Raw genomic sequence first — 57671 nt, 5'->3', positions numbered from 1 at the left:
CTGGACTTCGAACGGGTACTGCGCGACCTCGGCCCCCGTTTCGTCATCCTCACCCGCGCCCACCCGGCGTACGACACGCCGCTGTCCCAGGGCGGCTCACCCCGGCTGATCGACGTGTCGGAGCACCCGTCCGTCGAGTCGCTCTGCCTCGCCTCGGACGTGCTGGTCACCGACTATTCGTCGCTGATGTTCGACTACGCCAACCTCGACCGCCCGATCGTGATCCACGCCGACGACTGGGAGGCGTACGAGGCGGCCCGCGGCACCTACTTCGATCTGCGCACCTGCCCGCCCGGCGCGGTCGCCCGCACCGAGGACGAGCTGATCGACATCTTCACCAGCGGCCACTGGCGGGGCTCCCGCTCGGCCCAACTGCGGGCCGCCTTCCGGGCGCGCTTCTGCCCGTACGACGACGGGCACGCGGCGGAGCGGGTGGTACGCCGGGTCTTCCTGGGCCAGACGGAAGACCTGCCGCCGTTCGTCCCACTGCCGGAGCGCCACCCGGCCCCGGCCCCCACGACGGCGACGCTCCACCCGCAGCCGCGCTACGGGGAGTTCGAGCGGCTGGCCCCGGACCGGGTCTGAGGCGCATTCCAGTGCTGGAGGCGGGGCGCGATGGTATGCAGGTAGGGCGTGTGGCTGGATCGTCCGTGTGGAGGGGCGACGGCTTGCTACCGTCCACGTATGACGCTGTCTGTGCCTGCTGCTCGTGCTGTTGATCTGCGGGTTGAACCGGTCGATGACGTGCTCGACGGTGTGGAGCGGTCCCTTCAGGTGCGCCTCGACCGGGAGACGGTGGTTCGAAAGCGCCGGTCGGTCGGAGGACGGACTGACCGTGACACCTGGGTGAGGGTCGAGCGGCGGGGGTTCGAGAGGATCGGCGCCCAGGGCTGGAACGGGCCGGAGGCGGCTGCCGTCCTGCGTGGCGTTGCCATGCCGGAGTGGTACGCGGGAGTTGCCTGGCGTGACCGGGACGAGCTGGTGATGTGGCGGGCGGATGAGATGGAGCTGGTCACCGCTCCGCCTGTCGGGCAAGCCGCTCTCGTGATGAACGATCCCCGGTTGCCGGACACGTGGTGGGCCGCGCTGAAGGCCTCGCTGGATGCCCTCGGCGCAGCACACGCCCCGCATCGCCACGCCGGACACCGACACCATCACGCAGGATCTGGTGACCGCGACCATTCGGAAGGTTTTCCCCGAGGTCACCGATACCACTGTTGGCGAGTGGACAGTGGCGCATGCGGATCTGGCGTGGGCGAACGTGACCGGTCCGGAGTTCTGCGTGATCGACTGGGAGGACTGGGGGATGGCGCCGCGCGGGCTGGACGCGGCAACGTTGTGGGGGAATTCCCTCGCCGTCCCCGCTCTGGCGGAACGCGTATGGCACGAGCGCCGACCGGACCTTGAAAGCAGGCCCGGCCGGCTGATGGCGCTGTTCTTCTGCGCGAAGGTCGTGGGGCCGCACGCGCACGAGGCAGACCCCCGGCTGGAGCCCGCCCGGAAGGAAGCGGCGCGACTCGTCGCCGAGCTTCAGTCCACCTGACGGCGGTCTCGCAGCAGGCGCCGGTATTGGCTGACGGTCGCCTCGTCAACCTCGTATTCCAAGGATTCCTGCAACTCCCGCAGGTGGTCGAGGTTGTCCGTACCGACCGCGACGGCGTCCACTGCCGGGAGGTGGTAGGCGACCCGGAAAGCAGCCTGCACCGAAGTCCACTGCTGTGTGTCCTGTACGAAAATCCGGGGGTCGAATGTCTCCCACACAGGTTCCGCCGTGCTCCCGCCGAAGGGGCTCATGCCCCATATCGCGGACGGCCGCCATCGTTCGGCGAGGAGGTCGGCGGCTTCAACAGTGTCGACGCCGACCAGCAGACCGGCGCGGACCATGAGGACGTCGGGCCTTGGAAGGTCGCTCCCGGCGAGAGCGGCCAGCGGGCGCAGGTCCCAGGATGAAATCCCCCACGACCCGCAGAGTCCGCTTCAGACTGGGGGCGTCATGGCGGCAAGTTCGCGAGCGACGGATTCCAATCCGAGCGCGTTCGCTCCCTTGACGAGGACGACGTCCCCAGGCTGGAGCTGGGCGTTGACATGTCCGGCAAGACCGGTGGCCAGGGCGGCGCTGGTGGCGTCCAAGCCACTGCTCCGGATTGCGTTGATCATGTGCTGGGCATGGTGTCCGCCGACGCCGATCGTGCGGTGGACGCCGGTGACGACGACCTTGTGGGCGACCTTGTCGTGCCAGTCGAGTGCTTCGTCGCCGAGTTCGGCCATCTCTCCCAGGACGGCGATGCGGCGGCGCTCGGGCCCGGCGATGTCGGCGAGGGCTTCCAATGCGGCGAGGACGGATTCCGGGCTGGCGTTGAAGGCGTCGTTGATGATGGTGACGCCGTCGTGGGCGCGCCTGGTGACCTCCATGCGTCCACCGGAGGACAGCTCGGCGGTTTCGAGTCCCTGGGCAATGCGGTCGAAGGGGACCCCTGCGGCGATGGCTGTGGCGGCCGCGGCGAGGGCGTTCATAACGTTGTGGCGGCCGTAGATGTGGCCGAGCGTCACGTGTGCCTCCCGGTCGATGTGCTTCAGAGCGAAGGTGGGGTGGCTATCGGGGCTGACGTTGATGTCGTCCGCCCGCACATCGCAGGCGCCGGTGGTGCCGAAGGTGAGGACGCGGGCAACGGTCTGGCGGACCATGGGCGCAACCAGCGGGTCGTCGGTGTTGAGGACGGCGACACCGTGCTCAGGAAGTGTGTGGATGATCTCGGCCTTGGCGTCAGCGATGGCCTGCTTGCTGCCGAACTCGCCGAGGTGCGCCGAGCCGACGCCGAGGACGGTGGCGATGCGGGGGCGGACCATCTGGCACAGGGATGCGATGTGGCCTTTGCCGCGGGCGCCCATCTCCAGCAGGAGGTAGCGGCTGGTGGGCATCACGCGGGAGACGGTGACAGGGAAGCCGATCTCATTGTTGAAGGACTTGGCGTTGGCGACTGTCGGGCCGTCGAGGGCGAGGATGTTTTCGAGGACGTCCTTGGTGGTGGTCTTGCCCGCCGAGCCGGTGACCGCGATGACTGTGCCGGTGTACTCCTCGGCGACGGTGCTGGCGATGTGGCCCATCGCCTCGAGTACGTCGGAGACGATGATCGCGGGTGCGTCGACCGGCCGGTCGGCGAGGACGGCCTTCGCACCGTTGGCGACGGCCTGGACGGCGAAGTCGTGGCCGTCGAGGGTGCGGCCCTTGAGACACGCGAACAGGCCGTCGGCGGCGATGTCCCGGGAGTCGAACGAGATGGGGCCGGCGACCAGGGCGTTGGCGTCGGGGAGGTTGTGCAGTTGGCCACGGGTGACCTGGGCGATGTCTGCGAGGGTCAGGGGAATCATGAGGCTCCTTGCGCGGTGGTGCCCAGGACGACGCCGCGGCCGGCGTAGAACCGGTCGAGGTCCGTCCAGGGCACGGTGTGGAACTCCTGGGACTGTCCGGGCAGGCCGGATGGGTTGTGCAGCACGACGCCGTCGGAGCCCGAGCCGACGGCGAGCACGAGGTGCCCGCCGCGCCCGGCCGGTGCCGGGTCGAGGGTGCGGATCGTCTTGTGGACGGACAGCAGCAGCAGATTCCCGCGCGCGACCTCGGCGTCGATCTCCTCGGCCGCCAGCTCTGGCCGCGCTGCGGCGCGCAGGTTCCAGCGGCTGGTGACCCAGTCGGCGAACGGCGCGTAGATCAGGCCCTTCACTGTCGTCTCACCGGTACGTACGTAGGCACCGGCGTCGAGGGCTTCCCGAAGCAGCGGCACCGAGGGAGGCACCGGATGGCCCCAGAAGTCCAGAGCCATTCGCAGGCAGGCCATGCCGCACATGCGCGGCGCCCAGAACGCGTACTCCTCTCGGCTGTCGGCACCGGACTTCTGCCAGAGCGGATCGCCGGCCGCCGACCGGGCGCCCGTGATGAACTCGGGCACCAGGTCGGCGGATTCCCACTGCGAGTAGTACGGGACACAGTGCGTGGTCGTGGAGCCAGTCATGACCCCACAGTCTGCTACGGCACGTACGTGGGCTTCGTGAACGCCGTGTCCAACACGTGCACGATCAGCTCCTCGTACGAGATGTCGGCCGCCCGCGCCATCGTGGCGAGGTTTCCCAGCTCGGACAGTCCCGGCACGGTGTTGATCTCCAGGACTGGAGTGCGGCCGCTGGGAGCTACCAGGAAGTCGACGCGGGAGACGCCGTGCGCACCGACCAGGCGGTGGACACGCAGCGCGATCCGGCTCATCTGCGTCGCCGTCAGGTCCCGCAGGTCAGCTGGGCAGGTTTCGCGGCGCTGGGACAGGTCGTGCTTGGCCTCGTAGTCGTAGAACTCGCGATCGGTCTCCACGGTGTGGATCGGGAGAGTGGTCAGCTTGCCGTCGATCTCCAGCACGCCGATGGTGGCCGGGGTGCCTGGGATGAACTCCTCGACGATGAACTCCGTGTACGGCTGCTCCCGGTTCTCCTCCAGCAGCACGGTCAGCTCGGACTCGTTTCGGGCGATCCCGGCTTCCAGGCTGCCGCCACCGGAGGCGGGCTTGAGGAAGACAGGAAAGCCGAGTGACATCGCCACGGATGAGACGGTGGTAGCTGTGGAGTGGGTGGGGTGGATCTCCAGCCACTGCGGAGTGTCGATCACCGCGGCACGCACCGCGGTCTTGAACGTCGGCTTGTGCATCCCGATGGCGGAGGCCTTCACCCCCGAGCCGGTGTAGGGGATACCGAGCGTTTCGAGCGCGCCCTGAATCTTGCCGTCCTCCCCACCCAGGCCGTGGGAGGCGAGGAGCGCCACGTCGATCCGTTCCTTCAGGGCAGTTAGATCCAGGCCGGTCAGGTCGATCAGCTCCGCGGTGAGTCCCTGCACGGTCAGGGCCTTACAGGCTGCCTCGGCCGAGGCGACGGAGCCGGGCCGCTCAGGCGAGTCGCCGCCGAACAGGACGCCGATGCGCAGGTCGGAGTGGTCGCGGGTTTCGGGCATGTACGCTCCCTCGGGATTGGGGTGTGCTCCAGTCGGGGGCGTCCCGGAGCGGGTGCCGTGCCCGCAATTCGCTGTCCAAGGCCGGCGGGCCGCCCACCCCGCTCCGGAACGCCTTTGTGCGTGCCGCTCGACGATCCGGATCGGTTCTCCGGCACGCCGAGCGGCGGTCTATGGGGCCGTCGTACGGCCTCGGGTTCGCGCTGTGACGATCTGGGCGAACCGCTCCTGTTCGTACGCGGCGAGCTGCGCCATGGGATGCCGGGCGCGGACCGTGTCAGTCATGCCGCTGACCCGGCACCAGGTCGACGGTGGTGCAGCCGACAAGGCAGACGGTTGACTGAGTGGCGAGCAGCCACGGCAGCAGCGGATCGTCGAACGCCAGGTTTTCCGTCTCCTTCGCCACGACGGGGATCGGAGACCGGAGCCGGGACAGATCGCGCGTGTACAGCTGACCGCGGTAGCCATAGGGCTGTGGATCTCGGACCCGGACCGCGGTGAAGCCCTTCTCCAGCTCGGGACACTGCTCTACGGCTTTCGCTGCGCAGCCCAGACACAGCGGCGGATGGGCGGTGATCTCCTCTTGCGGCCAGCCCTGTGGGCAGTTCGCCGGGACGTTGTCCAGGAGCCACAACACACCCAGCTCGTTTCGGTCGGCAGACTCGCCGCAGACGTGGCAGAGCAGCTTCCGCATGGCGCGCCGTTGCCGGTTCGGATGGACGACAGCGAACAGGGGGCGGCCTCGCTTGCCATGGCGTACGGTGCTGCGGCCGCGGTGCAGCAGCGCGTCGTTCTCGCCACGGTCTGTGGGGAGTTCGTCCGTGTAGGCGATCCCGCCGCGTTCTCCAGGGCGGACGATCAGCGGTGTGCTGAGGGTGGTCTCTCCGGTCCACGCGGCCATCCATGGAACGGTGACAGGCCTGCGGAGCGGGGCGGCGGTCGTAATGCCGTCGGTCGGAACATGCACGGATGCGACCTTTCATCGCTGTACGGGCGGCCGGGGAGGGTTGGCCGGCCGCCGCCACTCGTGCGGCACGTGGGCCAGGAACGCGCAACGTTCCTGAAGGCGATCCAGGACCTCGAGGTACTCGCAGGTGTTCGTACTGACGGCGGACTGGTCGAGGGTGACGATCCCGTGCGCGAAGCCGCTGGCCACGAGGCGTTCGGCTTTCTGCCAGTCCGTCCGTTCCAGGGGGTGGGTCATCCCGCAGCCGTCCCACAACGTCTCTGCGTGGACCCTCCAGCCCTGATATGCGGCGTAGGCCCTTACCCGGGCGAGGGTGTGCGTCGGTACGGCATTCGCAGTCGTCAGCGCGTACGCGACCACGGTGAAACCGGCCTCGGGCTCCGTGAGAACTCCGAGGAGGTCACGTCGCCGCTCCTGCAGGCGAGCGGCCGGGCACGGAAGAATGCGGGGAAGCTCGCCTTCGTAGTACCCGTCAAGGAGGTAGGAGCCTGAACCCACGGTCCGCACATCAGAGATACCGAAGGCCAGGCGCCACTCACTCGACGACGCCGTGTACGCAGTCATGAAGCTTCCTCTCGGTCGCGATGGGGAGCGGGCTGGGAAGACAGGTTCACCGGTCGTGGCTGGGGACCTCAACCGACGCCGACGCCGGAAACGGCGTTTCCCAGCGCCGAGTTGAACGATCACGCGGATTTTCCGCCGGAAGCGCCGGATACTCGTGGTGGCGGACTGGTTGCTCGCTGTCAGCGGGCGTTTCAATGGCCTGGGAGGTCTCGGTGAACACTCCGGAGAAGCCCCACAAGCCCACGTGTGCCCGCCGGATTCGCCTACGCGAGGAAGCCGCCGGCCGGACACCACACCAGATCGCGGTCCGTATCTACGAGCACTGCGGGGTGACGAAGCTGCGCGCCCACCGTCTCGCCCGTGGGAAGACTCTCGCGCAGGCTGGCTTGGAACTGCGGCAGCTCGCGCAGCAGGGCGATCCTCAGGGCCCACGGGCGGAGGGCGATCAGCTGGGTTCATGGGAAACCGGTGGCAGGACACCACGGCTGGCCACTGTCGACCTGCTGTGCAAGTACTACGAGTGCACCGCTTTTGACCTGGGATTAGGCGCATCCGGTGCTCTCTGCGGCGAGACGGTGGTGGTCGCGAGCCAGTCGGCAACTATCAGCAAGCCGGATTCAGGCCGGGTGGTGCCGCCCTTACTCAGCGACCACCTCGACGCGGCCCGTCGATCGGCGGACAGGACGCTGGCCCGAGGGAGCGTGGCCGGCGGTCAGCTCGACCTCCTGGAAGAGCGGCTGCTGTTGATCAGGCAGGAGTACCTCCACACGCCCCCGGCGGAGATGCTCGCCCAGCTTCTGCTCGAACTGGCTGAGGTGGAGGGCCACTCCACGGAGCGGCAGACGACATCGGTTCAGATTCGACTGACCGAGATGACCGCCGTGCTCGCCACACTCATCGCCGACTCCCTGATGAAACTCGGCGACGAACGCCGCTCCCGGGGCTGGTACGAAACAGCCCGGCATGCCGCTGAAGAGAGCGGAAACCTCGAACTCCGAGCGCGAGTGAGAGCCCAGGCCGCGATGCTGCCCTACTACTACGGCCCCCTGGACGCGGCCGTCTCACTGGCCCGCGAAGCACGCCTGATGAGCCGGCAGCGCCCCTCTGCCACGGCGGCCTTCGCCTCTGCCGCCGAGGCCAGGGCTCTTGCCCAGCAGGGCAACGCCTCCGAAGCCGAGGCCCGTGTCCGCGAAGCCCGCACAATGTACGACCGGATGCCGCCCAGCCCGGACGACGATGCCTTTGGCTTTCCGCGGCGCCGCTTCCTGCTCTACCTCAGCGGCACCTACACGGCCCTCGGTCACGGCTCGCGCGCCCGCAAGGTCCAGGAAGAAGCACTGGGCCTCTACCCCGCGCGCACGGGCATCGACCCTGCCCTCCTCCGGTTGGAAGCCGCGATCTGTCTCGCACATGAACGCAGCGCCACCGAAGCCTGCCAGCTAGCCGCTGCAACCTACTTACAGGTCCCCGAAGACCACAGGACGCCGATCATCGGCGCCAGGGCCCGTCGCGTCATCGAAGAACTTCCCGGAGCCAACGGCCGAACCCGCGCTGCGATGGAACTGCGTGAACTCTTGGAGTTGCCTCGGGGAGCAATGTGACAGTCCGACCGCTCATCAGACAGCCTTGGCCCCATGACAGCACCAGCGCCAACCTACGGCGGCTACAGCGAGACGGAAATGCATCACGTTCTCCGGCAGGCCTGCGAGGCCGTCGGCCTGGAAAGCGAAGGAGCTGAGGTACTCCGCGGGCACACCAACGCCGTTGTGCGCCTCCGCCACGACCCCGTGGTCGTCAAGATTGCCCGCCGCGGCTCCCGTTACGAGGACGTTGAGCGGACAGTACGGTTCGTCCAGTGGCTGATGGCTCTCGGCTTCCCTACCTCGCCCCTCCACGACGTGGCACAGCCCACCGTCGTAGATGGCCACTCCGCCACTTTCTGGACGTACCTGCCCCAGCCTGAGGAGCCGGTGACCGCGCAGCAGCTCGCTGAGCCGCTCTTGGCTCTGCACAACCTGCCCGCTCCGCCCTTGCAGCTCCCCGAGCACGACACAGTCGCAGCCATCGGCAGGTCGATCGCAGCAGCCGAGGTACTGCCGACGGCAACCCGGACCTTCCTCAACGAGCGGCTTGAACGACTCGCCAAGGAGCTTGACGAGATCGACTTCCTCTTTCCCCGAACGGTGATCCAGGGAGACCCGCAGCATCGCAACGCCCTCCACACTGGCGCCGGAGCCGTTCTGTGCGACTGGGACACTGTGACCCGCGGGCGCCGCGAATGGGATCTCGCAACCATCGAAATCCACTGTCGGCGGTTCAAGCACGGAGCCGAGCAGTACCAGCCATTCGTCGACTCCTACGGTTTCGACATCACCACCTGGCCCGGCTTCCCCGTGATCCGTGACCTACGCGAGCTGCGGATGATCAGTACGAACGCCCGGAAGGTCGCCCAAGCACCCCACACGCGCAATGAGGTGGAGCGCCGCATCGAGGGATTGCACCAGGAGGAGACCTCCATGCGCTGGAACATCTTGTAGGGCGCGTGCCGTCCCCGCTGACCCGGTCTGGTGAAGACCGTGTAACCCCCGCCAACGAGCGCCGGGCAACCCGCCTCACCGCTCCAGCAGCGCGAACAGTTCCTCCCACCGGCCGAGGACCTCCGGCTCGGCGAACCGCTGCACGTTCACCCGCGCCCGCTCGCCCATCCCGTCCCGCATGCGCGGGTTGCCGGTGAGGCGCAGCAGCCGGTCGGCCAGGGCTTCCGTGTCGCCGGCCGGGGCGAGCAGCCCGTCCTCGCCGTCCCGCACGATCTCCCGTACGCCGGGCGCGCAGTCGAAGGCCGCGCACGGCACCCCGCTCGCCATCGCCTCCATCAGCGCCAGCGGGAACCCCTCACCGCGCGAGGACTGTACGAACACCGAGCTGCCGGCCAGGGCCCCCGGCACATCGCCGGTCCGGCCCATCCACTGAACCGAGCCGTCCAGGCCGAGCCGGGTGCACTGCGCCCGCAGGTCCTGCTCGTCCTCGCCCGCGCCGTACAGCCGCAAGCGCCAGCCGGGACGCCGGGGCGCCACCTGTGCCCAGGTCTCCAGCAGCAGGTCGATGCCCTTCTGGTCGGAGAACCTGCCGATGCTCGCGACCACCTGCTCGGTGCGCGGGGAGGGCACCTCGGGCAGCCGGGGCAGCGCGTTGGGCACGAAGCCGACGTTGTTCATGCCGTCGCCGATCCAGGTGTCGGCGTCCTCCTGGGTCAGTACCAGCCAGCGGTCCACCGACGCGTAGTTGTTCCTGATCCAGCGGTAGCGGTGGCAGGCCCGCGAGTAGGCGTACGACTCGTGGCTCATCCCGACGACCGGCATCCCGCTGGTGTCCGCCTCCCGGACCCACTCCATCGCCCACACCTGGGTGACGATCAGCACCGCGCCGGGCCGGGCGGTACGGAAGAGGTTGGTCAGCCGGCCCACCGCCTGCCGCTTGGCCGCGGCGCGGGCCGCCTCGCGTCTGCGGGCGGCGAGGTCGCAGTGGTCGCGCAGGGTCCTGGGGGCCCACGGGGTGGGCGGATGGGCCGGGTAGAGGGCGGTCACCGGGCAGTCCGGGGGCTCGGGCAGGGCCCGCTGCGGCTCGGCCTCGTGGATGCCGATGATGTGCACCCGGTGGCCGTTGCTCTGGAACAGCCGTGCCATCTGGCGTGTCCAGACCGTGACACCGCCCAGTTCGTCGGTCGTGTTCGAGAGGATGAACACATCCCGTCCGGCGCTCACTTGACCGTCCTCCTCGCCATGAGCAGGTCCGTGACGGTGCGTGCCGCATCGCCCCGGTCGTAGGCCCCGTACTGTTCCGCGAAGCGCCGCCGCGCCTCCTGGTGCGCGAGGTCCGCGGTCTTCAGCTCCGCCATCACCTTCAGCAGTTCGTCCTCGGTTTCGGTGACCGGGCCGGGGGCCTCGGCCCGCAGATCGAAGTAGCCGCCACGGGCCGCCGTGTACGCGTCGAGGTCGGGCGCGAACAGCACGATCGGCCGGTCGAGCAGTGCGTAGTCGAACATCACGGACGAGTAGTCCGTGATCAGCACATCGGCCAGGCAGAGCAGTTCGCTCACGTCGTGGTGGGCCGACACGTCCACCACCGAACCCGGAGGGCACGGCGGCAGCTCGGCCGCGTCCAGGTAGTGCGCCCGCACCAGCAGGACGTGTGTGTCGCCGAAGCGTTCCGCGAAGCGCCTGACGTCGAGCGGCAGCGGGCGGGCGCGGCGCCTGCCACGCCCCGGCGTGCCACGGAATGTCGGCGCGTACAGCACCACCTTCCGGTGGTCCTCGATTCCGAGCGCGGCGGCCAGCGGCGGGCGCGGGAAGCGGCCCTTCGCCTCGTCCCGGGCCTTGGCGGCGAGCAGCACGTCGTTGCGCGGGTAGCCGGTGCGCAGCAGGGATTCGGGGGGCAGCCGGTAGGCGCGGGCGAGGGTGCGCTCGTCGTGCTCGGAGCGCACCAGGAAGTGGTCGAAGCGGCTCACGGCCTGCGTCAGCTTGAGCCGCTGCGGGGCGTTCTGCGTCCGTACGCGCAGCTCGTCGAAGCCCATGCGCTTGTACGCGGAGCCGTGCCAGGTCTGTACGTACGTGGTGCCGTGCCGCTTGGTGACGGCGGGCGGGAAGCCCTGGTTGTCGATCCAGAACTCGGCGCGGGCCAGCGCCCACAGATACCGCCACGACCAGCGGCGCACCAGGCGCGCGTCCGCGGGGAAACCGGCGGGCGAGTGCGCGTACGACCAGACGCAGCGCAGCGGCAGCGCGCGGCGGCGCACTTCCTCGTGGATGGCGCGCGGGCTGTCGCCGTAGCAGCCGCCCATATGGCTCTCGAAGACGACCGTTCCGCTGCGTACCGGCAGCCGGCAGAACCAGCGGTGGTACACGCGCGCCTTGACGGCCTGCGAGCCCAGCCGGTCGTACCTCCTGCGGGCCGTCTTCAGCAGCCGCTTGAGCGCGCGGGCGGGCCGGAAGTGGGTCGCGTAGTGCAGCAGGGCGCGGGTGGCGTGGGCGGGCAGGCCGTGGGCCCGCAGTTTCACCGCCAGGTGGTGCTTCGCCGTCACGTACGGCTGCCAGGTGTCCCCGCACAGCGTGCCGAGCCTGGGCCGGGCCGGGAACGTACCCGCCTCGGCGACGAGTTCGGGTTCGGCGAGCAGATCCGTGACGATCTCCGCCCCGTCCGCTTCGAGGACCAGTCGGGCGTCCCACACCGGGTCGCCCAGGCCGCGCGCCCGCAGCACCCGGGCGAGGTCGACCGTGGCCCGCCAGGAGAGCGCCGTGCCCTCGTGGCGCACCTCCTCGACCGGCGCCCGGAAGCTGCGGTCGCCCCCGTTTCGTACCCGGAAGTCCAGCCGGATCCCGAGCTGCGACACATCGGGCAGCGCGCCGAGTGGCAGCACCAGGCTGCCTTCGAGGACCAGCCTGCCGCGCTCGCGCCGACAGAGGGTGAGCCGGTTCAGAAGCCGCATCCTGGCGAACGGCAGGTGCTGGAAGCCGAGTTCCGTGACATCGAACGCGGTCCGCGACCGGGCGTCGTCCACCGCGCCGGGCCGCCAGTACACCCGTCCGTCCGACTCGGTGAGCGGCGAGACGACCGTCCCCGGCCGGGCGAGGGCGTACGCGGCGTCCCGTACGCCCTCCGGGTCGCCCTCCACCAGCAGCTGTACGCAGACCCGCTCGGCCGGCGGCAGCGCCAGCCACCGCTGGGGGTCGAGCCGACCCGCGAGGCGCGCGGCGGCTTCGGCGGCGATCCTGGCCCGCTCGGCCCGGCCGCGCGCCGGGAACGTCAGGGCGAGCGGCAGCAGCCGGTCGGTGACGAACGCCCGGTCGCGCGCGTCGCGCAGGGCGGTCAGGCCCTGGCGCACCAGCAGATGGCCGACCCTGCCGTGTGCCTCGACCAGGCCCGCGAGGTCGTCGCCGGGGGCGGGGGCCGGGCGGCCCTGGGTGATCAGGTTGGGTACGAGGGTGAGGGTGCGGGCGGTGGTGGCGGCCCGGGCGCCGAAGAGGATCTCGCTGTACGCGAGGTCCTCGGCGTAGCGCAGTCCGTGGCGCTCCAGGCTCTCGCGGCGCAGACAGAACCCGGCCACCAGAGCGTCCCTGACGACGAGTTCGGGGACGTCGGCGATGTCGTGGACCGTCCGTGAGCGGGCGTACAGCTCCGCGAGCGGACCGGGCACCTTCTCCTTCCCGGAGGCGGGGTGGAGCTGCGACCAGCGGCCGGCGACGAGGTCGGCGCCGGTGCGCTGCGCCGCCTCCCACAGATTCCGGCAGGCGTTGTCCTCCAGGCGCTCACCCTCGCCGAACACCAGCACGTACCGGCCGCGCGCCGCGTCGAGCGCGAGGTTGCGCAGCGCCGCCACGCAGACGCCGCCGGCGCGCTGTCCCGCTACGACCGTACGGACCCGGTCGGGGTGGCGTGCGGCGAGGGCCGCGGCTTCGGCCCGTACCGCCTCGTCCGCGGCATCGACGGCGAGGACCGCCTCGGTGGCGCGCAGCGTCTGGGCGAGGACGGAGGCGACCGACGCGCGCAGGGCGGCCGGGCCGCCGGGGCCGCCGGTGATCAGGCAGCTCATCTCCGAGTCGGTCATGACCGGCCTCCCCCGAGCATCAGATTGGCGACCCGGACGGACGCGTCCCCCTGGTCGAGGTCGCAGAAGGTCTCCCGGAAGCGGGCGTATGCGTCGGCGTGGTCCGCGGTGGCGGCGACGGGCGAGCGCAGCGCCTCGGTCAGCCCGGCGGCGTCGGCGAACAGCGGACCGGGCGCCCGCGCCTCGAAGTCGAAGCAGAAGCCGCGCAGCGTGTCGCGGTAGTGCGCCAGGTCGTAGGTGTGGAAGAGCATCGGGCGCCCGGTGTGGGCGAAATCGAACATCAGCGAGGAGTAGTCGGTGACCAGCACATCGCTGATCAGCAGGAGTTCGGCGGCGTCCGGGTAGCTCGAGACGTCCCGGACGAAGCCCTGGCCGCTGCCCGGTACGGACCCGCCGACCAGGTAGTGCCTGCGTACCAGCAGCACATGGTCTGCGCCGAGGGCCCGCTCGACGGCGGCGAGGTCGAGCTGGAGGTCGAGCCGCGGGTCGAGCCGGTAGCGGCCGCCCTGCCGGGGCCGGTCCTCCCGCCAGGTCGGCGCGTACAGGACGACCCGTTTGCCATCGGGGATCGCCAGGCGCTCCCGTACGGCCGCGGCGACCTTGGCGCGGTCGGCGGCGTGCAGCAGGTCGTTGCGGGGATAGCCGCACTCCAGGACGTCACCGGTGTAGCCGAAGGCGCGGCGCATCACCGGGGTGGAGAACCGGTTCGGGGAGACGAGGACGCTCCACTGGGCGGCCCGCCGCTCCAGCGTGGCGATGTACTCCGCGTCGGCGCAGGCGCTGCCGGCCAGGTCGCGCCCGATGCGCTTGAGCGGGGTGCCGTGCCAGGTCTGTACGACGAACTGGTCCGCCGCCCGCTCGAACCACTGCGGCAGCTGGGTGTTGGTGACGATCCAGCGGGACCGGGCCAGCGCCTCGTACCACTCGGCGCTGTGCAGGGCGACGGGCAGGGCGCTGGGCGGCACGCTCACCTGCTGGTCGCGCACGGTCCACAGGTGCTCCAGCGGCAGCCCCCGCCCGGCGAGTTCCTCGTGCACGGCGCGCGGCGAGTCCGAGTACTGCCTGCCGTCGAAGCTGCAGTACAGGACGGTGTCCCGCAGCGCTGCGCCGCCGCGTCGCAGCCCGGCGTACCGCTCGCGCAGCTGCTGCTGGCGGTGGGCGCCGCGCGCGTCGGCGGGCAGCGCGGAGCCGGACTCGAGCACCAGTCGGTCGTGCGAGCGCCGGGTCAGGGTGAACTCGCGCCCGTTCAGGGTCCGTACGACCGGGACGGCCGGGTGCTGGTCCGCTCGCAGCCGCATGGGCAGGTACTGTTCGGGGTCGGACTCCCCCGGTGTACGGAAGTACGGATACCAGCGCCCCTCGGCCAGCGGTGAGGTCCCGCAGAGCGCCGGGGCGGCGGCGGGCGGGAAGGCGGCGCGGAAGCGGCCGTCGGCGTGGGCGACCGGGAAGGCCGCCTCCTCGTGGTGGGCGCTGTGCCGCAGCACCAGTTCCGGGAACGGGGATCCGCTGCCCGGGAAGGTGCCCTCCAGGACCAGGTGTCCGTCCTGCGTCCAGGAGACGGAGTCGGTGATCGGCTGCACGGTCTGGTCGCACAGCACCAGGTTCCCGACGGCGTTGGCGGTGACGCACAGCTCCCGTCCGCCGCCGAGCCGGTAGCGGCCGGGACCGTCGGCGTCGCGGGCCGCCACCAGCAGCCTGCTGCCGTCGGCGCGGACGAGCTGGACGCCCCAGGGCACGGATGCCTGCCGGTCAGCCCCGCCGGCCTCGAACACAGCGAGTGGTACATCAGCGGTGAAGGCCGTGCCGGAAAGGGTGAGCGGCGCTTCGTGGGCGGCTTTGGTGTACCAGTTCTCGATACTGAGGGTGGTGGGCGCGCTGCCGGAACCGGCGAGCAGGGTCCCCTCGACGCGTACGGCGCCGTCCGTCGCCGTATGCCCGGTAAGGAGGGCATGCACCTGCTCGACGCGCAGCTGCACCTTGTTACCCGACAGCACGGGCACCACGCGCGTGCTGTCGTCCACGTAGTGCACGGCGGGTACGGCGGGCGATCCCGGCATCCGCATCGGGCCGCGCCGCAGCCGCCCGGTGCCGGCCACCGCCACCTCCAGCTTCCAGGTGGTGCGCGGTTTCCGGCGGGCGAGGCGTCGCGGGTCGACGACCGTCTCGAAGCCGGCCCAGTCGTAGCCGTGCAGCCGCTGCCGGGACTCGTATGTCGCGGCGGGTGTACGGACACGGCTGAGGCGAAGCGGGATGACGTGCCGCCGCCCGGCGCGCAGCCAGCCCAGCCGGACCGGTCCGCCGCGGGTGTCGGCCGGCACGTTGCGTACGTACGCGTAGCCCTTGAGGTGGAGTTTGCCGTCCCGCCAGACGGCTTCGGTCAGATGCGAAGTCACCGGCAGTTCGGCGGGCTTCAGTGCGGCGACGGCACGGGGGAGGCGTCCGGTGAGGACCGGGTACTCGGCGGCGAGTCGGCGGCGCAGGCCGCGCGAGCGCACCCGGAACGTGCCCGGATCCTGCTTCTCGAAGGCCAGCAGGGCGAGCAGTTCCGGCATACGGCGCTCCCGGATGAGATGCCACTTCACCCGCAGGTGCAGCGGGAGACCGTCAAGGACGCGCTGGTCCACCGTGTCGGCGAAGGAGTTGGCGTGCTGGAGGAAGGCTTGGTGGTAGTCGGCGTCGCCTTCGGGAAGGGCTTCGATGAACAGCCAGAGATCGCCGGAGAGCGCCTGCTCGTCGTAGCGCCGCTTGGCCTCGGCCCAGACTGGCGTGCCCAGTTCGGCCCGCTCGGCGAGAAACCGGCTCACCGTGGAGACGGCGGTGACCCGGTCGCGGATTCCCCGGGGGACACTGCGCCGGTTGGTGATCGAGCCGTCCCGGTCCCGCCAGTGGTAGACGGGCTCGGACAGTACGTCGACGCCGCCGGCCAGGAAGTGGGCCGGCAGGACCACCGCGACGTCCTCGTAGAGCACGCCGGTGGGAAAGGCGAAGGAGTGGGCGTCCCAGAAGGACTTGCGGAACACCTTGTTGCAGGCGATCCGGTCCCCGAGCAGGATCCAGTCGCGCATCACCCCGGTCCCGGAGCGGGAATTCGCCATGGGCCTGCGGAACATCGGCGACTGTTCCAGCGCACCGCTCGCGCGCAGCCTGAGGACGTTTCCCGTGGCGAAGTCGGATCCCGACGCGTCGAGCGCGGACAGCATGCGCGCGTACGCGTCGGGCGGCACGACGTCGTCGCTGTCGACGAAGGCCAGGAACTCTCCCCGGGCGAGACCGGCGCCGGTGTTGCGTGCCGCGCCCAGCCCGGCGTTGGCCTGTTCGACCAGCCTGAACCGCTCGTCCCCGGCCGCGAACCCGGCGGCGATCCGCGCACTGCCGTCCGTCGAGCCGTCGTTGACCATGACGACCTCGAAGTCCGGCATGGTCTGGTCGGCCAGCGAGCGCAGGCACTCGCCGAGGTAGTCCTCGACGTTGTAGATGGGGACGACGACGGTGAGGCGGGGCGTCATGCGCTGCGCACAGTCCTTCCGGGTTGGGGGTGGTTCAGGGCTTGCGGGCGTTTCCGGGCGTTACGGCTTTACGGCTTCAGGGCTTTACGGCGATGCGGCCCTCGTCCATGCGCAGGAGCAGCAGCCGTTCACCGGTCTTCTCCAGGAACTCGTCGGTGGCCTGCCGCGACCCCTGCCAGTACCCGTAGTCGTCGATCAGCAGCACACCGCCGCTGACCAGACGCGGGTAGAGGCATTCGAGTTCGTGCCGGGTGGAGGCGTACCAGTCGGTGTCCAGGCGCAGGATGGAGATCTGCTCGGGCGCCTGCTGGGGCACGGTGTCCTCGACCTTGCCCCGCACGTAGTGGATCCGGTCCGCCGGGTACGGGACGTCCTCGAAGCCTGCCCGCACGTCCTCCAGGGAGGCCACCGCCCAGATCGGCCGGTCCTTGCCCTGTACGGCGAGCAGTTCCGCGGCGGACTTCCCGTCGCGCCGCATGTCCTCCTCGGTGGGCGGAGTCATTCCCTCGTACGTGTCGAAGAGGTGGAGGTCCCGCTCGGTCTCGCCGAGCGCGAGCAGCGTCTTCGTGACGGCCTGCATGCTGCCGCCGCGCCAGACTCCGCACTCCACGATGTCGCCGGGGATGTCGTGCCGGACGACGTGACGCACCGCATAGATCAGCGCGTTGAGCTTCTCGGGTGAGGTCATCGTCCGCGGCTTGACGGCCCGGATGATGTCCTGAGCCTCGGTGTCGTAGTCCTTGGGGAAGGTGAGTTCCTTCTTGGGCCGGGGCTTCGGGGCCGCCACCGGAGCCGCCACCGGGACCGCCACCACCGGCCTGGGGGCGGGGACCACCGGGACGCGCCTGAGCTGATGTCCGGTGAGTTGCTGGAGTACGCCGTTCACTGCGTTTCGCCATGCCATGCCGACGGAATGTACGCGCGGGTTGTTCTGTATGTCACTTTTCGTCAACCTGTCGTACCCGGCCTTCCAACGGTCGGGGCAATGGGACGCGGTCGACCCCGCCGACCCGGTTCGCCCACCACACGGTCAGCTCGCGCACCGCGAAGGCCGCGGCGGTCGAACGGGCCCTGGTCCGCGGGGGCTTCTGGAAGACGCCGACGCTGTCGCCCCAGTACGCGTTCTTGGCGTCGATGGCCGCGTAGTCGTGCCGGATGCCCCTCATCGGCGGGAAGTCGGTGTACGCCTCGCGCAGCCGCAGTCCCGAGTACGCGGCCATCGCCCGGAAGCCGTCGGGGTAGTACCGCCAGCAGTCCTGCGCATCGTGCACATGGCCACGGGAGGGGGCCGTGATGAAGGCCAGGCCGCCGGGCTTGAGGATCCGGGCGATCTCCAGCATCGACGCCCAGAAGAACGGGATGTGCTCGAATGCCTGCCCCGAGATGACGCAGTCGGCGCTGCGTGATTTCACCGGGATGCGGTACGGCCTGGTCATCACCGCGTCCACGTTGGGGCCGTCCTGCACATCGACACCGACGTAGTCGATGTCGTGGCCGGCCAGCAGTTCCCGGTGGGTACGGCTCTGCCCGTCGGAGATCCGGGAGCCGAGGTCGACGACGCGGTGGCGCCGGTCGGCCGGCAGGTACTCCGTGACGCAGAGCGCCATCTGGTCGTGCGCGGACTTGTGCATGAGGGTCCTTTCGTCGGACCGGTCTAGGACTGGTCTAGGACTGGTCTAGGACTGGTCGTGGTCATCCGAAGACGCGGCGCACCACGCGCTCGGCGGCCCGTCCGTCCTCGTACGGGCAGAAGCGCGCCCGGAACGCCTCGCGCAGCTTCGCCGTCGCGTCCGTGTCCCAGCCGTCGTGGCGGAAGAGGTCGCGGAGTTCGGGTTCGCTGGTGGCGATCGCGCCGGGGGTGTCGCCCAGGCGGCCCGAGAGCGGGTCGAGGTACGTGCCACGGGAGAGCCGGTACGCCTGCCAGTCGGGGGCGTAGACGACGACCGGGCGGTCGAGGCACGCGTAGTCGAACATCAGTGACGAGTAGTCGGTGATCAACACATCGGCGGCCAGCGCGAGTTCTTCGGTGGAGGGGTGGTCGGTGACGTCGATGACGTGGCCGGTCCGGGGGCGGGGCGCGAGGTGGGCGGCCTCACGGTAGTAGTAGTGGGCGCGGACGAGGAGGACGCAGGAGGGGCCGAGCAGGTCGGCGAAGCGTGCCAGGTCCAGTCGCGGGTGGAAGCCCTGCTGGTAGTCGCGGTGCGTGGGGGCGTAGAGGACCGCCCGCTGGCCGGGTTCGATGCCGAGGCCGGCGCGGATGCGCGCGATGTCGTCGGCGGCGGAGGTGAAGTAGACGTCGTTGCGCGGGTATCCCAGGTTCAGCGCCTCGTACGTACTGGGATAGACCCGCTCCCAGACCTCGGTGGAGTGCTGGTTCGCGGAGAGGCTGTAGTCCCACTGGTCGGCGTGGTCGAGGACCTTGGCGAAGCTGATGCCGTGGCCGCCGGCCGGGTAGCGGCGCTGGTCGAGGCCCATCGTCTTGAGCGGGGTGCCGTGATGGGTCTGCAGATAGATCTGGCCGGGCCGCTTGGTGAAGCCGCCGGGGAAGCCGGAGTTGTTGACCAGGTACGTTGCGCGGGCCATGACCTGCCAGTAGCCGCGGGACCCCTCGATGACGTGGTCGGTGCCCTCGGGAAGCCGGTCGCGGTACCGGCTGCCGACGACCCACACGCCGCGGATGTGCGGGGCGAGTTCGCGGGCCTTGCGGTGGATCGCGGCCGGATTGCAGGAGACCCCGCGGTTCCAGTACGCGCCGTAGACGGCCAGGTCCGGGTCGAGCGGGCGGTGCAGATCGGCGCGGTAGGCGGTCCGCAGGACCTGGCGGCGCAGTGCCTTCTTTCCCGCGCCCAGTACGGCACGCCCGTGCGCGAGGCCGCTGTCGGCGGCCCGCACGGCCCGGAACGCGGCGTACGAGCCGGCGGCGAGGGCCCGGTGGCGCGGTCCTGCCTCACCGGCCGGCGGTTGGTAGTCGTCGGGCCGGTGGGTCCGGTAGTGGTCGGAGACGGCCCGGAAGAAGTCCGCGCGGTCGGGGGCGGCGATGCGGCCGGGATCGGTGAGCACGGCCAGCAGATGGCGGATCATGTACGGGAAGAGCCGGGCCCGGTCGGCCGCGTCCGGGGTGGCCGCGAGGAGGTACGCGTACTGCTCGGTGATCGCGAAGTGGTGCCGGCCGGGGGTCGTCGACACGCTGCCGGAGCGCCGCTCGCGCCACCGCACGCACACCTCGTCGAGCACCGCCGTGTTGTCGGCGGCGAGGAGGGTGGCCTGGTGGACGGGCAGCACGTCCCCGTACGGACCGTCCGGGAAGCGCAGCCCGTGCCGTACGAAGAAGTCGCGCCGGAACACCCGGTTCCAGGCGGCCGGGGTCGCCCCGAGCGGATCGTCGAACGAGACCCCGGCGGGGTGGACGTCCCCCCACCAGTCGATGCTGTCGTGCCCGAGGAGGAGCAGGTCCGGCTCCGGTTCCCCGGCCGTGGCGAGCCGGTCGGCGACGGCCTCCAGCGCGCCCGGCAGCAGGATGTCGTCGCCGTCGAGGAAGAGCAGATGCCGGCCGCAGGCCTGGCCGGCCCCGGCATTGCGCGCCGCGCCCGTCCCGGCGTGCGCGGCCGTGCTCAGCAGCCGCACCCGGGCGTCGCGCTCGGCGTACTCGGCGGCGATCGCGCCGCAAGCGTCGGGCGAGTGGTCGTCCACCACGATGAGTTCGAAGTCGCCGCAGGACTGGTTGAGTACGGATTCCAGGCACTCCCGCAGATAGCCCTGGACGCGGTACACGGGTACGACAACGCTGAATAGAGGCACGGCGACCGACAGTAGCCATCCGGGCACGTACGGCGAAAACGGCGGATCACCCGTTCGGCCCAGTGGCGGTGACCGTCGTCCGTCACCCGGGGTTGACCTTCCGTGAAACCACGTCTAAGCGTCGTCGTCCCCGTCCACAACGTGGAGGAGTACCTCCGGGAGTGCCTGCGGTCGGTGGCCGGCCGGACGGGGGTCGCGGTCGAGGTGGTGATGGTGGACGACGGCTCGACGGACGGCAGCCCGCGCATCGCGAGAGAATTCGCCGAGCGGGACCCGCGGTTCAGATACGTACGGCAGGAGAACGCCGGGCTCAGCGCTGCGCGCAACACGGGCGTACGGCACACCACACCGGGCACGCCCTATCTGGCGTTCGTCGACAGCGACGACGTCGTGGCGCCCGACGCGTACGAGCGCATGGTCGCGAGCCTGGACGCCACCGGGTCGGACTTCGCGACCGGCAATGTGTGGCGGCTGACCGAACACGGCCGCGAGCAGGCCTGGCAGTACCGGTGGCTCACCGTGACACGCGAACGGACCCACATCACGCGCGCCCCGGAGCTGCTCACGGACCGGGTCGCCTGGAACAAGGTGTTCCGGCGCACTTTCTGGGACCGGCACGGCTTCGCCTTCCCGGAGGGCAGGCTGTACGAGGACGCCCCGGTGATGATCCCGGCGCACTACCTCGCGGAGTCGGTCGACGTCCTGCGGGAGCACGTCTACTACTGGCGGGTGCGCGAGGGTTCGATCACCCGCCGGCGTACGGACGTCAGGGGCGTACGGGACCGGATCCGCGCCTGCGAGGACGTCCGGGGATTCCTGGCGGACCGGAGCCTGTCGTCGGATCGCGGCGCCGGCCAGCGGCGTGCGTACGAACTGTCCTGCCTCAAGGACGACTTCGTCTACTTCCTGGAGGGGCTCCCGGCCGGCAGCCCCGAGTACCGCAGCGCGTTCCTGGCCGGGACGACCGCGTTCCTGGCCCGCGCCGACCCCCGGATCATCGACGGACTCCCGGTGGACCTGCGCATCAAGTGGCGGCTGGTACGCGACCGGCGGCTGACCGAACTGCTCGACGTCCTCGTCTTTGAACAGCGGAACGGGCGGGGGGTGTTCGCGGTGCGGCGGGACCGGCTGGGCCGGCGCAGCGCCGCGTACCCGGAAGCGCCGGCCGCACGGCTGCGCCGCGGTGAACTGCCCGTCGTGGCGCGGCTCCGGGAGGCCAGGTGGGCGGACGACGGCACCCTGCGGCTGGCGGGGTACGCGTACATCCGCAACCTCGGCGCGACGGCTCCGCACCACTCCCTCAAGGCGGGGCTGCTGCGCGGGACGGGGGGCGGCCCGCTGCTGCGGCGGGTGCCGACCCGGACGGTGTACGCGCCGGAGACGACCGAGAACTCGGGCCAGGAGCTGCACTGTTACGACCTGTCCGGCTTCGAGATGACGGTCGATCCGAAGAAGCTGAAGGCAGGCGCCTGGCTGGTCGGCGTCGTGGTCGCCGGGCACGGGGTGGTGCGCCGGGCGGCGGTACGCGCCCTGGACGCGGCGTCGGCGCAGCCGCTGGTCCGTGATACGGGCGAGGGGCGCCGGCTGGTGCTGGACTTCCGGGACGGCCGGGCCACCGTCGAGGTGCGGGAGTACGCCGCGCGGGTGGAGGGACACCGCCTCGACGTGGACGCGGTGGAGCTGACCGGCCGGCTGTTCGGCGGCGCACGGCCGGTCGCGCTGCGGATCGGAGGGGCGTCCACGTACCCGGTGGCGGTGAGCTGCGACGGCAAGCGCTTCTCGGTACGGATCGCACGCGCGGACCTGGCGGGCGCGGGCGTACCGCAGCCGCCGCCGCACCGCGAGCCGCTGGAGGTCGTCCCGCCGGACGGGGAGCTGCGCCAGGCCGCGCTGGAACTGGCGGACGGCTCGCCGGCGGAGGTGGCTGCGGCGGCGGAGATGGCGCCGGGGCGGTACGTGCTCGCCGGCGCGGCCGGGCGGGAGCTGTGCGTCACGGCGGACGCGTACGGGCGGCTCGCCCTGGAGCTCACGCGCCGGCCGGTCGTCGACCGCATCGCATGGGACGACCGCCTCGCCGCCGTGCGGATCGGGGGAACGGTGGCGCGCGGCGGCCGGAACGCGGAGCCGGAACTGGAGCTGGTGCTCCGGCACAGCGCCACCGACGACGAGGTGACCGCCCCCGTGGAGCGCCACGGCGGCCGCTTCTCCACGGTCTTCGCCCCGGGCGGCGGCGCCCTCTGCGAGGGCAGCTGGTACGTGTTCCTGCGCGAGCGCGAGGGCGAGCCGGGAAGCGGGTCCGGTCAGGGCAACGGGCAAGGGCTCGGGGGCGAGCCCGACCGCGCGCGGAAGCCGAGCCGCGGACCGGGGCACGGGGGTGAATTCGGGACCGGGCAGGACCCCGCACACGGCCAATTCCCAGGCCAAGGGCCCGGTCCCGGGCAAGGACTCGGGGCCGAGCACGGGCAGGGGTCCGAGGCCGGGCGTCGGGCGGGGCCCCATGGCCGCGGGGTGCCGTTGCGCGTGCTCGCCGGGGCTTTGGATGGGCTGCCCCTTCACCGCTGGGACCGGGGGCGGGAGTTCAGTGTGGACCGGCGGGCCGGGGACCGGCTGCTGATCACGGCCGGTTCCCTGCTGCCGCCCTCCGAGCGGGGCGTGTACCGTCAGCACGCGCTCCGCAGCGCGCACTACCCGGCGCAGCGCGCACTCCCGCTGCTCCACGCGGTGCTGTACTTCGACGGTGACTCCCCCCGCGCCGTCCACGAGGAACTGGTGCGGCGCGGCACCGGCATCGAGCAGCTGTGGGTCGCACACGACCAGCAGACACGCGTCCCGCCCACCGCGACCGCCGTCGAACTGCACAGCACCGCCTGGTACGAGGCGCTCGCGCGCTGCCGCCGGATCGTCGCCGCCGGCCACCTGCCGGAGTGGTTCGAGCGCCGGGACGGCCAGACCGTCGTACAGACCTGGCCCGGCACCCCACTGTGGCGCATCGGCACGGATCTCGCCGGGACCCTCTACGCCGACCACCGCCACCTCGGCGCGCTCCCCCGGCTGGCCCGCCAGTGGGACGTCCTCGTCTCGCCGAGCCGCTTCGCGACCCCGGGGCTGCGCCGCGCGCTGGCGTACGGGGGCGAGGTGCTGGAGGCCGGATCGCCGGGCAACGACCTGCTGTTCGCCCCGGGCCGGCGGAAGAGGGCGGAGCGGGTGCGCCGGGAGCTCGGCATCGAGGGCGGCAAGCGCGTCGTGCTGTACGCGCCGACCTTCCGGGACCATCTCGCGTACGCACCCGGCCGCCACCGCTTCGGCCCGGCCCTCGATCTGGCGGCCGCCGAGCGCGCCCTCGGCCGGGACCACGTCCTCCTGGTGCGCAGGCATCCCCAGGTCACCGGCAGCGTGCCCGGCGCCCGGGCGCCCTTCGCGCGCGATGTCTCCGGCCACCCCCGCACCGGCGAACTGCTGCTGGCCGCCGACGTCCTGGTGACCGACTACTCCTCGCTGATGTTCGACTTCGCCCATACCGGACGGCCGATGCTCTTCCACACGTACGACCTTGAGCACTACCGGGACACCGTCCGCGGCTTCACGCTGGACTTCGAGGCCCGCGCGCCGGGTCCGCTGCTGCGCGACACCGGTGAGCTGATCGGGGCACTGCGCGACCTGGAAGCGCTCAGCGCCCGCCATGCCGGCGCGTACGCCTCCTTCCGTACCGACTTCTGCGACCTGGACGACGGCGGGGCGGCGGCGAGGGTCGCCGACCGGCTGTTGCGCTGACCATGCCGCCGCCGGTGCGCCCCACCCCGTACCTGGTTGTCGGCGGGCTGTTCTGGGTGGTGATGGTCGCCGCGGCCTGGCGGGTGCCGATGTGCTGCGACTTCGGGCAGCACGCGGCGGTCGTCGAGCGCGTCCGGGCGGACTGGCTGCATCCGGCGCACCCGATGGCGGATCTGCCGGGCGCCGGAAGCCCGTACTACTCGCCCTATGCGCTGGTGCAGGGGCTGCTGGCCGAGTGGAGCGGGCTGGGCGGGCGGCACATCGTCAGGCTGTCCGGGCCGGTCAACCTGCTGGTGCTGCTCACCGGCGTCGGGCGCCTCACCCGGACCCTGACCCCGACCTCGCGCCCGTGGGCCCCGGTGCTCGCGCTCGCCGCGATGGTGCTGCTGTGGGGGACGCGGACGGCGTGGTGGAGCGGCTATCTCGGGCTGCTGTCGATGACCGGGAACCTGTCCTATCCGAGTACGTTCGCGACCGGCCTCGCCTTCCATCTCTGGGCGTCGGCCGGCCGCGCGGCCCGCGACGGCGCGCGGCTCCTGGCGCACGCCGGGCTCGGACTGCTCCTCGGGCTCACGGTGCTCGTCCACCCGATCACCGCCGTGGCCGCGGGGATCGGGACGGCGGCGTTCCTCGCCGGACGGCAGCACGACCGGTACCGGGTGGTTCTCGCGCGCTGGGCCCTGACCGCGGCCGTGGCCGTCGCGGTGGCCGTGGCGTGGCCGTACTTCAGCGTGTTCTCGCTCGTCGGCGACGGGAGCGTGGACCTCATCCACCAGCGTCTCTACACCGAACTGCCCGGCCGCTTCTGGCTCGCGCTGCTGGGACTGCCGGCCCTGTGGCTGCGCTGGCGGCGCGACCGCCGCGACCCGCTGGTGCTGATGTGCGCGGCGGAGTGCCTGGTCGTCGCGTACGGGTGGGTCAGCGGGCAGTACACGTACGGCCGCATTCTCGGACTGGCGCTGGTTCCGCTCCAGTTCGCGCTGGCCGTCGAGCTGGCGCAGCCCCGCCCGTGGCCGCTGGTGCGCCGGGTCCTCGCCCCGCTGGCGGCGGCGGGTGCGTGCGTGGGGTTCGTCACCGTCCAGGCGGGGGCGGTCGTGCCGCGGGCCGTGGACCCGGTCGGCTTCGGGCGCCCGCCGAGCTGGGCCACGTACGCCTGGGCCGCCCGGTACATCGGGCCGGGCGAGGTGGTGCTGACGAGCGGGTACCGGTCCACCCGTGCGCTGCCGGGCTACGGGCCCTTCCTGGTCGCGCCGACCTGGCCCGATCCGGCCCTCGACGAGCGGGAGCGGGTGCGCAGGCAGCGGGCGGTGGCCCGGTATCTCTCGCCGTCCTCGACGCGGGCGGAACGGGCCGCCGTGGTGCGCCGCTACCGGGTCGGCTGGCTGCTGCTCCTGCCCCACCAGCGGGTGCCCGAAGAGGCGGTGGTGGTGGCGTTCAGCCCGCGTACGGGCGAGGTCCTGGCCCGGGTGCCGGAGTCATTCGTACGTACAGAGCCAGCAGGGCGTCGCCCGAGCGATGGGTCTCCCGGCGCGTGAACTCCTCGCGTAACACCGCCAGTTTCGCGCGGTCGGAGGGGTCGTCGGGCTGCCATGCGCCGCGCGTGGCCTGCGATGTGATCAGCACCCACACCCGGTCGAGGCAGGCGAGTCTTCGGCGCAGCTCGGCGCCGTCGAACTCGGTTCCGTACAGCGTTCCGGAGCGCGCGGCCGGCTCGCGAAGCGCGACATCGCGGGCGTCCTCGAACCGGCGGGGATACCCGAGCGCTGTCCGGCGGCTGAAGCCGGGCAGGTAGAGAACCGGCTCGCCGGGGCCCATGGCCCGGTCGGCGGTCCGGGCGATGGCGGCGAAGTCGTCTGCCCGGGAGATGGTGAGGCGCAGCCGCTCGTGGTCCGACAGCTGCCACCAGAACGCCACGGCAACGGCGACCGCGCCGACCAGGGCTGTCACCGACCTGGACAACCCGGGCGACCTCGGCCACCGCCGTGGCCGGGGGCGGGGCGCGGCGACGGGCTCGGCAGCGGACCTGCCGGCGCACTCGGCGGCGGAGCCGCGGCCGAGCATGCCAGCGGCTCGCAGGGCGCCGACGGTGTCGTGGACCAGGCGCTCCGCGCCCGCCGCGGCCAGCAGCGGCACCCCTGCCAGGGAGAAGAGCACATAGCGGTCGAAGTAGAGCGGCTCCCACTGGGACACCGCCAGCAGCAGGACCGGCGGGACCAGTACCAGCGGCAGGGCGACCGCCGCCAGGGGCAGCCTGCCGGGGGCCTTCCCGGGCAGCGGCCGCAGCAGGGCCAGTGCGGTCAGCGCCAGGGTGACGGTGACCAGGGTCCTGGGTCCGGTGAAGGCGAGCACGAGCTGCCCGGCCGCCACCGCGTCCGGCTTCGCCAGCCAGCCGACCTGACCGCTCTGGCCGCGCGACATCACCACCAGCGGAGCCAGCACCACGCACACCGCCCCCGCGGCCGCCGCCCACCCCCGCCAGACCCGCCGCTCCACGCGTGACAGCAGCAGGGTCGCCGCATGGGCCGCGAGCAGCAGCAGCGCGAACATGTGCAGCAGCGCCGCGCAGGCGGCGACCGCCGCGTACGCGGCCCACCGCCGGGTGCCGCCCCGCTCGGCGGCGTACGGCAGGAGCAGGGTCGCGAGCGCCGCGGCGCAGGCGACCAGTGCGTAGGAGCGTCCCTCCTGCGCGTAGTGGCCGACGAACGGCGTGACGGCGTACGCGAGTCCGGCCCACAGCCCGACCCGCGGCCGCGCCAGCCGGGCGCCGGTGGCGGCGACGAGCGCGGCGGTACCGGCCGCGCCCAGCACGGACGGCAGCCGGAGGGCGACCTCGCTCGGGAAGGGGGCGAGGACGAAGTGCATCAGCACGTAGTAGAGGCCGTGTACGGCGTCGACCGAGGTGATCAGGTCGGCGATCTCGGGGAGCGAGCGCCGGGCGACCTGGAAGGTGGCGCTCTCGTCGCGCCACATGGTGCCACGGTCCAGACCCCAGAGGCCCAGGGCGAGCATCACCGCGAACGGGACCAACGGGACCAGGAGGACCAGTACAGCCGTACGAGTGGACCGCATACGCCGATCTTCGACGGCCAGGGCGGCGTTTCCGGGTACCTTCGGCCAGGCGGCCGTGAATCCACCGTGTCGCAGACGCGTCCCGCCGGGGTCGTCAGCGCCGCGTCGCCAGCCCCGCGACGACGGACGCCGCCAGCGCGTCCAGATAGCCCTTCGGCAGCTCCGTACGGACCACCACGAGCCGCCAGTACAGCGGCCCGATGACGAGGTCGAGCGCCCGGTCCGGATCGATGCCCTCGGGCAGTTCGCCGCGCGCGACGGCATCGTGCACGATCTTGCCCGCGATGCCCTGCTGCCCGTCGACCAGCGCGCTGCGGATCGCGTCGGCCAGTTCGGGATTGCGTACTGACTCCACCAGCAGGTCGGGGATGACTTGCGAGGCCAGGGGGTGCCGCAGCACGTGGGACATCACTTCGAGGAGCGCCCTGACATCGCCGTACAGCGAACCGGTGGCGGGCACCGGCAGGCCCTGCGCGGCGAAGGCGGAGACCAGGTCGAGGACGAGGTGCAGCTTGGAGCGCCAGCGGCGGTAGACGGCGGTCTTGCCGACGCCTGCACGGCGCGCGATGCCCTCGATCGACATGCGGGCGAAGCCGACGGCGGCAAGCTCCTCGAAGACGGCGGCACGGATCGCTTCGGTCACGTCCTCCCGGAGCACTGCGGCTCCGGCGGGAGCGCGGCGTGGGGTTCCCGGGTCGGTGGTCATGCACACAGCATAGCGTCACGACGATACGGTTGCGTTTCGACGTCGCCCCGCCTACCCTCCCCGTAACGACGATACGGTCCCGTCCTCTCGTCCCCGTCGAAAGCGACTGCTGTGAGTCAGACGATCGAGCTGCCCGCCGGGGCGCAGCCGCCCGGCCCGGAGCCGAGCCCCGCCGAACCGAGCCCCGCCGAACCGAGCCCTGCCGAACCGAGCCCTGCCGAACCGAGCCCCGCCGAGCTGGCGGCAGCACACGGCCTGTCCGTCTGCGGTGAGCGCCCGACGATGGGCCAGTACACCCACCGGCTGTGGGCCCGCCGCCACTTCATCGGCACGCTCGCCACCGCCCGGCTGACCGCGCAGTACAGCACCGCGAAGCTGGGCCAGGTATGGCAGGTCATGACCCCGCTGCTCAACGCGGCGGTCTACTACTTCGTCTTCGGCGTCCTGCTCGGCACCGGCCGCCGCGTCCCGGATTTCGTGCCCTTCCTGATCACGGGCGTCTTCATCTGGAACTTCACCAGCACCACGATCACCGCCGGAACCCGCGCGATCACCGGCAGCATCGGCCTCGTACGGGCCCTGCACTTCCCGCGCGCCGCCCTGCCGATCGCCGCCGCCCTCCAGCAGCTCCAGCAGCTGCTGTTCTCCATGGGCGCGCTGGCCGTGCTGCTGGTCTGCTTCGGGCAGCACCCGCGGCCGGCCTGGCTGCTGGCCGTCCCCGCGCTGTTCCTGCAGGCGCTGTTCAACACCGGCTGCGCGCTGACCGTGGCCCGGCTGGCCCATCGGACGCCGGACATCAGCCAGCTCACGCCGTTCTTCCTGCGCACCTGGATGTACGGTTCCGGCGTGATGTGGAGCCTCGACCACGTACTCGACGGCGCCGACCTGCCGCGCTTCGTCGTGCTGGCGCTCGAATGCAATCCGGCGGCCGTCTACATCGACCTCATGCGCTTCGCCCTCATCGACAGCTTCACCGCCGCCCAGCTGCCGTCCCATGTGTGGTTTCTCGCCATCGGCTGGGCCGTTCTTGCGGGATTCGGCGGCTTCGTCTACTTCTGGAAGGCAGAGGAGGAATACGGCCGTGGCTGAACCCAGAATCCCCACCGTGATCGCCGACGACGTCCATGTGATCTACAAGGTCAACAGCGGCGGCTCGGGCAAGGGCAGCGCCGTCACGGCGCTGCGCCGGATCATCTCCCGCAAGGGCTCCCCCGGCGTACGCGAGGTGCACGCCGTCAAGGGCGTCAGCTTCACCGCGTACAAGGGCGAGGCGATCGGCCTGATCGGGTCCAACGGATCGGGCAAGTCCACCCTGCTCAAGACGATCGCCGGACTGCTGCCCGCCGCGAGCGGCAAGGTCTACACCCAGGGACAGCCCTCGCTGCTCGGCGTGAACGCCGCCCTGATGAGCGACCTGACGGGCGAGCGCAACGTCATGCTCGGCGGCCTGGCCATGGGCATGACCCGCCGGGAGATCCGCGAGCGCTACCAGGACATCGTCGACTTCTCCGGGATCAACGAGAAGGGCGACTTCATCTCGCTCCCGATGCGGACGTACTCCTCCGGCATGGGCGCCCGGCTGCGTTTCTCCATCGCCGCCGCCAAGAGCCACGACGTCCTGATGATCGACGAGGCGCTCGCCACCGGTGACGCCAAGTTCCGCCGGCGCAGCCAGCAGCGCATCGCCGAATTGCGCGAGGAGGCCGGCACGGTGTTCCTGGTCAGCCACGGCATCGGGACGATCCGGGAGACCTGCGACCGGGCGATCTGGCTGGAGGCCGGCACGCTGCGGATGGACGGTCCGACGGACGAAGTCTGCGACGCGTACGAGAAGTTCACCAGCAAGAAGTAGCCCGACGCGCAGAGGGGGCGCCCGGACCAGGTCCGGGCGCCCCCTCTCGTCGTACGGGTCAGCTGTGCGTACGCAGCAGCGTCCGCATCGTCCGCATCGCGACCGACAGGTTCGCCAGGTCGAAGAAGTCGGAGCCCTGGATCTCGTCCAGCGTGGTGCGGGCCCGGGTGAGGATCGCGGCGTTCTTCTCCTCCCAGGTCTGGAAACGCTGCTCGGGAGTGGAGGTGCCGTTGCCCACCGAGAGCACCTCGGACGTCAGTCCGGCATGCGCGGCGAACAGGTCCTCGCGGATGGACGCGCGGGCCATGGACTGCCAGCGGTCGGCCCGCGGCAGCTCGATGATGCGGTCCATCAGCTTGGTGATGTGCAGCCGGTCGGCGAGGTCGTAGTAGACCTCGGCGACATCCATCGGCTCCTTGCCGATACGGTCCGCGATCGCGACGATGTCGAGCGTCGGGAAGGCGGAGGAGAAGCCGGCCACCCGCCCGGCCAGTTCACCGGGGACGCCCGCCTCGGTCATCTCGTCCAGGATCCCCTGGTACCACTCCAGGTCGGCGCCGCGCAGCAGCTTGGGCAGCTCGGACCAGACCTGCGTGACACCATCGCTGAAGAAGTCGATGGTCTCGGCGACCTCCAGCGGCTGCGGACGGTTGTTGAGCAGCCAGCGGGTGCCGCGCTCGACCAGACGGCGCGAGTGCAGCCGGATCCGGGTCTGGATGCCGGCCGCGACCTTGTTGTCGAGCGCCTCGACCTCGTCCCAGACCTTGGCCAGATCGAAGATCTCGCGGGCCGCCAGCTGCGCCCGCACGATCTCCTCCAGCGAGGCCCCGGTCTCCTCGCGGAGCCGGTGCAGGAACGTCGAACCACCGGTGTTCACCGTGTCGTTGACCAGCACCGTGGTGATGATCTCGCGGCGCAGCGCGTGCGCCTCGACCTGCTCGGGGAACCTCTCGCGCAGCGCCTGCGGGAAGTAGGCGTGCAGCAGCCGGCGCAGGTACGGGTCGTCGGGCAGGCCGGTGGCGATGAGCGCGTCGGCGGAGGTGATCTTCGTGTACGCGAGGAGGACCGCCAGTTCCGGCTCGCTCATTCCGCGGCTGTTGTTGAGCAGTTCGCGGATCTGCCGGTCGTTGGGCAGGAACTCCAGCGCCCGGTCGAGGTGCCCGTCGCGGCCCAGCTTGCGCATGAAGCGCTGGTGGGCGTGGAGCAGACTGGGCGACTGGGCGACGGCGTTGGCCAGCGCGGTGTTCTGCGCGTAGTTGTTGCGCAGCACCAGCGCGCCGACCTCGTCGGTCATCTCGGCGAGCAGCTTGTTGCGCTGCTTGACGGTCATGTCGCCGTCCGCGACGACCGCGTTGAGCAGGATCTTGATGTTCACCTCGTGGTCGGAGGTGTCCACGCCCGCGCTGTTGTCGATGGCGTCGGTGTTGACCTTCCCGCCCTCGCCGCCGGGGCCGCCGTGGCGCGCGAACTCGATCCGGCCGAGCTGGGTCAGGCCCAGGTTGCCGCCCTCGCCGACGACCTTGACCCGCAGGTCCTCGCCGTTCACGCGGATCGCGTCGTTCGCCTTGTCGCCGACGTCGGCCTGCGATTCGGCGCCGGACTTCACGTACGTACCGATGCCGCCGTTCCACAGCAGGTCCACCGGCGCCTTCAGGATCGCCTTCATCAGCTCGGCCGGGGTCAGCTTGGCGACACCGGCCTCGATCCCGAGGGCTTCGCGCACATGCGCGTTGACCGGGATGGACTTGGCCGTACGCGGGTGGATGCCGCCGCCCGCGGACAGCAGCTCCTTGTTGTAGTCGGCCCAGGACGAGCGCGGCAGTTCGAACAGCCGGCGGCGCTCGGCGTACGAGACCGCCGAGTCCGGGTTCGGGTCGATGAAGATGTGCCGGTGGTCGAAGGCCGCGACGAGGCGGATGTGCTCGCTGAGCAGCATGCCGTTGCCGAAGACGTCACCGGACATGTCGCCGACACCGACCGCGGTGAAGTCCTGCGTCTGGGTGTCGTGCCCGAGCTCGCGGAAGTGCCGCTTGACGGACTCCCAGGCGCCGCGGGCGGTGATGCCCATGCCCTTGTGGTCGTAACCGGCCGAGCCGCCGGACGCGAAGGCGTCACCGAGCCAGAAGTTGTACGACTGCGCGACCTCGTTGGCGATGTCGGAGAAGGTCGCGGTGCCCTTGTCCGCCGCGACGACGAGGTACGTGTCGTCCTCGTCGTGCCGCACGACATCGGCAGGCGGCACGACCTCGCCGGCCACCAGGTTGTCGGTGATGTCCAGCAGCGCGGAGATGAAGGTGCGGTACGCGGCGATGCCCTCGGCCAGCCACGCGTCGCGGTCGACCGCCGGGTCCGGCAGGTTCTTGGCGACGAAGCCGCCCTTGGCGCCGACCGGCACGATGACGGTGTTCTTCACCATCTGCGCCTTGACCAGCCCGAGAACCTCGGTACGGAAGTCCTCCCGGCGGTCGGACCAGCGCAGGCCGCCGCGGGCGACCTTGCCGAAGCGCAGGTGGACGCCCTCCACGCGCGGCGAGTAGACCCAGATCTCGTACGCCGGGCGGGGCGCGGGCAGGTCCGGGATGGCCTGCGGGTCGAACTTCATCGAGACGTACTCGTGCTGCTGGCCGCCCGCCGCCTCCTGGCCCCTCTTGTCGCTTCCCTCGCTGGCGCTCTGGCCCCTCTTGTCGCTTCCCTCGCTGGCGCTCTGGCCCCTCTTGTCGCTTCCCTCGCTGGCGCTCTGGAAGAAGTTGGTGCGAAGGGTGGCCTTGATGAGGGTGAGGAAGGCGCGCAGGATGCGGTCCTCGTCGAGCGAGGCGACCTGGTCGAGCGCCAGGTCCATCTCCTCCAGCAGCGCGTCGGTGAGCTCGGTGCCGGCCCGCTGGCGGTCCGGCGACATCCGGGCCTCGAAGAGGGAGACCAGCAGCCGGGTGGTGTGGACGTTGTTGCAGAGGGTGTCCTCCATGTAGTCCTGGCTGAAGGTGGAACCGGCCTGCCGCAGGTACTTGGCGTACGCGCGCAGCACCACGGCCTGCCGCCAGTCGAGGCCGGCCCGCAGCACCAGGCTGTTGAAGTTGTCGTTCTCGGCCGCGCCCGTCCAGACCGCCGAGAACGCCTCCTGGAACCGCTGGCGCGCGTCGTCGGCGAGGTAGTCGCCGTTGGCCACCGGGGCGGGCATCCGCAGACCGAAGTCGTAGACCCAGGCGTGCGTGCGGTCCGCGCGGCGCAGCTCGTACGGCCGCTCGTCGACGACCTCGACACCGAGCCGGTTGAGAACCGGCAGGACGGCGGAGAGGGAGACCTGGTCGCCCGCGCGGTAGATCTTGAAGCGGCGCTCGCCGGGGGCGGCGCCCACCGGCTCGTACAGGGAGAGCGCGAAGTCCTTCCCGCTCGTCGAGAGGCGCTCCAGCTGGAGGAGGTCGGCGACGGCGGCGCGCGGCGAGTGGTCGGCCTTGTAGCCCTCGGGGAAGCCGGCACCGTAGCGGCGCAGCAGCTCGGCGGCGCGCTCCTCGCCGGTCTCGGCGTTGAGCGCCTCGGCGAAGCCGTCGGCCCAGGAGCGGGCGGCCTCGACGAGCCGGGCCTCGATGCGGTCGGCGTCGGCGTCGGTGAGGTCGGGCAGCTCGGTGCCCGGCGGGACCCGGACGACGAAGTGGAGGCGGGAGAGGATCGACTCGGTGTTCCAGGCGGTGAAGTCGACGCTGGTGCCGCCGAGCTCCTCCTTGAGGATGTCGATCAGACGCAGCCGGACATTGGTGGTGAAGCGGTCGCGCGGCAGGTAGACGAGGGCCGAGTAGTAGCGGCGGTATTCGTCCTGGCGCAGGTAGAGCCGCAGCCGGCGGCGTTCCTGGAGGTACAGCACGCTGGTGACGATCGAGCGGAGCTGGTCGACCTTCGTCTGGAAGAGCTCGTCGCGCGGGTACGTCTCGAGGATCTGCAGCAGGTCGCGGCCGTCGTGACTGTGCGGCGAGAAGCCGGCGCCGTCCAGCACCTCGGCGACCTTACGGCGGATGACCGGGACGCGGCGGACCGACTCGGTGTACGCGGCCGAGGAGAACAGGCCGAGGAAGCGCCGTTCGCCGATGACGTTGCCCTTGGCGTCGAACTTCTTCACGCCGACGTAGTCGAGGTAGCTCGGGCGGTGGACCGTGGAGCGGCTGTTCGCCTTGGTGAGGATGAGGAGCCGGTGCTCGCGCGCCTTCGCGCGGGCGTCGGCGGGCAGCCGGTTGAAAGACGGCGAGACGGGGTGGCCGTCGTCTGAACCGCTGTGGTGCGGGTCGGAGCGCAGGATGCCGAGGCCGGTGCCGGCGACGGCGGACAGCGAGTCGTCTTCGGTGAGCTGGTACTCGCGGTAGCCGAGGAACGTGAAGTGGTCGTCGGCGAGCCAGCGCAGCAGCTCGCGCGCCTCCTCGACCTCCTGGTCGCGCAGATCGTCGGCGGTGGGCTCGCTGGGCAGCTCGTCGGCGATGCGCATCGCGGCGTCGCGCATCTTCTCCCAGTCCTCGACGGCCTCGCGCACGTCGGACAGGACGCGCAGCAGGTCGGCGGTGATCTGCTTGAGGTCGGCGCGGTCGGTCTCGCGGTCCATCTCGACATGGATCCAGGACTCGACGAGCGCGTCGTGCGGGCGGACGGTGTCGTCGCCGAGATCATTCGGCGTCCCGGAGGGACTCGATGAGGGGTGGCGGCCGGGCGACGGGTGGGCGCAGTCGGGGCCGAGGACCTCGATGAGCTTGCCGGTGAGGTCGCGGCGGACGACGACCTGCGGGTGGATCACGACATGGATGCCGCGGCCCTGGCGGGAGAGTTCGTTGGTGACGGAGTCGACCAGGAAGGGCATGTCGTCGGTGACGACCTCGACGACGGAGTGGCTGCAGGTCCAGCCGTTCTCCTCGACGGTCGGGGTGTGCACCCGGACGTTGGCGGTGCCCTGCGGACGGTTCTCGGCCAGTCGGTAGTGCGAAAGCGCCGCGCCGAACACATCGACCGGGTCGCGGTCGGTCAGGTCCTCGGGGGCGGTGTGCAGGTAGTAGCGCTGGAGGTAGGCGAGGAGCGCGTCCCGGTCGGGGCCCTCTTCGCTGTGCTCAGCTACCCGGGCCGCCCGTGCGAGCAGCTCGGCCTTGGCTTCGTCCAGCTTGGTCTGCATGTCCTCTGGCTCCTGTCGCGCGCCGTTGCGTGACGTAGGTGAAGGAAAAAATGACGTACCGCCGCGACGCGGGGTGTCCGGTCGGAGTCGACGCTATGTCGGGATAAGAGATGACCGGGGCGGAATCGGCCAATGTGGCAGCCGACCGGCCCTGGCAGCAGGGATCAGCGAAGGCCCGGGCACGGTGGTGCGCCGGGCGCAGTCCCCCAGCTACCGCTGGGAGGTTCCCCCAGGGGGCTTCACTGCCCCCGAGGCGTATCGCGCTGATCACGGGTCCAGGCTATCGCCCTGCCCCCCCGACGCGTCATGAGCCGTATGTGTACAAAAGAAGGGGGTGAAGTTTGACGTTCTGGACAGCGACGCGTGCCCTCTTGGCAAACTCCTGTCACCGGTGCACGTTGGCGGCAGTCCACTGACGAGGAGCAGCAGTCATGACAACGAAGATCCTCATCGTGACCGGTGACGCGGCGGAGTCGCTGGAAGTCCTCTACCCGTACCAGCGGCTGCGCGAGGAGGGGTACGAGGTCGAGATCGCGGCCCCCGCGCGCAAGAAGCTCCAGTTCGTGGTCCACGACTTCGAGCCGGGCTTCGACACGTACACCGAGAAGCCGGGCTACACCTGGCCCGCCGACCTGGCCTTCTCCGAGGTCGATCCCGGAGACTACGCGGCCTTGGTCATCCCAGGCGGCCGGGCCCCCGAGTACCTGCGCAACGACCCCGAGCTGCGCAAGATCCTCAAGTCCTTCTTCGACGCCGACAAGCCCATCGCGCAGATCTGCCACGGCCCGCTGCTGACGGCGGCCATCGGCGGCCTCAGCGGCCGCCGCGTCACCGCCTACCCGGCCCTGGAACTGGACATGCAGACGGCGGGCGCCACCTTCCAGGACGTCGAGACGGTGGTCGACGGCACCCTCGTCTCGGCCCGCGCCTGGCCGGACCACTCGAGCTGGATGCGGGAGTTCCTGACGGTACTGCGCACCAAGGCACCGGTGACCTGACGCGCCCATGCGCCGGGTCCGGCGCGGGGCGGCCTGCCAGGGGGAACGGCAGGCCGCCCCGGCCGCCCAGTTGCGCGGCCACCGCGACCGCGACCGCCCAGGCCGCCCTAGCCGCCCAGTTGTTCCGCCACCGCCACCGCCTCGGCCAGCGTGTCCACCACCGGTACGCCGGCGGTGAACAGGCTGGCCCGGCTGTGCGAGCCGCCGGTGTAGAGCACCGCGCCCGCGCCCACGTGCGCGGCGGCCACCGCGTCGTCGACGGCGTCGCCGATCACGACCATCCGGTGGGGGGCGATGCCCTCCAGGGCGGCGAGGTGGCGGACCATGTGCTCGGCCTTGCCGGTGTGCGACGGCCCGATCCGGCCGTCCACCCGGATGAAGCGGTCCTCGATGCCGTGGGTGCGCACGATGGGTATCAGGTTCTCGTGCGGGGCGAGCGAGCACAGCGACTGCGTGAACCCCGCCGACTGCCAGTCCGCGAGCAGCTCGCCGGCCCCCTGAGCCAGCCCGGAGGTCTCGGCGAAGGCCCAGTAGTACCGGTGGAAGGCCTCGTCCATCACCACCCACTCGGCATCGGTGGGGAGCCGGCCCATCAGCCGCTCGTAGAAGCGCGGAACCGGTACGCAGTACAGCTCGCGGTAGCGCTCCAGCGTGATCGGGGGCAGGCCGATCTCCGCGAACGAGGCGTTCGTCGCGTTGATGACGGCGTCGGTGTCGTGAAAGAGCGTGCCGTTCCAGTCCCAGACGATGTGCGTCCCGTACTTCCCCATGCGACGACCGTACCCGCCGGGACCGACAGGCCGGGTCAGCCGATGAGGTTCGGGATCTCCTGAACTCCGTACCACAGCAGCTCGTGGTCCTCGGCGCCGTCCACCGTGAACTGCGCGTCGTCGTCGCCCATGTCCGCCGCGCCCAGCGCCTCCGCCGCCGCGGACACATCGGCCTCCGCGTCGGACGCGTCCACATGTACGGCCGCGGCCTTGCTCAGCGGTACGGCCGGAGCGATCCGCACCTCGCCCAGCGCCGAGGCGTCCAGACCCCGGTCGGGGTCGGCCACGGCCAGCTGGTCCGGTACGTCGACGGCGACGACGACCCGGCGGCGCGCGGCCGAGCGGTCGCCGGCCAGCAGCCGGAGGGAGGCGGCGGCGGCCCGGCTCAGCGCCGCGTACTCGAGCTCCTCGATGTCGTCGGAGACGTACCACTCGCGCAGCGCGGGGGTCACCGCGTAGGCGGTCAGCGGGCCGGGACCGAGTTCGCCGGCCTTGTGCGCCTCTGCGAGACCGGGGAGGGTCAGGGGGACGTACACGCGCATGACTGGCCGCTTTCCGTAGTCGGGAGACAGGCTCAGGATACGTGCGGCGGTCCCCCTTCGGGGTGCTGGTCCGGTACGCACCGGGCGTCCACCGTGCGCCGCCGGTGCCGTCGGTGCGCGGCTCCCTGAGGGCCCGCATCACCCTGATAGGTGACATCGGCCGCCCCTGCCACCTGCGGGGACACGCGTTGCGACCCGCCTCTGGCCCCATAGAAGATCACCAACGAAGTTACCGCCCGGTACTCCGCCGGGCCCGGCATCTCGGGGGCGATCGGTATGGACAGGACCCGGCCCGCAGGACGGCACGACCAGCGCCGTCCCGGCACCGCAGCGGCAACGGCCCGCGCGCGCCGGCAGCACAAGCCGCACTACTGGTTCGCGGACCGCCTGCTCGCCGTGCTCAGCGGGCAGCGCCCGGTGCACTGGATGCTGGGCCACACCATCGGCGAGGCTTACGAACAACTGGTGCGACTCGCGCCGGGTGCCCCACTGCGCCCAGCCGAGCGGGTGATGCCGGTGGTGCGGCACTGCGGGGAGTTCCACCCCGGGCCGGGGGTGATCGAGGCGTTCGCCAGGATCGGCGCGGGCGAGCGGGTCACGGCGATGGCGTTCCGCCTGGAACAGGGCGCGGACCAGCGCTGGCGCTGCGCGGCGGTGGAACTGGGCGGCGGACGCGTGCCCGCGTAACGCCGCCGCCGTCCAGGCCCCCCGGCAGGCCGCGATCGGGCAGCACGGCCGGCAAGAGGCCAGGCAGGCGATCAGACCGCCACCGGGCGACACAGCCGGGCACGCGACCATGCGGCGGCCAGACCCGCGGCCAAGCAAGCGGCCGGGTTGCCCGGCTCCGGCCAGGAACCCGGCCGGCACGGTCACGCACACGGCCGGGCGACACGGCCACGCCGACGCAACACAGCACGGCACGGCACGGCAGCCGGGCACGTGACCATGCGGCCGGCAACCCGGCCAAGCACGGGGCCGGCCGACGCGGCCAGGAAGCCGGCCGCCGGCCGGGTGTCCGGCCGGCACGGGTACATGGCGGGGCAACGCGTGCAGGCCGCGAGCGGGCTGCACGGCCGGGCACGTGGCCCGACCCTCAGCCAGACGTGCGGCCGCAGCGCCAGGCACACGCAAACGGCAACGCGGCCGGGGCCGGACACCTTGTGGTGTCCGGCCCCGGCCGTCAGGTCGTGCTTCCTACTTCTTGCGGCGGCGGGCGCCGCCCTTCTGGGCCTTGCGGCGCTCGGCTCGCGTCATGCCGTCCGACTCTGAGCGGGCCGGGCCGCCGTTCTCGAACTCGCCCTCGATGATGCCGCCGTCACCGTCCACCTTCGGTGCGGAGAAGTGCAGCCGGTCCGGGCGCTGGGCGCCGAGCCCCTTGGCGCGGATCTCGGGGCGCGCACCGGCCGGCACCGCGTCCTCCTTGGCGAGCGACCGCTTCTCCGCGCCCACTCGGTCGGACACCGCCTGCACCGGGACCTCCTCGACCTGCTGCTCGACCTGGACCTCCAGGTTGAACAGGTAGCCGACGGACTCCTCCTTGATGCCCTCCATCATGGCGTTGAACATGTCGAAGCCCTCGCGCTGGTACTCCACCAGCGGGTCCTTCTGGGCCATCGCGCGGAGGCCGATGCCCTCCTGGAGGTAGTCCATCTCGTACAGGTGCTCGCGCCACTTGCGGTCCAGGACCGACAGCACCACGCGCCGCTCCAGCTCACGCATGATCTCGGAGCCGAGCTGCTGCTCCCGCGCGTCGTACTGCTCGTGGATGTCGTCCCTGACGGACTCCGCGATGAACTCCGCGGTGATGCCGGCCCGGTCGCCCGCCGCGTCCTCAAGCTCCTCGACGGTGGCCTTCACCGGGTAGAGCTGCTTGAAGGCGCCCCACAGCCGGTCGAGGTCCCACTCCTCCGCGAAGCCCTCGACGGTCTCCGCCTGGATGTACGCGTCGATGGTGTCGTCCATGAAGTGGCGCACCTGCTCCTGCAGGTCCTCGCCCTCCAGAACACGCCGGCGCTCGCCGTAAATAACCTGGCGCTGCCGGTTGAGCACCTCGTCGTACTTCAGGACGTTCTTACGCGACTCGAAGTTCTGCTGCTCGACCTGCGACTGCGCGGACGCGATCGCCCGCGTCACCATCTTGTTCTCGATCGGCACGTCGTCGGGCACGTTGGCCATCGCCATCACGCGCTCGACCATCTGGGCCTTGAACAGGCGCATCAGGTCGTCCCCGAGCGACAGGTAGAAGCGGGACTCGCCCGGGTCGCCCTGCCGGCCGGAACGACCGCGCAGCTGGTTGTCGATACGGCGCGACTCGTGCCGCTCGGTGCCCAGGACGTACAGCCCGCCGAGCTCCTTGACCTCTTCGAACTCGGCCTTGACGGCCTCCTCGGCCTTCTGGAGCGCGGAGGGAAGGGCCTGCGCCCACTCCTCGATGTGCTCCTCCGGGTCGATCCCGCGCTGGCGCAGCTCCGCCTCTGCGAGGTCGTCCGGGTTGCCGCCGAGCTTGATGTCCGTACCGCGGCCGGCCATGTTCGTGGCGACCGTGACCGCGCCGCGGCGGCCGGCCTGGGCGACGATCGTCGCCTCCCGGTCGTGCTGCTTGGCGTTGAGAACCTCGTGCGGGATGCCGCGCTTGGCGAGCTGCTGCGAGAGGTACTCGGACTTCTCGACCGAGGTGGTGCCGACCAGGATCGGCTGGCCCTTCTCGTGCTTCTCCGCGATGTCCTCGACGACCGCGGCGAACTTCGCGACCTCGGTGCGGTAGATCAGGTCGCCCTGGTCCATGCGGACCATCGGCCGGTTCGTCGGGATCGGCACGACGCCCAGCTTGTAGATCTGGTGGAACTCGGCGGCCTCGGTCATGGCCGTACCGGTCATGCCGGAGAGCTTGCCATAGAGGCGGAAGAAGTTCTGCAGGGTGATCGTGGCGAGGGTCTGGTTCTCGTCCTTGATGTCCACCCCTTCCTTCGCCTCGATCGCCTGGTGCATGCCCTCGTTGTAGCGGCGGCCGGCGAGAATACGGCCGGTGTGCTCGTCGACGATCATGACTTCGCCGTCGATGACGACGTAGTCCTTGTCCTTCTTGAACAGTTCCTTCGCCTTGATGGCGTTGTTCAGGTAACCGACGAGCGGGGTGTTCACCGACTCGTAGAGGTTGTCGATGCCCAGCCAGTCCTCGACCTTCGAGACGCCGGACTCGTGGATGGCGACGGTGCGCTTCTTCTCGTCGACCTCGTAGTCGCCGGTCTCCTCGAGACCCTTCAGCGGGTTGCCGGCCTCGCCCTGCTTCAGGCGGGTGACGAGTTTGGCGAAGTCGCCGTACCACTTGGTCGCCTGGTCGGCCGGGCCGGAGATGATCAGCGGTGTACGGGCCTCGTCGACCAGGATCGAGTCGACCTCGTCGACGATCGCGAAGTTGTGGCCGCGCTGGACGAGCTCGTCCTGCGACCACGCCATGTTGTCGCGCAGGTAGTCGAAGCCGAACTCGTTGTTCGTGCCGTACGTGATGTCGCAGTTGTACTGCTCGCGGCGCTGCGCGGGCGTCATGTTGGCGAGGATGCAGCCGACCTCGAGACCGAGGAACCTGTGCACCCGGCCCATCATCTCGGAGTCGCGCTCGGCCAGGTAGTCGTTCACCGTGATCAGGTGCACGCCCTTGCCGGACAGCGCGTTGAGGTAGGCCGGGAGCGTACCGACGAGGGTCTTGCCCTCACCGGTCTTCATCTCGGCGACATAGCCGAGGTGCAGCGCCGCGCCGCCCATCATCTGTACGTCGTAGTGGCGCTGTCCGAGTACGCGCTTGGCGGCCTCACGCACGGTCGCGAACGCCTCGGGGAGCAGGTCGTCCAGGCTCTCACCGTCGGCGTAGCGCTCCTTGTACTCCTCGGTGAGCGCGCGCAACTCGGCGTCGGAGAGCTTGACGAAGTCCTCTTCGATGGAGCTGACCTGGTCCGCGATGCGGTGCAGTTTGCGCAGGATCTTGCCTTCGCCTGCACGCATGAGCTTGTTGAAGACGGACACTGAGGCTGGTCTCCTTGCCGGTCGGGCCTGGCACGGTCGAGTTCTGTTTCAACACAGTGCGGGCACGGCAGGTGGGCCCCACCGCAACCGCCATCGTAAGCGAGGACCCGCCCGGGCCGGGAGGTCCGCACTAGGAGAACGACGCTGCGCCGCGTGAGGTGCCCGGGGCGGGTACCCAAAACTTCTGGCGCCGCTCCCCGGCACCGGCCCAGAATCGGGTGATGGAGACCGTGACACTCACCACGGAGCGGCTGCTGCTGCGCCCGTTCGAGCCCGCCGACACCGAGGCCGTCTTCCTGGCCTGCCAGGACGACGAGATCCAGCGCTGGACGACCATCCCGTCCCCGTACGCGCGCGAGCACGCGGAGGGTTTCACCGGACAGCTGGTCCCGGACGGCTGGCGAGACGGCTCCGCCTGCACCTGGGCGGTGCTGATCCAGGACACCGGCGAGCTCGCCGCGTCCGTCGCGGTGACCGTGCGGTCGCTCTCCGGTACGTGGGAGATCGGCTTCTGGACGGCGAAGCGGCACCGCGGCCGCGGCTATATGACGGAGGCCGCGCGGCATGTGGCCCGCTGGTCCTTCACCGAGCTGGGGGTGGAGCGGCTGGAATGGCGGGCCGAGGTCGGCAACGCCGGCTCGCGCGCCGTCGCGGAGAAGGCCGGCTTCCGGCTCGAGGGCATCCAGCGGTCGGGGCTGCTCAACAACGGCACCCGGCGTGACAGCTGGGTGGGGGCGCTGCTCCCGTCCGACCTCGGACTGCCCACCGAGCACCCGTACCTGCCCGCCGCCCGTACCGGCAGCTGAATCACCGCACTTCAGGGGGCGTTGTCAGTGGTGGCCTCTAGGGTTCGGCCCATGACGAGTCTGCCGCCGCCCTCCCTCGTACTGTCCGCCGACGACGCCCGCCGGATCGCCCTGCGCGCGCAGGGGTTCCTCGGCGCCCCGGACCGGCGGGCCGGGGTGCGCGGCGTGCTGCGCCACCTCGGCGCGGTGCAGCTGGACACGATCTCGGTGCTGGCGCGCTCGCACGAGCTGATTCCCTACGCCCGGCTGGGCGCGGTCGGCCGCTCCGCGGTCGAATCGGCCTACTGGACGACTGCGTCCACGGGCGCGTCTTCGACACGAGCGCACGCCTTCGAGTACTGGTCGCACGCGGCCTGCATCCTGCCCATCGAGGAGTGGCCCCACTTCGCCTTCCGGCGGCGGGCCCGCCGAGCGCGCGGCCACCGCTGGCATGTGATGGAGGACGCCGACCGCTCCTGCGCGGCGGTGCTCGACCGGCTGAAGGCCGACGGCCCGCTCACCTCGACCGAGTTGGGCGGCGCGAAGAGCGGCGGACCGTGGTGGGACTGGTCCGAGACGAAGATCGCGGTGGAGTGGCTGCTCGACACCGGCGAGGTGGTCTGCACCGAGCGGCGCGGCTGGAAGCGCGTGTACGACCTGGCCGAGCGCGCCCTCCCGGACGCGCTGCTGCATGACGACCTGGACGACACGGAGTGCCTGCGCCGCCTGGTCCGGCTGGCCGGGCAGTCGCTGGGCGTGGCCACGCGCGCGGACCTCGCCGACTACCACCGCCTGAAGGGCGAGCAGGTCGACGCGGTGATCGCGGACTCGGGCCTGGTGCCGGTGCAGGTCGAGGGCTGGGGCAAGCCTGCAAAGGGGAGGGTCGGCGCGCAGGGCCTCGCTGGAAGGACGGTGGCGGGAGACGGGTGGGCAGACCCCTCGATGCTCGGGTCCGCGCCTCGCGGCCGGCATCGCACGACGCTGCTGTCGCCGTTCGACTCCCTCATCTGGGACCGGGCCCGCACCGAGCGGATCTTCGGCTTCACCCACCGGCTGGAGGCGTACGTACCCAAGCCCAAGCGCATGCACGGTTACTTCGCGATGCCGCTGCTCGCGGGCGGGCAGCTGCTGGGGCGGGTGGACCCGGCGCGTGAGGGGACGACCCTGGTGGCCCGGCAGGTCTCGCTGGAGAGCCGCAAGGCCGTCCGGCCGATGGCCGAAGCCCTGGTCGAGGCGGCCAGTTGGGTCGGCTGCACGGACGTTCGTCTGGAGCGCGTGGCCCCGGCCGGCCTCCAGGAGCCTCTGGTGAAGGCGCTCGCCGAAGCCCTCACCTGATCTCGAGGATCTTCTCCCGCATCGCGTAGACCACGGCTTCCATCCTGGAGTGCAGCTGGAGCTTCTCCAGGATGTTGCGCACGTGGTTCTTCACGGTGTTCTCGGAGATGAACAACTCCTTGGCGATGTCACGGTTGTTCATCCCGGTCGCGACGAGCTTGAGCACTTCCAGCTCCCGCTCGGTCAGCCGGGGAGCGGGCACGAGCCGGCGCTCGTCGGTGCGCTGGATCATCGACTTGAACTCGGTGAGCAGCTTGGAGGCCATCGAAGGGCTGATCTGCGACTGCCCGTCGGCGACGGCCCGGATCGCGGTGGACACCTCGTCGGTGGAGATCTCCTTCAGGAGATAGCCCGTGGCACCTGCCTTGATCGCGTCGTAGAGGTCGGCTTCCTCGTCACTGATCGTCAGCATGATGATCTTCGCGCTGGGGGCCACCTCCTTGATGGAGGTGCAGGCCTCGATCCCGCCGCGCTTGGGCATCCGTACATCCATCAGCACGATGTCGGGCAGCAGGTCGGCCGCCTTGTCCACCGCCTCCGCGCCGTCCCCGGCCTCACCGACGACCTGGATGTCGTCCTCCTGGGCCAGGACGATCTCCAGTCCCCGGCGGAAGAGGGCGTGGTCGTCCACGACGAGGACCCGGATCGGCTCCTCGCGCGAGCCGCCGCTGTCCGGGCCGGTGCCGAGGCCGGCGCCGTCGTCGTTCATGTCGGCCTCGTCGTGCACCGGCCCGAAGCTGTCCGCCATCGTTCCTCCCCCTGAAGGCCATGGCCCTGGTTCATGTGCGCCGCCAACCGGAGGACACAGCGCGCCGGTTGGCTTGCCACGCCATGATTTCATGCCGGGACGCCGCCGCGGTGCCCCAGTGGTCGCATGGTGGTGCCCCTGGGGGCGCACGGGCGCTCCAGGGGCACCACCACCATGCTGTACGTCGCGGCTGCCGCGACCGTTCAATCGCCGGTCAGCCGCCGAGTGCACCACCCGCGCCACGGGGTGCTTCCGCGGCGAGCGGGTCGGTCGTCAGGTGGATGACGCCGTAGTCGTATGCGTGCCGCCGGTAGACGACACTCGGTTCCTTGGTCTCGGAGTCGACGAACAAGTAGAAGTCGTGCCCGACCAGCTCCATCTCGTAGAGCGCCTGGTCCAGCGACATCGGGGCGGCCACGTGGTTCTTCTCCCGGACCACCAGAGGTCCTTCGCCCTGAACCTCGAGGGAGCCGATCCTCGTGGTGGGGATGCCTTCCTGCTCCTCTGCGGGGGCGAGTGCGCCGCTTCCGTTGAGGACTGCCGCGCCGGGGACGCGGTCGGCGACTTCGGCGGCGGAGATCCTGCCGTTGCCGCGACGGGTGTGGCGCTTGTCGTGCTGCTTGCGGAGCCGTGCCTCGAGCTTGCCGGTGGCCAGGTCCAGCGCCGCGTACGGGTCGGCTGCCGCCGCCTCGGCGCGGATGACCGGCCCGCGGGAGTGGAGGGTGATCTCCACCCGGTCGGAACGGTCTGCCTGCCGCGGGTTGTGCTCCTTGGACACCTCGACGTCGAGGCTGATCACCTTGCCGTCGAGCTTCTGGATCTTGTCCAGCTTCAGCTTCTCGGCCACGTGCTTGCGGAACCGCTCGGGCACCTCGGTCTTGCGGCCCTTGACGACGATGTCCACGCAGAACTCCGTTCCCGGATAGCTCCGCTACAGCGGCGGAGCGTCTCCCACTTGCACCAGACTCCGGTGTTCACCGGAGTCTCGGACTTGGCGACTTTCACCTCCTCCTCCCCCGTCGGCAAGACTTCCACCCCACCGATTTCGCCATTCCTCACAACCGAACATAGCTCGCTCGGACGGTTGTCGGCACCCGCTACCGGGCCGTACCTCCGATCGGGGGTATTTTCCCTCTCACCTCGGGGAACGAAGCAAGATCTTTGTCAGTTCCGGTTTATGCCGAACGACAGCGAAGGGGCGGCAACCACAGCTGCGCTCGTCTGTGCGAATGGCGGAAGGCGCGTTTCCACGGCGACCGCCCGTGCGGCCTCTGCCAGTGAGGCACCCGTGGTCATCAGATCGTCCACCAGCACCACTCGGCCGCCCTCCAGCAGCCTCCCGCACCCCTCCCGTACGTCCAGGGCCCCCCGCAGATTCGCCAGCCGCTGCCGGGCACCCAGCCCCGACTGGTCGGCCACCGCCCTGCGCTGGCGCAGCACCGCGGCCACCCGTGCCGACGTCCCGGTCCGCCGCAGTTCCGCCGACGCGGCGAGGGCGATCCGGCGGGCCGGATCATGCCCGCGGGCCCGGAGCGCCTTGCGTGAGGACGGCACCGGTACGAGTACCAGCGCCCCCGCGTACGCATGCGGCACCCCGGCCCGTACCGCCCCGGCCAGCGCCTTGCCCAGCACCCCGGCGAGGCCGAGGGCGCCGCGCTCCTTGTGCGCGAGCAGCACGGCCCGCACCGCGTCCCCGTACGGCGCCGCCGCATGCACCACGGGCAGCCCGGCCGGCTCCGGGACCGGCCGCACCCGGTGGGGCGGCGCACCGCACAGCGCGCCGCGGCAGTCCTCGCACAGCACCGTGCGGGGCAGGCCGCAGCCGCCGCAGTCGACCGGCAGCACCAGGCCGGCGATCTCCTGCCACCACCCCCGCATGACTCCACTGTGCCGGTGTGTAAGCCGTCCAGCCACCCCTGTGGACAACTGCGGGCCGCGAGGGCCGCCACGGGCCGCACACCGAGCAGCGGGCGGTCAGCCGGAGCGGGTGGGTCAGCCGGGATAGACCGGCGCCGCCCCGTCCTCCACCACGGTCTTCCACTGGGCCCCCGGCGGCAGCCAGACGATCCCGTCCTCCTCGGAGTGCGCCACGACCGGCAGCCGCTCGTCCTCCGAAGCGGCGATCGCCGTCACTCCCGTGGCACCGGGCAGGTTCCCGGAAGTCGTGGCCGAGCCGTCCGCGTGCATGTAGCGGACCTGGAGCAGCCCGCCCGACTCGCGGCCGACCACGAGCAGCCGGCCCCGGCTCGCCCACGACATGGCGGTCACATCAGCCATCCGGGGAGCCGCCGGCCGCAGCTCACGTACCGACACGGTCGCGGCGCTCCCGCTGCCGCGCCGTTCCACCCGGCCGGTCTGCAGCGTCTTGCGCCCGTCCTTGGACGACACCAGGAGCGCGATCCGCACCCCGTCCGCCGACACCCGGATCGCTTCGACACGGCCGCCCGCCAGCCCCGCCACGTCGACCGCCTGCGGCTTTCCCGTCCCGCCGGGGAGCCGCCACAGCACAGGTTTCGCCGGGTCCCGGTCGGCCACCCACAGATCGCCGCGCCCGTCCCAGCTCGGCGCGGACAGCTGCCGGGCCGCACTGGTCAGCACCGGCTTGCCCAGCGGCCCGTCGGTGGTGAGCGAGGCGACGTACAGCGAGCGCCGGTCCAGGGGGACCGCAGCCGCACGCTTCTCGTCGTGGGCCACCGCGACGGTGCTCAGCTGGAGGCCCGCGCTCGTCAGCGGCCCTGCCACCGGCTCGGCGGCCGCGGGCTTCGACTCGCTGTCGCGGCGCGCCTGCATCCGTACCAGGCGGTGCTCGCTGTCGACGAAGTACTGGTGATCGGCGCGCCTGGAGCCCTGATGTGCCGTCACCTCCGCGAGCGCCTCGTCGACGTCGCACAGGGGCGAGTCGTCGGAGCGCAGCAGCTCCACCCGGTCGACCCGCGAGGACGTCAGATCGGCCATGGTGAACAGCAGTTGGGTCGCCATCCGCGTGCACTGGGTCTGAGCGACGTTCGAAGCCTTGTCGTTCAGCGGCACCTTCAGCACGTTCTGACCGCCGTACGTCAGCGTCGTCGTGCCCGGCTTCAGCCCCGAACCCGTGGGGAAGCTCGAAGTGACCACCGGGGCCAGCCATTTGGTCGGCCCTTCCAGAAGTGCCTTGACCGTCTGAGTCATCGGGTCCATCCGCGACTCGGGGTCCTGACGCTGCCGTACGTAGACAGGGTCGGCGACGAGCTTGTCGGCCGCGAAGTAGTACTTGTTGACGGGCTGGAAGATCCGCTGGAAGTCGGACTCGGCGAGAACCAGGCCGTCCGGCAGCGCGTCGATCCGCCACTCCTTGCCGTCCTTGACGAGCTGCAGATGCTCCTCGTAGTCGCCCGCCCCCGCCTGCGGCTGATACGCACGCCGCTCGTCCACCCCGGCGACCTGCTTGCCGGTCAGCTTGAAGCGGGCGCCGACCGACTCCTTGTCGATGCTCCGCTCGGGCTGCCTGCCCGGTGCGGCGGCGAGCACGGTGACGCCGGCCCCCGGCTTCCACGCCTTCGACGCCCGCTTCGTCAGGTACTTGCGCGCGGTGGCGAGCTGCGGATCGTCACTGGCCATGGCCTCCATGAAGCCGTCCACGATCTGCGCGGGCTGCGCGCCGTCCCGGGGCGGCACCCCGAAGACCCGCACCTGCGAGTCGGCGCCCTGCGACGCCTGGACGGGCCGCACCTCCCCGCTGTCCGGCATGGAGGCGCAGCCGGCGAGCAGCAGGCCGCTGCAGCCGAGCAGGGCAGGCGTCTGCCAGGGACGCCTCCGGAACAGCCGGCGCCGGTCAGCGTCCACGAGCGATGTCCTCCCCGTCAGGTACGTGCGTGTCCGCGCCCGGAGCCGCTTCGGCGCCCCGGCGCTCGCCCGGCGTCCGCGCCACCACCCGGGCACCGTTGCCCGGCAGGGCCGTCGGATCCGCCGAAGGTGTGGCCGTACGCGGCACGATCGGCCGCGGCGCGATCGGCACCCGCGACGGACCGGCCGGTACGGGCCGGTCGCCGACCGGCTGCGCCGGCACGGTGCCGAGCCGGCCGGCGCCCGCGTGCGCCGCCGATGATGCCGCCGCGGCTGCCTCTGCGCCGGCCCGCTCGCGTCCGCGCCGCGAGTCCTCGGGCTCCAGTGGAATGGGCGAGCCCCGCAGCGGCTCGTCCGCCGTACGCGGCAGGGTCAGCCGGAACTGCGATCCGCCGCCCGGCTCGCCCCATGCCTGGAGCCATCCGCCGTGCAGCCGGGCGTCCTCGACGGCGATCGAGAGGCCGAGTCCCGTACCACCGGTGGTACGGGCGCGCGCCGGGTCGGCCCGCCAGAAGCGGTTGAACACGCGGGTCGCCTCACCGGGCTTCAGTCCCACGCCGTAGTCGCGTACGGCGACCGCGACGGCGCCGCCGGCGGAGGCCAGGCGCACCACCACATCCCGGCCCTCGCCGTGCTCCACGGCGTTGACGACCAGGTTGCGCAGGACGCGCTCCACCCGCCGGGCGTCGGCCTCGGCTATGACGGGCTGCTTGTCCCCGGTCACCCGGATCCGGCTGCCCTTGTGCTCGGCGAGCGGCTCGGCGCCGTCGATCACCCGCCGTACGACTTCGCGGAGGTCGATCGGCTCGGCCTCCAGCGCCGCCGCACCCGCGTCGAACCGGCTGATCTCCAGCAGGTCGGACAGCAGCGACTCGAACCGGTCCAGCTGCCCTCCGAGCAGCTCGGCCGAGCGGGCGGTCACCGGGTCGAAGCCCTCGCGGGCGTCATGGATGACGTCGGCGGCCATCCGTACCGTCGTCAGCGGGGTGCGCAGCTCGTGCGAGACGTCCGAGACGAAACGGCGCTGCATCCGGGACAGGTCCTCCAGCTGCTGGATCTTGTGCTGGAGGTTCTGCGCCATCTTGTTGAAGGCCTCACCGAGCCGGGCGATGTCGTCCTCACCGGTGACCTTCATCCGCTCCTGAAGACGGCCGGCGGACAGCCGTTCGGCGATTCCCGCAGCCATCCTTACGGGCGTGACGACCTGCCGCACCACGAGCCAGGCAATGGCCCCGAGCAGCACGACGACGAACAGCCCGGCGGTGGCGAGGGTGCCCTTGACCAGGGTGAGCGACTCCTCCTCCTGCGCGAGCGGGAAGAGGTAGTACAGCTGGTACGGCTCTCCGTTGATGTCGCTGAGCCGTTTGCCGACGATCAGCGCGGGCTCCGCCTCCGCCTCCGTCGGCACGACGTACTGGATCTTCGTGAAGGTCTGGTACGGGCCTGTCCCGCTGTCGACGGCGCTCCGCAGCTCCTCGGGCACGCTGGCGACCGGATCCACGTTGCCGGAGGCGCGCAGGCCCCGGATGCCCGAGGTCTTGTCCTCCGACTCGGATCCGAGGGCCACCACGTTGAAGGCGTTCTGGCCACCGCTGGCGAGCTCGACCACCAGGTTGGACATCCAGGTGGCGCTGCGGGCCGCCTTGGCGTCCCCGGCGCCGCCCTCCTGGTCGTCACCGGGGCCGGGCGTGTTCGCCTTCTCCTGGGCGGCCGCGAAGCCGCCGGCGGCCTGGCTCTGCGCCGCCTCCTCCTTCGCGTCGAGCAGGCCGTTGCTGACCTGCCCGATGACGACGAATCCGAGCAGCAGCACCACGCCCAGGGACATCAGCAGCGTGCCTGCGACCACCCGGAGCTGGATGTTCCGCCGCCACAGCCGCACGGCCGGCAGCAGCGGCCTGCGCACCCAGCGGGCGAAAAGGCGCAGCACAGGGCCGCCGGTCGCGCCGTCCCGGAGCAGCCGGCGTCCCCGCAGTACACGTCCGTACCAAGAGCTCCTGCCCGCGCGGTCGGCAGGCCGCCCCCTGTTCACTCCCGGCTCCCCGGGCATCGGAGCAGCGCTGCCGGAGGCCATGTCAGCTCGGCCCGGCCTTGTAGCCCACGCCACGCACCGTCACCACGATCTCCGGCCGCTCCGGGTCCTTCTCGACCTTCGAGCGCAGCCTCTGGACATGCACATTGACCAGCCGCGTGTCCGCGGCGTGCCGGTACCCCCACACCTGTTCGAGCAGCACCTCGCGAGTGAATACCTGCCACGGCTTACGGGCAAGCGCCACCAGCAGGTCGAACTCGAGCGGGGTCAGGGCGATCGACTGCCCGTCCCGCTTCACCGAGTGACCGGCCACGTCGATGACGAGGTCACCGATCGCCAGCTGCTCGGGCGCCGGCTCCTCCGACCTCCTCAGCCTCGCCCGGATCCGGGCGACCAGCTCCTTCGGCTTGAACGGCTTGACGATGTAGTCGTCGGCCCCCGACTCCAGACCGACCACCACATCCACGGTGTCGCTCTTGGCCGTGAGCATCACGATCGGCACACCGGATTCCGCCCTGATCAGCCTGCAGACCTCGATGCCGTCCCGTCCGGGCAGCATCAGATCCAGCAGCACCAGGTCCGGTTTGGCCTCCCGGAATGCGGCCAGGGCCTTGTCGCCGTCCGCTACGAACGACGGCTCGAAACCTTCTCCACGCAGCACAATGCCGAGCATCTCGGCCAGTGCGGTGTCGTCGTCGACGACAAGGACACGTCCCTTCATAATCGACATCATCCCATTATCTAATCGTTACCTGACGTGACCTGGCACACAGCTCGGCGAGCCCTGCACCTGTCACAGGAGAAAGCACACCCTCCTCGGTGACGATCGCCGTCACCAGTTCCGGGGGCGTCACATCAAAGGCAGGGTTGTACACCTGCGTTCCCAGGGGTGCCACCGGCACCCCACCTCCTGCCTCCGTCCCGGCCGCCGGAAGCGGAACGTGCGGAGCGGTGAACTCCGTCACTTCCTGCCCCGGCCGCTGTTCGACCTCGATGGACGCCCCGTCCCTGGTGTCCAGGTCCACCGTCGTGGTGGGTGCCACGACAATGAACGGCACATGGTGGTAGCCCGCCAGCACGGCGAGCGGATAGCTGCCGACCTTGTTCGCGACCGAACCGTCCGCGGCGATCCGGTCCGCCCCTATCAGTACCGCGTCCACCTCCCCCGCGGCGAACAGGGAGCCCGCCGCGCTGTCCGTAAGCAAGGTGTACGCCATCTCGTGCCGCGCAGCCTCGTACGCCGTCAGACGCGCGCCCTGCAGCAACGGGCGCGTCTCGTCGACCCACAACCGCCGCAGCCGCCCATCCCGGTGCGACGCGAGCGCCACCGCGAACGCCGTGCCCTCGCCGCCCGACACCAGCGCCCCGGTGTTGCAGTGGGTCAGTATGCGGTGCCCGCCGGCCGGCAGCAGCTCGTCCAGCAGCGCCAGACCGTGCCTCGCCATCCGCGCACTGTCCTCGGCGTCCTCCCGGTGCAGCGACCGTGCGGACGCGAGGGCACTGGCCGCCGCCTGCTCCGGCCCCGCACCGTCCTTCACCGCCGTCCGGTACGCGGCCGCCGCCCGCCGGACCCCGCTGCCGAGGTTCACCGCGGTGGGCCGCGCCTGCTCCAGCAGCCCGGCCGCCTCCTCGACGTCGTAACCGCGTGCCGCGGCGAGCGCGACACCGTATGCCCCCGCGACGCCCAGCAGAGGCGCCCCGCGTACGGCGAGGGACTGGATCGCCTGCACCAGCGCAGGTACATCCGTACACACCAGTTCCACTTCCTCGGCCGGCAGCCGGGTCTGGTCGAGGAGCACCAGTACCGGTCCCTCCGGCGGCTCCTCCCAACGCAGCACTGGAAGGGACGGCGGCTCTCCGCCCACCGGGGATTGCGCGTACTGATCAGCCATTCGCCCAGTCTGCATGGTGAAGCACCGACAATTGAAGGTGCGAAGGAGATGGAGATACAGGGGCCGGTCCGCGCCGGGGCGCCACATGGCACGATGGCTGCCACACTGCCGCCGCGCCCGCGGACGGGCACTGCGAAGGAGCGACGATGAACGACACTCCGGGCTGGGCCTCGCCCGGATCCGCACCCTCGGACGGCCAGGAACCCGATGTGCCCGGTCCTGCCGAGCCCGCCGACCAGTCCGGCCAGTCCGGTCAGACCGATCAGTCCGGTCAGTCCGGTCAGTCAGGTCAGCCGTCGAAGTGGTCCGAGCAGCAGCCCCCGGCCGGCCAGTGGTCCGCGCCCGGTGCCCCCGGCACGGGCCCCACGCCGCAGCAGCCCGCACCCGGCTGGGGCGGCCAGTACCAGGGCGCCCACACCGGCCGGGGCGCCCAGAGCGGCTGGGGCGGCCCGTACCAGGGCGGCGGCTGGGGCGGCCCGCCACCCGCGGCCAAGCCCGGCGTCATCCCCCTGCGACCGCTCGGCGTCGGCGAGATCCTCGACGGAGCCGTCTCCACCATGCGCGCCCACTGGCGCACCGTCCTCGGCATCTCCCTCGGCGTCGCGCTGATCACGCAGCTCGCGGTCGTCCTCGTCCAGGGCTTCGCACTGGAAGAGCTGAACGCCGCGGGCACCACGTCGTCCGACGCCGGGGAAGCGTTCAGCGAGCTCGGCAACAGCGCGGCCAGCGACGTCATCGCCCAACTGATCGCCCTGTTCGGGACGGTGCTCGCCACCGCGATGCTCACCATGGTCATCAGCCGCGCCGTACTCGGCAGGTCCGTCACCATCGGCGAGGCCTGGCGCGAGTCCCGGTCCCGGCTGCCGCGTCTGGTGGGTCTGACCCTGCTCCTGATCGTGATGATCGTCGCGATCTTCACCGTCGGCGTGCTGCCCGGCATCCTGACCCGCTCCTGGGAACTGGGCGTGCCGGGCTTCCTCATCGCCGTCCCGGTCGCCGTATGGCTGTGGATCCGCTACGTCCTCGCCTCCCCCGCTCTGATGCTGGAGAAGCAGGGCGTACTGGCATCCATGAGGCGTTCCGCGAAGCTCGTCCGCGGCTCCTGGTGGCGCACCTTCGGCATCTGGCTGCTCGCCAACATCCTGACCGGCATCGTGAACGCGATCATCGTCGTCCCGTTCTTCCTCCTCGGACTCGTCCTCGGCGGCGGAGGAATGGACTCCTTCGTCAACGGCACCACCGAGTTCACCTGGGCGTTCCTGATCATCAGCGGCATCGGCTCGGTGGTCGCCCTCACCATCACGTTCCCCATCAGCGCCGGCGTCACCGCCCTGCTCTACATGGACCAGCGCATCCGCCGCGAAGCCCTCGACCTCGAACTCGCCCGCGCCGCCGGCCTCCAGGGTTACGCGGACACTCCCCCGCCCGGCACCGCCGCGGGGAGCTGATGCGGTGAGTACGACGGGGGGCGTCACGACGGCCATGGCCACACTGCTGCCCGGCGGAGAGGAACCGCCGGTGACGGATCCACGCGTACCCGCCCGCGAGGCGGCGGAGCGGGAGCTGTCCAAGCCGATGTACCACGAGAACGACCCCGGCCTCTTCCAGCGCGCCCTGAGCCGCTTCTGGGAGTGGGTCGACGAGCTGTTCAGCGCCGCCTCCCGGGCGACCCCCGGAGGCACGCTGGGCCTGCTCGTGATCGTGCTGCTGGCCGTCCTCCTCGTCGTCGCCCTGTGGTGGCGGCTGGGCACCCCGCGCCGCACCGCGGCCCTCGGCGGCGTGCTCTTCGACGACCGGCCGCGCAGCGCGGCGGAGCACCGTACGGCAGCCGAGGCGCACGCCAAGGCCCACCGGTGGACCGAGGCCGTCCAGGAACGCATGCGCGCCGTCGTCCGTTCCCTGGAAGAACGCACCCTGCTCGACCCCCGCCCCGGCCGCACCGCCGACGAGGCGGCCGCCGAAGCGGCCGGCCCGCTGCCCGGTCACGCCGAGGACTTGCGTGCCGCCGCCCGCGCATTCGACGACGTCACCTACGGCGGCCGAGCCGCCGACGAGCCGGCCTACCTCCGGCTGCGCGACCTCGACCTCGCCCTGGAGCGCACAAAGCCGGTACTCAGCGGCGCGGACCGAGGAGCCGTCGAATGACCGAGGCCACCTCACCCACCACGTCGGTCTCCCCGACCACATCGGTCTCCCCCACCCCCCGCCAGGTGTGGACCCGCTCCCGCGGCCTGCTGGCCGCGCTGGCCGTCCTGCTCCTCGCCGGCATCGTCCTCGCCGCCGTCAACTCCGGAGACAAGCACGGCGCCCTCGACCCCCGGTCCGCCGACCGCTACGGCAGCCGCGCCGTCGCAGAACTCCTCGCGGACCGCGGAGTCTCCACCCGCGTCGTCACCACCACCGACGAGGCCGTCGCCGCGGCCGGCCCGGACGCGACCCTCCTCCTGACGACCCCCGACCTGCTCACCGAGCCTCAGCAGGAGGCCCTGCGCGCCGCCACCGAGACCTCCGGCGGCCGCACCGTCCTGATCGAGCCCGGCGCGCCCTCGCTCGGGGTGCTCGCGCCCGGCGTACGAGCCGAGGACCCCGCCACCGACGCCACCCTCGAACCCGACTGCGCCCTGCCCGCCGCCACCCGCGCGGGCAAAGCCGAAACCGGGGGCCTGCGTTACACGGCCGGCAACGCCGCCGACGCCTGTTACCCCAGCGCCGGCCGCCCCACCCTGCTCCGGCTCACGGCCGGCCACAGCGGCGACACCGTCGTCCTCGGCTCGCGCGACATCCTCCTCAACGACCGGCTCGACGACCAGGGCAACGCCTCACTCGCCCTCCAGCTCCTCGGATCCCGCCCTCACCTCGTCTGGTACCTCCCCTCGCTCGCCGACCCCTCGGCCACCGAAGCGGGCGGCGAAGGCGGCGACCGCAGCTTCTCCGACCTGATCCCCTCCGGCTGGCTCTGGGGCCTGCTCCAACTCACCTTCGCTGCCGCCCTTGCCGCCCTGTGGCGCGCCCGCCGGCTCGGCCCTCTGGTCACCGAGCGCCTCCCCGTCGCCATCCGCGCGTCCGAGTCGACCGAAGGCCGCGCCCGCCTGTACCGCAAGGCCAACGCCCGCGACCGCGCCGCCGACGTACTGCGCTCGGCCACCCGCTCCCGCCTCGCGCTCCTTCTTGGCGTACCGACCGCACAGGCCCACACGGCTGACACGCTCCTCCCCGCCCTCTCCGCCCAACTCCCCCACGCAACACGGGACTTCGGCGCCCTCCTCTTCGGCCCCACCCCCGCCGACGACACCGCTCTCATCGCCCTCGCCGACCAACTCGACGCCCTCGAAAGAGAGGTACGCACTTCATGAGCGCCCGGACCAGTGACCTTGCGGACAACGCGGACGACGCCCGCTCCTCCCTGGAGGCTCTGCGCACCGAGATCGGGAAGGCCGTGGTCGGCCAGGACCCCGCCGTCACCGGTCTCGTCGTCGCGCTTCTGTGCCGGGGACACGTCCTCCTGGAGGGCGTCCCCGGCGTCGCCAAGACACTGCTGGTCCGCGCCCTCGCCGCTGCCCTGGAACTCGACACCAAGCGCGTCCAGTTCACCCCGGACCTGATGCCGAGCGACGTCACCGGCTCGCTCGTCTACGACGCCCGCAGCGCGGAGTTCTCCTTCCAGCCCGGCCCGGTCTTCACCAACCTCCTGCTCGCGGACGAGATCAACCGCACGCCCCCGAAGACCCAGTCCTCGCTCCTCGAAGCGATGGAAGAGCGCCAGGTCACCGTGGACGGCACACCCCGCATGCTGCCCGACCCCTTCCTGGTCGCCGCCACCCAGAACCCCGTCGAGTACGAAGGCACATACCCCCTCCCCGAAGCCCAGCTCGACCGCTTCCTCCTCAAGCTCACCGTCCCTCTGCCCTCCCGAGACGACGAGATCAACGTCCTGAACCGGCACGCCGAGGGCTTCAACCCGCGCGATCTGCAGGCGGCAGGAGTACGCCCGGTCGCCGGCCCCGCCGACCTCGAAGCCGCCCGCGCCGCCGTGGCCAAGACCGCCGTGTCCCCCGAGATCACCGGATACGTCGTCGACATCTGCCGGGCCACCCGCGAATCCCCCTCGCTCACCCTGGGCGTCTCCCCGCGTGGAGCCACCGCCCTGATGTCCACCGCCCGTGCCTGGGCCTGGCTCACCGGCCGCGACTACGTCATCCCCGACGATGTGAAGGCCCTCGCCCTCCCCACGCTCCGCCACCGCATCCAGCTCCGTCCGGAGGCCGAGATGGAGGGCGTCACGGCGGACTCCGTCATCAACGCGATCCTCGCCCACGTCCCCGTCCCGCGCTGATGGCCCTCACCGGACGCGCCGCCCTGCTGGCGGCCCTCGGCACCCTCCCCGTCGGCTTCCTCGAACCGAGCTGGACGGGCATCCTCGCGGTCAACGGGCCCCTGGCCCTGGCCTGCGCCTGCGACTTCGCCCTGGCAGCCCCGGTACGCAGCCTGAAGCTGGCCCGCTCCGGGGACACCTCGGTGCGCCTCGGCGAACCCGCGGATGTCCAGCTCACGGTCACCAACACCTCGCGCCGCACACTGCGGGCCCACCTCCGCGACGCCTGGCCGCCGAGCAGCTGGACGCCCGGCACGGAGGCGGAGGCCTCCCGGAACCGCCTGACGGTCCCGCCCGGCGAACGCCGCCGGGTCACCACCCGGCTCCGCCCCACCCGCCGGGGTGACCGCCGGGCCGAGCGCGTCACCATCCGCTCGTACGGACCCCTCGGCCTGCTGGCCCGCCAGGGCAGCCACCAGATCCCCTGGACCGTCCGGGTCCTGCCGCCCTTCACCAGCCGCAAGCACCTGCCCTCGAAACTCGCCCGCCTGCGGGAACTGGACGGCCGTACCAGCGTGCTCACCCGCGGCGAGGGCACCGAGTTCGACAGCCTGCGGGATTACGTCCCCGGTGACGACACCCGCTCCATCGACTGGCGCGCGACCGCCCGCCAGACGACGGTCGCGGTCCGCACCTGGCGCCCGGAACGCGACCGGCACATCCTCATCGTCCTCGACACCGGCCGCACGTCAGCGGGCCGAGTGGGCGACGCACCACGCCTGGACGCTGCTATGGACGCGGCACTGCTCCTGGCGGCCCTGGCCTCGCGCGCGGGCGACCGCGTCGACCTCCTCGCCTACGACCGGCGCACCCGCGCCCTGGTCCAGGGCCGCTCGGCCGGCGACGTCCTCCCGGCCCTGGTCAACGCCATGGCCCCGCTCGAACCGGAACTCGTCGAAACCGACGCGCGGGGCCTGGCCTCCACCATCCTGAACAGCGCCCCACGCCGGTCTCTGGTCGTCCTGCTGACCAGCCTCGACGCCGCCCCCATCGAAGAGGGCCTGCTGCCGGTACTCCCGCAGCTCTCCCAGCGCCATTCGCTTCTCGTGGCCTCGGTGGCCGACCCGCACATCGAAGAGATGACAAAGGCCCGGGGCACGGTGGACGCGGTGTACGAAGCCGCGGCCGGCGCCCGCACCCAGGAGCAGCGCCGCCGCACGGCCCAGCAGCTCATCCGCCACGGCGTCACCGTCGTCGACGCCATTCCGGAGGACATCGCCCCGGCACTGGCGGACGCGTATCTCGCCCTGAAGGCCGCAGGCCGCCTCTGAAAGCAGAAAGGGCAGTGCCGGGGCCTGAACTGCCCGTTCTCAACTGCCCCACAACGCAGAAAAGCCCCGCACCATAAGGTGCGGGGCTTTCCCACAATGATTGTTCGGCGGCGTCCTACTCTCCCACAG

41 protein-coding genes and 1 pseudogene (1 of these 42 running past the window's edge) are annotated in these 57671 nt (G+C 71.2%); 17 read left to right on the top strand and 25 right to left on the bottom strand.

Annotation, left to right across the window (positions count from 1 at the left end; translation table 11 throughout):
- Together NLX86_RS30045 and NLX86_RS30040 are read left to right on the top strand one after the other, a co-directional pair.
- Positions 1-585: the end of a bifunctional glycosyltransferase family 2 protein/CDP-glycerol:glycerophosphate glycerophosphotransferase gene (locus tag NLX86_RS30045; RefSeq protein WP_254374964.1), read on the top strand. The gene continues 1674 nt to the left of window position 1, outside the view; 585 of the gene's 2259 nt are visible here — the last part of the coding sequence; its start codon lies beyond the left edge, outside the window; its stop codon occupies positions 583-585.
- A 99-nt stretch (positions 586-684) separates the two neighbouring features.
- Positions 685-1543 (top strand): annotated as a pseudogene (locus NLX86_RS30040) (hypothetical protein).
- Here NLX86_RS30040 and NLX86_RS30035 read toward each other — a convergent pair.
- From NLX86_RS30035 to NLX86_RS30010, 6 genes are all read right to left on the bottom strand, one after another.
- On the bottom strand, positions 1531-1884 hold the full coding sequence (locus tag NLX86_RS30035) for a hypothetical protein (protein ID WP_254374963.1): 354 nt from the start codon (positions 1882-1884) through the stop codon (positions 1531-1533). The pseudogene NLX86_RS30040 and the gene NLX86_RS30035 sit on opposite strands and share 13 nt — an antisense overlap.
- Before the next feature lie 93 nt (positions 1885-1977).
- Entirely contained in the window at positions 1978-3369 is a 1392-nt protein-coding gene (gene murF, locus NLX86_RS30030; protein ID WP_254374962.1) for a UDP-N-acetylmuramoyl-tripeptide--D-alanyl-D-alanine ligase, read from the bottom strand.
- Positions 3366-4007: a C39 family peptidase gene (locus NLX86_RS30025; RefSeq protein WP_254374961.1), complete on the bottom strand. Its 642-nt coding sequence runs from the start codon at positions 4005-4007 to the stop codon at positions 3366-3368. The genes murF and NLX86_RS30025 overlap by 4 nt, the downstream gene beginning before the upstream one ends.
- A gap of 14 nt (positions 4008-4021) precedes the next feature.
- Entirely contained in the window at positions 4022-4987 is a 966-nt protein-coding gene (locus NLX86_RS30020) for a D-alanine--D-alanine ligase (protein WP_254374960.1), read from the bottom strand.
- Positions 4988-5261: 274 nt separating this feature from the next.
- Entirely contained in the window at positions 5262-5885 is a 624-nt protein-coding gene (locus tag NLX86_RS30015; RefSeq protein WP_254374959.1) for a hypothetical protein, read from the bottom strand.
- A gap of 78 nt (positions 5886-5963) precedes the next feature.
- Positions 5964-6515, bottom strand: a complete 552-nt coding sequence (locus NLX86_RS30010; protein ID WP_254374958.1) for a hypothetical protein — start codon at positions 6513-6515, stop codon at positions 5964-5966.
- Positions 6516-6844: 329 nt separating this feature from the next.
- On the opposite strand from NLX86_RS30010, the gene NLX86_RS30005 reads away from it, so the two are divergent.
- Positions 6845-8116, top strand: coding sequence for an XRE family transcriptional regulator (locus tag NLX86_RS30005; protein ID WP_254374957.1), 1272 nt, complete (start codon positions 6845-6847; stop codon positions 8114-8116).
- 33 nt (positions 8117-8149) lie between these two features.
- A complete protein-coding gene (locus tag NLX86_RS30000) occupies positions 8150-9052 on the top strand; it encodes a phosphotransferase family protein (protein WP_254374956.1) in 903 nt (300 codons plus the stop codon).
- A gap of 75 nt (positions 9053-9127) precedes the next feature.
- On the opposite strand, the gene NLX86_RS29995 is transcribed toward NLX86_RS30000, so the two are convergent.
- The 6 genes from NLX86_RS29995 to NLX86_RS29970 all read right to left on the bottom strand — a co-directional run bounded on the left by NLX86_RS29995 (position 9128) and on the right by NLX86_RS29970 (position 20420).
- Positions 9128-10276, bottom strand: coding sequence for a glycosyltransferase (locus NLX86_RS29995; protein WP_254374955.1), 1149 nt, complete (start codon positions 10274-10276; stop codon positions 9128-9130).
- Positions 10273-13116, bottom strand: a complete 2844-nt coding sequence (locus NLX86_RS29990) for a CDP-glycerol glycerophosphotransferase family protein (RefSeq protein ID WP_254374954.1) — start codon at positions 13114-13116, stop codon at positions 10273-10275. Before NLX86_RS29990 ends, NLX86_RS29995 begins: the two co-directional genes overlap by 4 nt.
- Positions 13113-16622 (bottom strand): bifunctional glycosyltransferase/CDP-glycerol:glycerophosphate glycerophosphotransferase, encoded by a 3510-nt coding sequence (locus tag NLX86_RS29985; protein ID WP_254374953.1) that lies wholly within the window; start codon positions 16620-16622, stop codon positions 13113-13115. The genes NLX86_RS29990 and NLX86_RS29985 overlap by 4 nt, the downstream gene beginning before the upstream one ends.
- Before the next feature lie 76 nt (positions 16623-16698).
- Positions 16699-17559 (bottom strand): TylF/MycF/NovP-related O-methyltransferase, encoded by an 861-nt coding sequence (locus NLX86_RS29980; RefSeq protein ID WP_374213994.1) that lies wholly within the window; start codon positions 17557-17559, stop codon positions 16699-16701.
- A gap of 1 nt (position 17560) precedes the next feature.
- Positions 17561-18253, bottom strand: coding sequence for a methyltransferase domain-containing protein (locus tag NLX86_RS29975; protein WP_254374951.1), 693 nt, complete (start codon positions 18251-18253; stop codon positions 17561-17563).
- Between the two features lie 61 nt (positions 18254-18314).
- Positions 18315-20420 (bottom strand): bifunctional glycosyltransferase family 2 protein/CDP-glycerol:glycerophosphate glycerophosphotransferase, encoded by a 2106-nt coding sequence (locus tag NLX86_RS29970; protein WP_254374950.1) that lies wholly within the window; start codon positions 20418-20420, stop codon positions 18315-18317.
- Between the two features lie 102 nt (positions 20421-20522).
- Between NLX86_RS29970 and NLX86_RS29965 the strand changes: the two genes are divergently transcribed.
- Both NLX86_RS29965 and NLX86_RS29960 read left to right on the top strand, forming a co-directional pair.
- On the top strand, positions 20523-24191 hold the full coding sequence (locus tag NLX86_RS29965) for a CDP-glycerol glycerophosphotransferase family protein (RefSeq protein ID WP_254374949.1): 3669 nt from the start codon (positions 20523-20525) through the stop codon (positions 24189-24191).
- Between the two features lie 2 nt (positions 24192-24193).
- On the top strand, positions 24194-25726 hold the full coding sequence (locus NLX86_RS29960) for a hypothetical protein (RefSeq protein WP_254374948.1): 1533 nt from the start codon (positions 24194-24196) through the stop codon (positions 25724-25726).
- Here NLX86_RS29960 and NLX86_RS29955 read toward each other — a convergent pair.
- Both NLX86_RS29955 and NLX86_RS29950 read right to left on the bottom strand, forming a co-directional pair.
- Positions 25626-27260 carry a glycosyltransferase family 39 protein gene (locus tag NLX86_RS29955; RefSeq protein ID WP_254374947.1) on the bottom strand — a complete coding sequence of 545 codons (1635 nt, stop codon included), beginning with the start codon at positions 27258-27260 and terminating at the stop codon, positions 25626-25628. The two genes, NLX86_RS29960 and NLX86_RS29955, sit on opposite strands and share 101 nt — an antisense overlap.
- A gap of 94 nt (positions 27261-27354) precedes the next feature.
- A complete protein-coding gene (locus tag NLX86_RS29950; RefSeq protein WP_254374946.1) occupies positions 27355-27966 on the bottom strand; it encodes a TetR/AcrR family transcriptional regulator in 612 nt (203 codons plus the stop codon).
- Positions 27967-28077: 111 nt separating this feature from the next.
- Between NLX86_RS29950 and NLX86_RS29945 the strand changes: the two genes are divergently transcribed.
- Together NLX86_RS29945 and NLX86_RS29940 are read left to right on the top strand one after the other, a co-directional pair.
- Positions 28078-29055, top strand: a complete 978-nt coding sequence (locus tag NLX86_RS29945) for an ABC transporter permease (protein ID WP_374213993.1) — start codon at positions 28078-28080, stop codon at positions 29053-29055.
- Complete coding sequence (locus tag NLX86_RS29940) at positions 29048-29818, top strand: ABC transporter ATP-binding protein (RefSeq protein WP_254374945.1); 771 nt, start codon at positions 29048-29050, stop codon at positions 29816-29818. The genes NLX86_RS29945 and NLX86_RS29940 overlap by 8 nt, the downstream gene beginning before the upstream one ends.
- A 58-nt stretch (positions 29819-29876) precedes the next feature.
- On the opposite strand, the gene NLX86_RS29935 is transcribed toward NLX86_RS29940, so the two are convergent.
- Positions 29877-34958 carry an NAD-glutamate dehydrogenase gene (locus NLX86_RS29935; protein ID WP_254374944.1) on the bottom strand — a complete coding sequence of 1694 codons (5082 nt, stop codon included), beginning with the start codon at positions 34956-34958 and terminating at the stop codon, positions 29877-29879.
- A gap of 431 nt (positions 34959-35389) precedes the next feature.
- On the opposite strand from NLX86_RS29935, the gene NLX86_RS29930 reads away from it, so the two are divergent.
- A complete protein-coding gene (locus tag NLX86_RS29930; protein ID WP_254374943.1) occupies positions 35390-35956 on the top strand; it encodes a DJ-1/PfpI family protein in 567 nt (188 codons plus the stop codon).
- A 107-nt stretch (positions 35957-36063) separates the two neighbouring features.
- Here the strand turns inward: NLX86_RS29930 and NLX86_RS29925 are convergent, their stop codons facing one another.
- Both NLX86_RS29925 and NLX86_RS29920 read right to left on the bottom strand, forming a co-directional pair.
- Positions 36064-36726, bottom strand: coding sequence for an HAD family hydrolase (locus tag NLX86_RS29925; RefSeq protein WP_254374942.1), 663 nt, complete (start codon positions 36724-36726; stop codon positions 36064-36066).
- A gap of 35 nt (positions 36727-36761) precedes the next feature.
- The gene (locus NLX86_RS29920) at positions 36762-37268 is read right to left on the bottom strand and encodes a hypothetical protein (RefSeq protein ID WP_254374941.1); all 507 of its coding nucleotides are present in this window, start codon (positions 37266-37268) and stop codon (positions 36762-36764) included.
- A 276-nt stretch (positions 37269-37544) separates the two neighbouring features.
- Here NLX86_RS29920 and NLX86_RS29915 point away from each other — a divergent pair, with 276 nt between their 5' ends.
- The gene (locus tag NLX86_RS29915) at positions 37545-37955 is read left to right on the top strand and encodes an Rv3235 family protein (protein ID WP_254374940.1); all 411 of its coding nucleotides are present in this window, start codon (positions 37545-37547) and stop codon (positions 37953-37955) included.
- A 507-nt stretch (positions 37956-38462) separates the two neighbouring features.
- Here NLX86_RS29915 and secA read toward each other — a convergent pair.
- Positions 38463-41288, bottom strand: coding sequence for a preprotein translocase subunit SecA (gene secA, locus NLX86_RS29910; RefSeq protein WP_254374939.1), 2826 nt, complete (start codon positions 41286-41288; stop codon positions 38463-38465).
- A 221-nt stretch (positions 41289-41509) separates the two neighbouring features.
- Here secA and NLX86_RS29905 point away from each other — a divergent pair, with 221 nt between their 5' ends.
- Together NLX86_RS29905 and NLX86_RS29900 are read left to right on the top strand one after the other, a co-directional pair.
- Positions 41510-42094, top strand: coding sequence for a GNAT family N-acetyltransferase (locus NLX86_RS29905; protein ID WP_254374938.1), 585 nt, complete (start codon positions 41510-41512; stop codon positions 42092-42094).
- 51 nt (positions 42095-42145) lie between these two features.
- Positions 42146-43408 (top strand): winged helix-turn-helix domain-containing protein, encoded by a 1263-nt coding sequence (locus tag NLX86_RS29900; protein WP_254374937.1) that lies wholly within the window; start codon positions 42146-42148, stop codon positions 43406-43408.
- On the opposite strand, the gene NLX86_RS29895 is transcribed toward NLX86_RS29900, so the two are convergent.
- From NLX86_RS29895 to mtnA, 7 genes are all read right to left on the bottom strand, one after another.
- Entirely contained in the window at positions 43401-44156 is a 756-nt protein-coding gene (locus NLX86_RS29895) for a response regulator transcription factor (protein ID WP_254374936.1), read from the bottom strand. The two genes, NLX86_RS29900 and NLX86_RS29895, sit on opposite strands and share 8 nt — an antisense overlap.
- A gap of 214 nt (positions 44157-44370) precedes the next feature.
- Positions 44371-45060 carry a ribosome hibernation-promoting factor, HPF/YfiA family gene (hpf, locus tag NLX86_RS29890; RefSeq protein WP_254374935.1) on the bottom strand — a complete coding sequence of 230 codons (690 nt, stop codon included), beginning with the start codon at positions 45058-45060 and terminating at the stop codon, positions 44371-44373.
- A gap of 260 nt (positions 45061-45320) precedes the next feature.
- Entirely contained in the window at positions 45321-46034 is a 714-nt protein-coding gene (locus NLX86_RS29885; RefSeq protein WP_254374934.1) for a ComF family protein, read from the bottom strand.
- Between the two features lie 114 nt (positions 46035-46148).
- Positions 46149-47978 (bottom strand): LpqB family beta-propeller domain-containing protein, encoded by a 1830-nt coding sequence (locus NLX86_RS29880; RefSeq protein WP_374213992.1) that lies wholly within the window; start codon positions 47976-47978, stop codon positions 46149-46151.
- Complete coding sequence (gene mtrB / locus NLX86_RS29875; RefSeq protein ID WP_254374933.1) at positions 47968-50049, bottom strand: MtrAB system histidine kinase MtrB; 2082 nt, start codon at positions 50047-50049, stop codon at positions 47968-47970. Before mtrB ends, NLX86_RS29880 begins: the two co-directional genes overlap by 11 nt.
- Position 50050: 1 nt before the next feature.
- Positions 50051-50740 (bottom strand): MtrAB system response regulator MtrA, encoded by a 690-nt coding sequence (gene mtrA, locus NLX86_RS29870; protein ID WP_205375139.1) that lies wholly within the window; start codon positions 50738-50740, stop codon positions 50051-50053.
- 4 nt (positions 50741-50744) lie between these two features.
- Positions 50745-51899 (bottom strand): S-methyl-5-thioribose-1-phosphate isomerase, encoded by a 1155-nt coding sequence (mtnA, locus tag NLX86_RS29865; protein WP_254374932.1) that lies wholly within the window; start codon positions 51897-51899, stop codon positions 50745-50747.
- 146 nt (positions 51900-52045) lie between these two features.
- On the opposite strand from mtnA, the gene NLX86_RS29860 reads away from it, so the two are divergent.
- The 5 genes from NLX86_RS29860 to NLX86_RS29840 are packed head-to-tail and all read left to right on the top strand — an operon-like array spanning position 52046 to position 57542.
- Positions 52046-53347 carry a glycerophosphoryl diester phosphodiesterase membrane domain-containing protein gene (locus tag NLX86_RS29860; protein ID WP_254374931.1) on the top strand — a complete coding sequence of 434 codons (1302 nt, stop codon included), beginning with the start codon at positions 52046-52048 and terminating at the stop codon, positions 53345-53347.
- Positions 53348-53351: 4 nt separating this feature from the next.
- A complete protein-coding gene (locus NLX86_RS29855; RefSeq protein ID WP_374213991.1) occupies positions 53352-54044 on the top strand; it encodes a DUF4129 domain-containing protein in 693 nt (230 codons plus the stop codon).
- Positions 54041-55252, top strand: coding sequence for a DUF4350 domain-containing protein (locus tag NLX86_RS29850; protein WP_254374930.1), 1212 nt, complete (start codon positions 54041-54043; stop codon positions 55250-55252). Before NLX86_RS29855 ends, NLX86_RS29850 begins: the two co-directional genes overlap by 4 nt.
- A complete protein-coding gene (locus NLX86_RS29845) occupies positions 55249-56232 on the top strand; it encodes a MoxR family ATPase (RefSeq protein WP_254374929.1) in 984 nt (327 codons plus the stop codon). The genes NLX86_RS29850 and NLX86_RS29845 overlap by 4 nt, the downstream gene beginning before the upstream one ends.
- Positions 56232-57542 carry a DUF58 domain-containing protein gene (locus NLX86_RS29840; RefSeq protein ID WP_254374928.1) on the top strand — a complete coding sequence of 437 codons (1311 nt, stop codon included), beginning with the start codon at positions 56232-56234 and terminating at the stop codon, positions 57540-57542. The genes NLX86_RS29845 and NLX86_RS29840 overlap by 1 nt, the downstream gene beginning before the upstream one ends.
- Positions 57543-57671: the final 129 nt, after the last annotated feature.

This window comes from Streptomyces sp. A3M-1-3, assembly GCF_024213665.1.
In the GTDB taxonomy this organism is placed as follows: domain Bacteria; phylum Actinomycetota; class Actinomycetes; order Streptomycetales; family Streptomycetaceae; genus Streptomyces.
The sequence above is the reverse complement of the archived record's forward strand: the minus strand, read 5'-3'. Positions and strand labels throughout refer to the sequence as shown.

Excerpts from the sequence above, each read along its gene's own strand:
- NLX86_RS29860 (WP_254374931.1), top strand. The coding sequence starts at position 52,046 with ATGAACGACACTCCGGGCTGGGCCTCGCCCGGATCCGCACCCTCGGAC.
- mtnA (WP_254374932.1), bottom strand. The coding sequence starts at position 51,899 with ATGGCTGATCAGTACGCGCAATCCCCGGTGGGCGGAGAGCCGCCGTCC.
- mtrA (WP_205375139.1), bottom strand. The coding sequence starts at position 50,740 with ATGATGTCGATTATGAAGGGACGTGTCCTTGTCGTCGACGACGACACC.
- NLX86_RS29925 (WP_254374942.1), bottom strand. The coding sequence starts at position 36,726 with ATGGGGAAGTACGGGACGCACATCGTCTGGGACTGGAACGGCACGCTC.
- NLX86_RS29920 (WP_254374941.1), bottom strand. The coding sequence starts at position 37,268 with ATGCGCGTGTACGTCCCCCTGACCCTCCCCGGTCTCGCAGAGGCGCAC.
- NLX86_RS30025 (WP_254374961.1), bottom strand. The coding sequence starts at position 4,007 with ATGACTGGCTCCACGACCACGCACTGTGTCCCGTACTACTCGCAGTGG.
- NLX86_RS29840 (WP_254374928.1), top strand. The coding sequence starts at position 56,232 with ATGGCCCTCACCGGACGCGCCGCCCTGCTGGCGGCCCTCGGCACCCTC.
- NLX86_RS29955 (WP_254374947.1), bottom strand. The coding sequence starts at position 27,260 with ATGCGGTCCACTCGTACGGCTGTACTGGTCCTCCTGGTCCCGTTGGTC.
- NLX86_RS30015 (WP_254374959.1), bottom strand. The coding sequence starts at position 5,885 with ATGGCCGCGTGGACCGGAGAGACCACCCTCAGCACACCGCTGATCGTC.
- NLX86_RS29895 (WP_254374936.1), bottom strand. The coding sequence starts at position 44,156 with ATGGCGGACAGCTTCGGGCCGGTGCACGACGAGGCCGACATGAACGAC.
- NLX86_RS30035 (WP_254374963.1), bottom strand. The coding sequence starts at position 1,884 with ATGGTCCGCGCCGGTCTGCTGGTCGGCGTCGACACTGTTGAAGCCGCC.
- NLX86_RS29950 (WP_254374946.1), bottom strand. The coding sequence starts at position 27,966 with ATGACCACCGACCCGGGAACCCCACGCCGCGCTCCCGCCGGAGCCGCA.
- NLX86_RS29915 (WP_254374940.1), top strand. The coding sequence starts at position 37,545 with ATGGACAGGACCCGGCCCGCAGGACGGCACGACCAGCGCCGTCCCGGC.
- NLX86_RS29885 (WP_254374934.1), bottom strand. The coding sequence starts at position 46,034 with ATGCGGGGGTGGTGGCAGGAGATCGCCGGCCTGGTGCTGCCGGTCGAC.
- NLX86_RS29900 (WP_254374937.1), top strand. The coding sequence starts at position 42,146 with ATGACGAGTCTGCCGCCGCCCTCCCTCGTACTGTCCGCCGACGACGCC.
- NLX86_RS29905 (WP_254374938.1), top strand. The coding sequence starts at position 41,510 with ATGGAGACCGTGACACTCACCACGGAGCGGCTGCTGCTGCGCCCGTTC.
- NLX86_RS30020 (WP_254374960.1), bottom strand. The coding sequence starts at position 4,987 with ATGCCCGAAACCCGCGACCACTCCGACCTGCGCATCGGCGTCCTGTTC.
- NLX86_RS29930 (WP_254374943.1), top strand. The coding sequence starts at position 35,390 with ATGACAACGAAGATCCTCATCGTGACCGGTGACGCGGCGGAGTCGCTG.
- NLX86_RS30010 (WP_254374958.1), bottom strand. The coding sequence starts at position 6,515 with ATGACTGCGTACACGGCGTCGTCGAGTGAGTGGCGCCTGGCCTTCGGT.
- NLX86_RS29935 (WP_254374944.1), bottom strand. The coding sequence starts at position 34,958 with ATGCAGACCAAGCTGGACGAAGCCAAGGCCGAGCTGCTCGCACGGGCG.
- NLX86_RS29985 (WP_254374953.1), bottom strand. The coding sequence starts at position 16,622 with ATGACGCCCCGCCTCACCGTCGTCGTCCCCATCTACAACGTCGAGGAC.
- NLX86_RS30000 (WP_254374956.1), top strand. The coding sequence starts at position 8,150 with ATGACAGCACCAGCGCCAACCTACGGCGGCTACAGCGAGACGGAAATG.
- NLX86_RS29850 (WP_254374930.1), top strand. The coding sequence starts at position 54,041 with ATGACCGAGGCCACCTCACCCACCACGTCGGTCTCCCCGACCACATCG.
- murF (WP_254374962.1), bottom strand. The coding sequence starts at position 3,369 with ATGATTCCCCTGACCCTCGCAGACATCGCCCAGGTCACCCGTGGCCAA.
- NLX86_RS29990 (WP_254374954.1), bottom strand. The coding sequence starts at position 13,116 with ATGACCGACTCGGAGATGAGCTGCCTGATCACCGGCGGCCCCGGCGGC.
- NLX86_RS29845 (WP_254374929.1), top strand. The coding sequence starts at position 55,249 with ATGAGCGCCCGGACCAGTGACCTTGCGGACAACGCGGACGACGCCCGC.
- mtrB (WP_254374933.1), bottom strand. The coding sequence starts at position 50,049 with ATGGCCTCCGGCAGCGCTGCTCCGATGCCCGGGGAGCCGGGAGTGAAC.
- NLX86_RS29975 (WP_254374951.1), bottom strand. The coding sequence starts at position 18,253 with ATGCACAAGTCCGCGCACGACCAGATGGCGCTCTGCGTCACGGAGTAC.
- NLX86_RS29960 (WP_254374948.1), top strand. The coding sequence starts at position 24,194 with ATGCCGCCGCCGGTGCGCCCCACCCCGTACCTGGTTGTCGGCGGGCTG.